The sequence below is a fragment of the Psychroflexus sp. MBR-150 genome (assembly GCF_053628795.1).
Genome location: NZ_JBRJHB010000013.1, coordinates 1 through 57,671, shown reverse-complemented (window position 1 = coordinate 57,671; position 57,671 = coordinate 1). Strand labels below are relative to the sequence as shown.

52 protein-coding genes (1 of these 52 running past the window's edge) are annotated in these 57,671 nt (G+C 33.9%); 29 read left to right on the top strand and 23 right to left on the bottom strand.

The genetic code is table 11. The features are described from left to right. Both ACSSV5_RS08585 and ACSSV5_RS08580 read left to right on the top strand, forming a co-directional pair. Window positions 1-2,200 carry the 3' end of a T9SS type A sorting domain-containing protein gene (locus ACSSV5_RS08585; protein WP_454245547.1) on the top strand. Its footprint begins 2,663 nt before the window's first position, so 2,200 of the gene's 4,863 nt are visible here — the last part of the coding sequence; its start codon lies beyond the left edge, outside the window; it ends in the stop codon at window positions 2,198-2,200. A 40-nt stretch (window positions 2,201-2,240) separates the two neighbouring features. Next, the gene (locus tag ACSSV5_RS08580) at window positions 2,241-2,447 is read left to right on the top strand and encodes a hypothetical protein (RefSeq protein WP_454245546.1); all 207 of its coding nucleotides are present in this window, start codon (window positions 2,241-2,243) and stop codon (window positions 2,445-2,447) included. 460 nt (window positions 2,448-2,907) lie between these two features. On the opposite strand, the gene ACSSV5_RS08575 is transcribed toward ACSSV5_RS08580, so the two are convergent. The 11 genes from ACSSV5_RS08575 to cyoE form a co-directional block, all read right to left on the bottom strand. Next, window positions 2,908-3,693, bottom strand: a complete 786-nt coding sequence (locus ACSSV5_RS08575; RefSeq protein ID WP_454245545.1) for an O-methyltransferase — start codon at window positions 3,691-3,693, stop codon at window positions 2,908-2,910. A gap of 73 nt (window positions 3,694-3,766) precedes the next feature. Beyond that, window positions 3,767-4,669 carry a DMT family transporter gene (locus tag ACSSV5_RS08570; protein WP_454245544.1) on the bottom strand — a complete coding sequence of 301 codons (903 nt, stop codon included), beginning with the start codon at window positions 4,667-4,669 and terminating at the stop codon, window positions 3,767-3,769. Then, the gene (locus tag ACSSV5_RS08565; protein WP_454245543.1) at window positions 4,662-5,012 is read right to left on the bottom strand and encodes an arsenate reductase family protein; all 351 of its coding nucleotides are present in this window, start codon (window positions 5,010-5,012) and stop codon (window positions 4,662-4,664) included. Before ACSSV5_RS08565 ends, ACSSV5_RS08570 begins: the two co-directional genes overlap by 8 nt. A gap of 11 nt (window positions 5,013-5,023) precedes the next feature. Beyond that, window positions 5,024-5,266 carry a hypothetical protein gene (locus tag ACSSV5_RS08560; protein WP_454245542.1) on the bottom strand — a complete coding sequence of 81 codons (243 nt, stop codon included), beginning with the start codon at window positions 5,264-5,266 and terminating at the stop codon, window positions 5,024-5,026. Window positions 5,267-5,282: 16 nt separating this feature from the next. Next, on the bottom strand, window positions 5,283-5,819 hold the full coding sequence (locus tag ACSSV5_RS08555) for a DUF420 domain-containing protein (RefSeq protein ID WP_211065339.1): 537 nt from the start codon (window positions 5,817-5,819) through the stop codon (window positions 5,283-5,285). A gap of 2 nt (window positions 5,820-5,821) precedes the next feature. Beyond that, window positions 5,822-6,502, bottom strand: a complete 681-nt coding sequence (locus tag ACSSV5_RS08550; RefSeq protein WP_454245541.1) for an SCO family protein — start codon at window positions 6,500-6,502, stop codon at window positions 5,822-5,824. 6 nt (window positions 6,503-6,508) lie between these two features. Next, complete coding sequence (locus ACSSV5_RS08545) at window positions 6,509-7,165, bottom strand: hypothetical protein (RefSeq protein ID WP_454245540.1); 657 nt, start codon at window positions 7,163-7,165, stop codon at window positions 6,509-6,511. An 82-nt stretch (window positions 7,166-7,247) separates the two neighbouring features. Then, entirely contained in the window at window positions 7,248-7,613 is a 366-nt protein-coding gene (locus ACSSV5_RS08540; protein WP_211065342.1) for a cytochrome C oxidase subunit IV family protein, read from the bottom strand. 21 nt (window positions 7,614-7,634) lie between these two features. After that, window positions 7,635-8,624 carry a cytochrome c oxidase subunit 3 gene (locus ACSSV5_RS08535; protein ID WP_454245539.1) on the bottom strand — a complete coding sequence of 330 codons (990 nt, stop codon included), beginning with the start codon at window positions 8,622-8,624 and terminating at the stop codon, window positions 7,635-7,637. Window positions 8,625-8,668: 44 nt separating this feature from the next. Beyond that, entirely contained in the window at window positions 8,669-9,250 is a 582-nt protein-coding gene (locus tag ACSSV5_RS08530; RefSeq protein WP_211065344.1) for a cytochrome c oxidase subunit 3, read from the bottom strand. Beyond that, complete coding sequence (cyoE, locus tag ACSSV5_RS08525; RefSeq protein WP_211065345.1) at window positions 9,241-10,143, bottom strand: heme o synthase; 903 nt, start codon at window positions 10,141-10,143, stop codon at window positions 9,241-9,243. Before cyoE ends, ACSSV5_RS08530 begins: the two co-directional genes overlap by 10 nt. Window positions 10,144-10,481: 338 nt before the next feature. Between cyoE and ACSSV5_RS08520 the strand changes: the two genes are divergently transcribed. Next, window positions 10,482-11,174: a zinc metallopeptidase gene (locus tag ACSSV5_RS08520; RefSeq protein WP_454245538.1), complete on the top strand. Its 693-nt coding sequence runs from the start codon at window positions 10,482-10,484 to the stop codon at window positions 11,172-11,174. A gap of 3 nt (window positions 11,175-11,177) precedes the next feature. Next, window positions 11,178-12,200 (top strand): uroporphyrinogen decarboxylase, encoded by a 1,023-nt coding sequence (gene hemE, locus ACSSV5_RS08515; protein WP_454245537.1) that lies wholly within the window; start codon window positions 11,178-11,180, stop codon window positions 12,198-12,200. Window positions 12,201-12,221: 21 nt separating this feature from the next. On the opposite strand, the gene ACSSV5_RS08510 is transcribed toward hemE, so the two are convergent. After that, on the bottom strand, window positions 12,222-12,959 hold the full coding sequence (locus ACSSV5_RS08510; RefSeq protein ID WP_211065348.1) for a TerB family tellurite resistance protein: 738 nt from the start codon (window positions 12,957-12,959) through the stop codon (window positions 12,222-12,224). 198 nt (window positions 12,960-13,157) lie between these two features. Here ACSSV5_RS08510 and ACSSV5_RS08505 point away from each other — a divergent pair, with 198 nt between their 5' ends. The 5 genes from ACSSV5_RS08505 to ACSSV5_RS08485 all read left to right on the top strand — a co-directional run bounded on the left by ACSSV5_RS08505 (window position 13,158) and on the right by ACSSV5_RS08485 (window position 17,272). Further along, entirely contained in the window at window positions 13,158-14,297 is a 1,140-nt protein-coding gene (locus tag ACSSV5_RS08505; RefSeq protein WP_454245536.1) for an Mrp/NBP35 family ATP-binding protein, read from the top strand. Window positions 14,298-14,299: 2 nt separating this feature from the next. Then, window positions 14,300-14,545 (top strand): NifU family protein, encoded by a 246-nt coding sequence (locus ACSSV5_RS08500; RefSeq protein WP_454245535.1) that lies wholly within the window; start codon window positions 14,300-14,302, stop codon window positions 14,543-14,545. Between the two features lie 67 nt (window positions 14,546-14,612). Continuing rightward, window positions 14,613-15,674: an NAD(P)/FAD-dependent oxidoreductase gene (locus ACSSV5_RS08495; RefSeq protein WP_454245534.1), complete on the top strand. Its 1,062-nt coding sequence runs from the start codon at window positions 14,613-14,615 to the stop codon at window positions 15,672-15,674. A 7-nt stretch (window positions 15,675-15,681) separates the two neighbouring features. Further along, on the top strand, window positions 15,682-16,017 hold the full coding sequence (locus tag ACSSV5_RS08490) for a ferredoxin (RefSeq protein WP_454245533.1): 336 nt from the start codon (window positions 15,682-15,684) through the stop codon (window positions 16,015-16,017). Between the two features lie 76 nt (window positions 16,018-16,093). After that, a complete protein-coding gene (locus ACSSV5_RS08485; RefSeq protein WP_454245532.1) occupies window positions 16,094-17,272 on the top strand; it encodes an acyl-CoA dehydrogenase family protein in 1,179 nt (392 codons plus the stop codon). Window positions 17,273-17,281: 9 nt separating this feature from the next. Here the strand turns inward: ACSSV5_RS08485 and ACSSV5_RS08480 are convergent, their stop codons facing one another. Continuing rightward, complete coding sequence (locus ACSSV5_RS08480) at window positions 17,282-19,084, bottom strand: DUF4153 domain-containing protein (RefSeq protein ID WP_454245531.1); 1,803 nt, start codon at window positions 19,082-19,084, stop codon at window positions 17,282-17,284. An 85-nt stretch (window positions 19,085-19,169) separates the two neighbouring features. Between ACSSV5_RS08480 and ACSSV5_RS08475 the strand changes: the two genes are divergently transcribed. The 7 genes from ACSSV5_RS08475 (at window position 19,170) to ACSSV5_RS08445 (ending at window position 25,744) form a co-directional block, all read left to right on the top strand. Beyond that, entirely contained in the window at window positions 19,170-19,922 is a 753-nt protein-coding gene (locus tag ACSSV5_RS08475; RefSeq protein ID WP_211065355.1) for a YebC/PmpR family DNA-binding transcriptional regulator, read from the top strand. A gap of 114 nt (window positions 19,923-20,036) precedes the next feature. After that, window positions 20,037-21,326 carry a nucleotide sugar dehydrogenase gene (locus ACSSV5_RS08470; protein ID WP_454245530.1) on the top strand — a complete coding sequence of 430 codons (1,290 nt, stop codon included), beginning with the start codon at window positions 20,037-20,039 and terminating at the stop codon, window positions 21,324-21,326. A gap of 10 nt (window positions 21,327-21,336) precedes the next feature. Beyond that, window positions 21,337-22,335: an SDR family oxidoreductase gene (locus ACSSV5_RS08465; RefSeq protein ID WP_454245529.1), complete on the top strand. Its 999-nt coding sequence runs from the start codon at window positions 21,337-21,339 to the stop codon at window positions 22,333-22,335. Then, complete coding sequence (rfbB, locus tag ACSSV5_RS08460) at window positions 22,336-23,391, top strand: dTDP-glucose 4,6-dehydratase (protein WP_454245528.1); 1,056 nt, start codon at window positions 22,336-22,338, stop codon at window positions 23,389-23,391. A 22-nt stretch (window positions 23,392-23,413) separates the two neighbouring features. Beyond that, window positions 23,414-24,283 (top strand): glucose-1-phosphate thymidylyltransferase RfbA, encoded by an 870-nt coding sequence (gene rfbA / locus ACSSV5_RS08455; protein WP_211065358.1) that lies wholly within the window; start codon window positions 23,414-23,416, stop codon window positions 24,281-24,283. Between the two features lie 5 nt (window positions 24,284-24,288). Next, window positions 24,289-24,714 carry an adenylyltransferase/cytidyltransferase family protein gene (locus ACSSV5_RS08450; protein ID WP_211065359.1) on the top strand — a complete coding sequence of 142 codons (426 nt, stop codon included), beginning with the start codon at window positions 24,289-24,291 and terminating at the stop codon, window positions 24,712-24,714. 94 nt (window positions 24,715-24,808) lie between these two features. Beyond that, window positions 24,809-25,744 (top strand): WYL domain-containing protein, encoded by a 936-nt coding sequence (locus ACSSV5_RS08445; RefSeq protein ID WP_454245527.1) that lies wholly within the window; start codon window positions 24,809-24,811, stop codon window positions 25,742-25,744. Between the two features lie 577 nt (window positions 25,745-26,321). On the opposite strand, the gene ACSSV5_RS08440 is transcribed toward ACSSV5_RS08445, so the two are convergent. Both ACSSV5_RS08440 and ACSSV5_RS08435 read right to left on the bottom strand, forming a co-directional pair. Next, complete coding sequence (locus tag ACSSV5_RS08440; RefSeq protein WP_211065363.1) at window positions 26,322-28,820, bottom strand: DUF5686 and carboxypeptidase-like regulatory domain-containing protein; 2,499 nt, start codon at window positions 28,818-28,820, stop codon at window positions 26,322-26,324. 60 nt (window positions 28,821-28,880) lie between these two features. Further along, window positions 28,881-29,858: a pyruvate dehydrogenase complex E1 component subunit beta gene (locus ACSSV5_RS08435; protein ID WP_454245526.1), complete on the bottom strand. Its 978-nt coding sequence runs from the start codon at window positions 29,856-29,858 to the stop codon at window positions 28,881-28,883. Window positions 29,859-30,010: 152 nt separating this feature from the next. Here ACSSV5_RS08435 and ACSSV5_RS08430 point away from each other — a divergent pair, with 152 nt between their 5' ends. From ACSSV5_RS08430 to ACSSV5_RS08415, 4 genes are all read left to right on the top strand, one after another. Next, complete coding sequence (locus ACSSV5_RS08430; protein WP_211065365.1) at window positions 30,011-30,757, top strand: electron transfer flavoprotein subunit beta/FixA family protein; 747 nt, start codon at window positions 30,011-30,013, stop codon at window positions 30,755-30,757. A 20-nt stretch (window positions 30,758-30,777) separates the two neighbouring features. After that, window positions 30,778-31,740, top strand: a complete 963-nt coding sequence (locus ACSSV5_RS08425) for an electron transfer flavoprotein subunit alpha/FixB family protein (RefSeq protein WP_454245525.1) — start codon at window positions 30,778-30,780, stop codon at window positions 31,738-31,740. A gap of 83 nt (window positions 31,741-31,823) precedes the next feature. Next, on the top strand, window positions 31,824-32,417 hold the full coding sequence (locus ACSSV5_RS08420; RefSeq protein WP_454245524.1) for a bifunctional nuclease domain-containing protein: 594 nt from the start codon (window positions 31,824-31,826) through the stop codon (window positions 32,415-32,417). A 9-nt stretch (window positions 32,418-32,426) separates the two neighbouring features. Beyond that, a complete protein-coding gene (locus tag ACSSV5_RS08415) occupies window positions 32,427-33,914 on the top strand; it encodes a NupC/NupG family nucleoside CNT transporter (protein ID WP_454245523.1) in 1,488 nt (495 codons plus the stop codon). A 2-nt stretch (window positions 33,915-33,916) separates the two neighbouring features. On the opposite strand, the gene rodA is transcribed toward ACSSV5_RS08415, so the two are convergent. Genes rodA through purH form a run of 6 tightly spaced genes read right to left on the bottom strand, consistent with a single transcriptional unit; the run spans window position 33,917 to window position 40,963 of the window. Beyond that, on the bottom strand, window positions 33,917-35,173 hold the full coding sequence (gene rodA, locus ACSSV5_RS08410) for a rod shape-determining protein RodA (protein ID WP_454245522.1): 1,257 nt from the start codon (window positions 35,171-35,173) through the stop codon (window positions 33,917-33,919). Further along, the gene (mrdA, locus tag ACSSV5_RS08405) at window positions 35,166-37,055 is read right to left on the bottom strand and encodes a penicillin-binding protein 2 (protein WP_454245521.1); all 1,890 of its coding nucleotides are present in this window, start codon (window positions 37,053-37,055) and stop codon (window positions 35,166-35,168) included. Before mrdA ends, rodA begins: the two co-directional genes overlap by 8 nt. Continuing rightward, window positions 37,055-37,552 carry a rod shape-determining protein MreD gene (locus ACSSV5_RS08400; protein WP_211065371.1) on the bottom strand — a complete coding sequence of 166 codons (498 nt, stop codon included), beginning with the start codon at window positions 37,550-37,552 and terminating at the stop codon, window positions 37,055-37,057. The genes mrdA and ACSSV5_RS08400 overlap by 1 nt, the downstream gene beginning before the upstream one ends. Next, a complete protein-coding gene (gene mreC, locus ACSSV5_RS08395; RefSeq protein WP_454245520.1) occupies window positions 37,545-38,354 on the bottom strand; it encodes a rod shape-determining protein MreC in 810 nt (269 codons plus the stop codon). The genes ACSSV5_RS08400 and mreC overlap by 8 nt, the downstream gene beginning before the upstream one ends. Window positions 38,355-38,364: 10 nt before the next feature. Beyond that, on the bottom strand, window positions 38,365-39,393 hold the full coding sequence (locus tag ACSSV5_RS08390) for a rod shape-determining protein (protein ID WP_454245519.1): 1,029 nt from the start codon (window positions 39,391-39,393) through the stop codon (window positions 38,365-38,367). 37 nt (window positions 39,394-39,430) lie between these two features. After that, the gene (gene purH, locus ACSSV5_RS08385; protein WP_454245518.1) at window positions 39,431-40,963 is read right to left on the bottom strand and encodes a bifunctional phosphoribosylaminoimidazolecarboxamide formyltransferase/IMP cyclohydrolase; all 1,533 of its coding nucleotides are present in this window, start codon (window positions 40,961-40,963) and stop codon (window positions 39,431-39,433) included. Between the two features lie 266 nt (window positions 40,964-41,229). Between purH and ACSSV5_RS08380 the strand changes: the two genes are divergently transcribed. From ACSSV5_RS08380 to ACSSV5_RS08350, 7 genes are all read left to right on the top strand, one after another. Then, complete coding sequence (locus ACSSV5_RS08380; RefSeq protein WP_073193496.1) at window positions 41,230-41,451, top strand: DUF2795 domain-containing protein; 222 nt, start codon at window positions 41,230-41,232, stop codon at window positions 41,449-41,451. Window positions 41,452-41,864: 413 nt separating this feature from the next. After that, the gene (gene secA / locus ACSSV5_RS08375; protein ID WP_454245517.1) at window positions 41,865-45,230 is read left to right on the top strand and encodes a preprotein translocase subunit SecA; all 3,366 of its coding nucleotides are present in this window, start codon (window positions 41,865-41,867) and stop codon (window positions 45,228-45,230) included. 13 nt (window positions 45,231-45,243) lie between these two features. Further along, window positions 45,244-45,732: a DUF4199 domain-containing protein gene (locus tag ACSSV5_RS08370; protein ID WP_211065374.1), complete on the top strand. Its 489-nt coding sequence runs from the start codon at window positions 45,244-45,246 to the stop codon at window positions 45,730-45,732. Between the two features lie 47 nt (window positions 45,733-45,779). After that, window positions 45,780-46,079 (top strand): thioredoxin, encoded by a 300-nt coding sequence (trxA, locus tag ACSSV5_RS08365; protein ID WP_454245516.1) that lies wholly within the window; start codon window positions 45,780-45,782, stop codon window positions 46,077-46,079. Beyond that, window positions 46,076-46,759, top strand: coding sequence for a head GIN domain-containing protein (locus ACSSV5_RS08360; RefSeq protein ID WP_454245515.1), 684 nt, complete (start codon window positions 46,076-46,078; stop codon window positions 46,757-46,759). Before trxA ends, ACSSV5_RS08360 begins: the two co-directional genes overlap by 4 nt. A 626-nt stretch (window positions 46,760-47,385) precedes the next feature. Next, on the top strand, window positions 47,386-48,261 hold the full coding sequence (locus ACSSV5_RS08355; RefSeq protein WP_454245514.1) for a flavin reductase family protein: 876 nt from the start codon (window positions 47,386-47,388) through the stop codon (window positions 48,259-48,261). A gap of 4 nt (window positions 48,262-48,265) precedes the next feature. After that, window positions 48,266-48,640 (top strand): DUF3127 domain-containing protein, encoded by a 375-nt coding sequence (locus ACSSV5_RS08350; protein WP_211065377.1) that lies wholly within the window; start codon window positions 48,266-48,268, stop codon window positions 48,638-48,640. Between the two features lie 23 nt (window positions 48,641-48,663). On the opposite strand, the gene ACSSV5_RS08345 is transcribed toward ACSSV5_RS08350, so the two are convergent. Together ACSSV5_RS08345 and lpdA are read right to left on the bottom strand one after the other, a co-directional pair. Next, window positions 48,664-50,349, bottom strand: a complete 1,686-nt coding sequence (locus tag ACSSV5_RS08345) for an ArnT family glycosyltransferase (RefSeq protein ID WP_454245513.1) — start codon at window positions 50,347-50,349, stop codon at window positions 48,664-48,666. A gap of 144 nt (window positions 50,350-50,493) precedes the next feature. Next, entirely contained in the window at window positions 50,494-51,885 is a 1,392-nt protein-coding gene (gene lpdA, locus ACSSV5_RS08340) for a dihydrolipoyl dehydrogenase (protein ID WP_454245512.1), read from the bottom strand. Window positions 51,886-52,100: 215 nt separating this feature from the next. Between lpdA and pruA the strand changes: the two genes are divergently transcribed. Both pruA and ACSSV5_RS08330 read left to right on the top strand, forming a co-directional pair. Continuing rightward, entirely contained in the window at window positions 52,101-53,726 is a 1,626-nt protein-coding gene (gene pruA, locus ACSSV5_RS08335) for an L-glutamate gamma-semialdehyde dehydrogenase (protein ID WP_454245511.1), read from the top strand. A 718-nt stretch (window positions 53,727-54,444) separates the two neighbouring features. Further along, window positions 54,445-57,180, top strand: a complete 2,736-nt coding sequence (locus ACSSV5_RS08330; RefSeq protein WP_454245510.1) for a LuxR C-terminal-related transcriptional regulator — start codon at window positions 54,445-54,447, stop codon at window positions 57,178-57,180. The last annotated feature ends 491 nt before the right edge of the window (window positions 57,181-57,671 follow it).

The following is a 57,671-nucleotide window of genomic DNA, read 5'->3' as shown; positions in this document are numbered from 1 at the left end:
TCCGAAGGGATATTACATCATTTCAAATCAATCCTCAACTGAATTTAGCTCAACTTATAATGGTGCAACAACTGATATAGATGCTATTGCTTTAGGCAATGGCAATGATACTTACATTTTATCAACATCTGGTGCTAATCCTACAGAAGCCATCAACACACAATTTGATGTGTATGGCGAGATAGGCATCAATGGGTTTACAGGAACAAATTCAGGGCTTTCAGAAAATACAGACGGAACTGCTAACGACGAACCTTGGGAATACGAAGACAGCAGAGCCTACAGACTCAATCCTGATGTTAAATTTGCTAACACTATCTGGACAAGTTCAGAATGGGTGGTTGATCCTGATGGGGCAAATACTACTGATATGACACCTGGTTACGGCGATCAAGATTATGTTTATGTTGATGATACATCGGGTTGGACAAGTATTGGTTTAGGCAATCCTGAAGGAAACTCAACTGGTTCACAAAATATATTTGTGCGTTCTGGCGAAGCGACTTTTAGTTCAGATATAACAGTAGGTGATTTGGTTGTAAGATCTGGAGCCACTTTAATCTTGTCACCAAACGTTAAACTTACCGTTACAGGAGACATCGTCAACGAAGGGAAAATTATTTTTCAAAGCGATAGCAGTGGCTCTGCTGTGCTTGAACCCGTGGTGGCAAATACACGTATTGAAGGTAGTGGTTTTGAAACTCACCGCTTTATACCTAAGTCTAATCGGGCTTATAGATATTTATCACCAAGTGTTTCTACAGATACTTCTACTCAACCTACAATTAGAGACAATTGGCAAGAAGGCGTAAACAATACCTCCCAATCTGATGCTGACAATCTAAATCCAAATCCAGGTTTTGGTACACACATCACAGGTTCTACAACAGGTGCCAATGGTTTTGATGCTACATCAACAGGAAATGCATCGATGTATGAATGGAATATAAACACACAATCTTGGAATGCTATACCAAACACCGACACAAAACCATTCTTTGCAGGTGAAGCCTATGCCATAATGATTCGTGGCGACAGAGCGACCACTTTAAATTCTAATACAGCCGTTGGGGATCCAACTACTCTTAGAACAACAGGCAAAATGCACTTTGGAGATTTTGTTGTATCTAATTTAAGTTCAACTTCAGAAGACTTTAATCTAATCGGAAATCCCTATCAATCGCAAGTTGATTTAAAAGATTTGTTAGATAATCATGCATCGGGAATCAATAATAGTAGTGCTTATATTTATGATCCTACATTGGGCACAATTGGCGGTTATGCCACAATTGATTTAGAAAATTTAAGCTTTTCATCGGTTCCAGCAGGAACTTCTGCAAACCAATATCTTCAACCTAATCAAGCATTTTTTGTTAAAACCACAGCGGCTTCACCTTCCATAACATTTGAAGAATCTGTAAAGCAAAATTCTACTGCACAAGTTGGAACGTTTAGTGAGTCTCAAAGCACTTTGCCTTCACATCTCAATATCGACCTTATAAATGAAGACGACCAAGTTATTGATGGTGTCAGAATAGTCTATGACAACACTTATAGCTCAACTGTAAATCAAAAAGATGCGGTAAAAGCATGGAATTTTAATGAAAGTCTGACTATCTATTCAGAACAATATTACCTATCAATAGAAAAACGGGGTTTGCCCATTGCCTCAGATACCACTCAACTTCAAATATACAGCTATACCAAAAATGACTATAGCCTAAATTTAGATTTTCAATCAAATGGATCTCTCAATGTTGATGTGTTTTTATTAGACCAATATACACAAAGCATCACACAGGTTATGCCTGATCAAATCACGACCTATAATTTTTCTGTAGATCAAAATATACCAGAATCAATATCTGCCCAACGTTTTGAAATTATATACAGTGAAACAACTTTAGGTCTAAATAGTTTTGATACAGGGGTTTACAAAGTTTATCCTAATCCTATTACATCTAATATTTTTTCGATTTCAGCTGATAACCTAAGCCTTATTGATGAAGTCAATGGCTTGCAATTATTTTCTCTTCAGGGACAATTAATCGATGAGTTTAGCAAAAATGATTTTATCACAGGAGAAGGTCAAATCAAAATCAGATTGGACAATAAATACAGTGATGGTTTATATGTTTTTAAGGTATTTACAGAAAATGAAATTTTTACGTTAAAAGCTATAATAAGTCAACAAAATTAGAATTCAAAAAACTGAAGATCAAATATTTACTAAAAGACCTATGAAATTAAATCTTAAATATATCATTTTAATTGCTTTTGTTTTTCTGTCTATCAATGTCGTTTTAGCTCAAGGACCGCCACCGCCAGATGGTGGTGGTGGATCTGGTACTACAAATGATGTTGGTATCAACTTTTTGATTTACCCATTTTTGATTTTAGGTTCTGTTTTAGGTTATTTCTTTTTTAATAAAAGAAAAACAGACTAAAGGCTTTTTTCTTTCTGAGAGATTGTATGGCAGTAAAACTTAGAACTTACAGGGAAGAAATTGAAATCATAGAAAATGCATAAATCCATTCACCATCGAATATTTGCAAACCTTAGCTATGGAAAATGCACAATCCTAACCGTTTCAACTAATGAAATTTAGGTCACTCAGAGTGATTTTAGATAGAATATTCTTCATGCCGAATATTGTTTTTAAATGTCTCCTGTATGAATCCTTAAAAAAAAATAGCCTGCCTTTGGCATGATATCTTCATCTTTTTTTGTTTCTTTTCTTTTTGAAGTAATTTTTATTAAAGTGACGTTTATCTCGATGATATCTCAACTTTTTATTTCTATTGTTATTGATTAAAACCAAAACAAACAGTATTGCAATGGCCACAATGAGAATAATAAGTTGCGTTAATTCAGAAAGGTTTTTTAAAAACTCCATAGTTTCGGGTTTAAAACAAACAACGGATTTTAAAATCTTGTTTGCTCAATTCGGGTTTAAAAAAGACAATACCCCAAAAATACAAATCTAAACTCACTTTGACCTCTTTATCTTTGCAAATCAACTGCCAAGCCTCTTGCATTTCTTTAGACCAATAAATATCGTCTAAAATGACAATAGAATTATGATGGGTATGTTTTTTTAGTTGACTAAAATAATCAAGTGTAGCTTTTTTTTGGTGATGACCATCAAGATAAATTAAATCATAAGTTTTATATGCTGACAAATTATTTATATAAGACTGAAAATCAGTGTTGTGAGTTTTGATATTCTTCAGACCATAGGTATTGAAACAACTTTTAGCAAAAGCAAAAGTATTTGGACAAGCTTCAACGGTATCTACACAATTTTGAGGTTGGTTGACTGCCATACTCAAACTTCCTAAACCCACAGATGTTCCAAGTTCTAAGGTATTTTTAACTTCAAAATAATCTACAATTTTATTCATCAGCTGAGATTGATGAAGTCTCATGCCTGCGTTTTTGGCTATTGTTTTTACTCGGCGTTTTGATGTTTTAAAGTGCTGAGAGCCTTCGCCAAAATCAATCATTTGTATGATATCATCAGATTTTAAGATAGGTTTTCTCGCATCTTGAAGCTTGTCTAATGCCGTTTTTGATATTTTAGAATACAAACACTTGGTGATGAAATGATACACAAACGGTGAATGCACGCCGTGTTGGTTTTTTGATTTTAATAAAAAATTAAAGAAAGTTTTAATCCTGAACCAATCCATGAAACCTTATAAGATTAAAAATAAGACGTAAAGGTAAGATTTGTTGATAAATAAAATACAAACTTTCACCATATCAACTGTTCTCTCGCTTCCTTGCCCGTTTCCTACTAACCATAAAAACACCAACAAACACGAGAATTCCCGCAATCACCTTTATAAAATTGAGTTGGTCAGCTCCTGAAATAATGGCAAAGGCAATGGCGATTAAAGGTTGTAAATATACAAACACGCCAATTGTTGATGCTGAAAGTTCTTTAAGGGCATAAATATTGAGTAAATAGGTTAAAACCGTAGTTCCTAAAACCACAAATCCCATTCGCCAAATGGCTGAAAATGGCAAAGACGCCCATTCTACGTCAGTAAATTCACGAATACCAATCGGAAAATTGATGATGACGGCAATCAAAAAAAACCATTTTAATAAAGTAATACTACTGTAGCGAGCTGTTAGTGGTCGGACAACTATGAGATATAAACCGTATGATAAAGCATTGACAATTATCATGGCATTACCAAGTGGAATATTTGGAGCATCAGCGGTAGAAACTGTACTAAAAATGACCAACATCAACGCACCGACTAAACCTAAAACGGCTCCTGAGGCTTTAAGCCAAGTGATTTTTTCTCGAATTAAAACCGCTGACAATATAAACACTAATATCGGCGAAATTGTAACAATCACTGAAGAATTGATAGGTGTTGATAAACTCAAACCTTTAAAAAACAACAGCATATTGACAAACATTCCTAAAACCGTACATAAAATAATTCGCGACCAATCACGACGTTGAATAGGTTCAGATTTTACAAAAAGACTGATCAGCCAAAAAATGACTGCCGCACCCAAAACGCGAAGCATCACAAATCCAAAAGCTTCTATTTGATCTGGCATTAAACCTTTAGCAAGAGTATGGTTGACTCCGTAAATAAAACTTGCTCCTGTAGCAGCAAGAATTGCCCAAATGCGCTTATTCACCAAGATGAGCTTTTAAAGCTTCTACAACTTTTTTAGAATTGCCTATAAAAACTTGATTCCCATCAATAAAAATCGGACGTTTGATAAAAGAATAGTGTTCGAGCAACAATGCTTTATAATCTTCTTCTGATAGGTCTTGATTTTTAAGCCCACGTTTTTGCCAAAGCTGTGCCCGACGATTAATCAGAGCTTCATAACTATCGACGTGTTGTCTTAACAACTCAATATCTTCTTTAGATGCTGGTGTTTTTTTAGTGTCTTGCAACTCAAAACCTTCGGTGTTGACTTCAGATAAAATACGTTTACAGGTATTACAAGTCGAAAGGTAAAGGACTTTTTTCATTGAAATGTTTTTTATGATGATACGCTTTGTGACTTTTTCTTTTGCTTCTGATGCGTTCTATAGATATAATAGCCCAAACCACCCATGAGCAGATAAGGAAAAGCCATTAAATAGACAATGCCATTATTAATGCCTTCGGCGGCAGAATTATCGGCGTTGCTTTCTAAAACCGCTCGACACATTGAACATTGGGCAAATGTTGAATCTGCCATTAAAATCAAAACAAATACGAGAAATAGTCTAAAAACTTTCATAGGACTACAAATTTAATCAATAATATGGTTGCATAAAAACATACACCAAAACTCCTGTTATTGCAACATACATCCAAATTGGGAACGTCCATTTGGCAATTTTTTTATGTTTTTCATATTGTCCTGTTAATCCGCGATACATTGTAAACAAAACCAGTGGTATGATGATTCCTGACAATACAATATGTGTGATTAAAATAAAAAAGTATAAATATCGCATCCAACCTTCACCACCATAAGGCACAGGTTCGTGGCTGATTTTTGAAATGACATAACTCACTAAAAACACCACCGAAAGCCCAAAAGCTGAAATCATCACATTGCGGTGTAAAATTATTTTTTGATTTTTAATAAGCAGATAACCTACAAACAACAAAATGGCCGTCAAGCCATTAATAACGGCGTGAAAAAAAGGAAAAGTGCCAACATCCAAGCCGAGAATATTGGTTCTGGTATCGAGGTTCATCAATAAGATAACAATCAAAGGCACAGCTACTGATAAGGCAATTATCAAATAAACTGTAAAGCGATTAGGTGAAATTTTAGATTTCATAATTATTCTTTAAGCAATTGGTTGATATCTTCTATCAAAATATCGATTTGTTGTTTTTCGCTAAAGCGATTTTGGTCTGCATCATATTCTACTGCACCTTGATAAAATACAATAGGGTTGCCATTGGCATCGCGTCGGCTTCTCAAATAGCCTTGTTTATCAATCAACGCAAAAAATCCAGAATGCTCAAAACCACCATCAGCTCGGGATTCTTGTTTGGCATACAAATTAAAACCGTTGTTGGCCAACGACATAATTTTATTCATTTCGCCAGTCATCAAATGCCAATTAGGATGTTTCACACCTATTTTTTTAGCATATCGTTTAAGTTGTGCTACGGTATCATTGAAAGGATCAATGCTGATTGATGCGATTCCGAATTGATCTTGGCCGTAAAATTTACGTTGAATTTGCACCATATTTTTATTCATAATCGGACAAATGGTTGGGCAAGTTGAAAAGAAAAATTCAACCACATAGACTTTGTTGTTATAATCTTGGTTGGTGATGGTGTCTCCATTTTGGTCTATAAGTTTAAATTGCGGCACTTGTCGTTTTTGGCCATTAAGAGTGATATAAGCCAAGTCTTCTTGTTTAGAACGGCTTTGAGATTCTTTGAAAACCCAAATCCCAAAGATTATCACAACCACTGCAAGTCCGCTGTATTTGATATATTTTTTCATCCTACTTTACTCTTTTTCATCCTTATTGTATTTTTTTAAAGCCAGACGGTATTCTGCCAAAATCACTTTAACGTCATCATTCATTTCATCACTGAGTTCAGCGACGGAAGACATATCATAGGCGTAACGTTTAGTGCCGTCTTCATCTTCCAAACGCCCTCTGAGATTTCTATTTTTATCAATGATAAATGCCTGGTTGGTACTTTGAAATTTATCGAGCCTCAAGTCGGTTTCTAAACTTTCAAAAAGAGCTTGAGTTTGCTGTTTATCGAGCTCAACAAAAAACCACTTATCAGCATCGGAAGTATAATTTAAAGCTTCTACAAAACTCTCAACCTCAGCTTCTTGGTCAGGAGCAATCACACTGATAAATTGTAGATCTTTAAAATCTTTATAACGGTCGTAAATTTTTTCTTTAAGGTTGAAGGCAAATGCTTTTTTGGTATCGACATCAGAACCCAAAAAACTGAGAATGGTGATTTTGTCATCAAAACTAACTAGGCTGTCTTTGAATATGCTGTTATAATTATCATCGATTAAAACATTTTCACTTAGCGTGTCAAGTTTTGCAAAATGATTAACGCCACTGGCAAAAAACATATAGGCAAACAAGGGTAGTATAAATAATATACTAAGAACAATATGTTTTTTTTGAATTATCATAATTTACAAAAATAAAAAAGGCAGTCTTCAAATGGACTGCCTTATCGATGATTTAACCAATTTTTATACTATTTAATATCGTTTAAAAATCCCATGTGATATGACCATTAGTATATACATCTTCAATGTAGCCACCTTCAATTAATAATATGGCAACCAAATAAGAAATTAAGAAGACGGCAGTCCAAACTACAGCTCGTCTTAAGCCTTTGGTTTCATGCTCCATATGCATAAATGCCCAAGTAATGTAATAGGCTTTTATTATGGTTAAAATGATAAATATCCAGTTTAATATTGGTGTATTAATAAGTTTAGTTTCAACAAAAAAAGTTGGTCTTAAATAACCAAAAAAGACTTCAACAATCGTTAAAACCGAAAGGATGATAAATACCGACCAAATGCGTTTTTTTGCTGAAGATGAGTCCTGTGTTGTTGTGTCGTGAGTCATATCGAATATCGTTTAAAAAAATTATACCAAATAGAAAAATGTAAATACAAATACCCAAACCAAATCAACAAAGTGCCAATAAAGGCCTACTTTTTCAACCATTTCGTAGCTACCGCGTTTTTCATAAGTACCCAGTAATACATTAAGGAAAATTATAGTTAAGATAACCACACCAGAAAAAACATGAAAACCGTGAAAACCAGTAATGAAAAAGAAAAAATCTGCAAACAAAGGTGCACCGTATTCATTTTTGGTCAAGTTGGCACCTTCAATAATACCTATGCCTCTGTTGTTGAGATAGTCTAATGAAGTTTGTCGATCTAATATAGTTTTATGCCCATTTTCATCTAGCTTCATCGTGCGGATTTTAAGGTTTTCTTTGGCAGTAAAACCTGTTTTAATTTGCTCTAAAGTAAATTTAGGTATGGGCTTTTCATCTTTTTTATACCAAATTCCTACGGCTTCTGTATGCCGTTGTCTATGGCTTTTGTTTTCACCCATAGCCACATTTTCTAAAGCCACGCGTTTGCCGTCGGCATCAACAAATTGAAGGATTTTTCCGCTTCGTGTTTCAACGGCACCGTATTCTCCTTTGATAAATTTTGACCACTCCCAAGCTTGAGAACCTAAGAAAATTGAGCCACCAAGAATGGTTAACGCCATATAAATTATCACTTGGTTTTTCTTCATATGATGACCTGCATCAACGGCTAAAACCATCGTCACAGATGAAAATATCAAAATAAATGTCATCAAAGCCACATAAAACATCGGTGCATCTACACCATGTAAAAAAGGAAAATGGTTGAACACCTCATCAGCAATTGGCCATTCGGAAGAAAATTTGAATCTTGAAAATCCGTATGCTGCCAAAAACCCAGAAAAGGTCAATGCATCAGATAATATAAAAAACCACATCATCATTTTGCCATAACTGGCTTTTAGCGGTTGTTTTCCGCCGCCCCAAAGTTTTCCTTCAGTTCCTGTTTTTGCAACAGCAGTCGTATCCATAGTTTAGGTTTTATTTAAGAATTAGGCAAAAATAGTTAAATTTATTATTTATAGAAACTTAAAAATAAAAACAAAAATAACCACAATACATCTACAAAGTGCCAAAACGTTGTACCTATTGTAAATCCAAGCATTTTGTTAGAATTGTATCGTTTTCTAAAATGATTATAAATTAGCACTAAAAGTACAATAATGCCAGCGGATAAATGTACTAAATGTGCCATCACCAAAACATAAATGTATGATGAATTAATGGTACTGGTTTCTCCAGTAAAATAATAACCGTTTTCAATTAAGGTTTCAAAGCCTTGTAATTGTAAGCCGACAAAAGAAGCCCCTAATAAAAATGTAATAAATAAGAATAACGAAGTGAGTTTTCTGTTATTTGATTTTAAAAATTTTTTTGATAAAAAAAGCGTTAAACTGCTCAATACAATCACAACGGTGCTGACGCTAAATATTTCTGGCAACTCAAAGTCAGACACCCAGTCAGGGCGTTTACTGCTTACCACATAGGCACTGGTCAATCCCGCAAAGGTCATGACCATACTGATGATACCAAACCACAACATCATCTTTTTGGATCGATCTCTTTTTTCTTGTTCTGAACGCTCTTCTATAGCCATATTCTAAATATTTTATCTCCTACGTAAACCAATTGTATTAAAGTTATATATGTTACACTGGCTAACATTAATTGTTTAGCCGATTTAGTGTCTCTTTTTTGGTAAAGCCGAATTGCAAAAAACAGCATTATTAAGCCTAAAAGTAAAACAATTACTGCTGAAATTATGGTCAATTTTAATTCGCCAGTAACACCAAACACAGGAATGATGGAAACTGCAATCGTCCAAACACAATATAAAATAATTTGAATGGCAGTGCCTGTATCTCTTTTGCCTGTTGGCAACATAAAAAAACCACCACTTTTATAATCGTCGTACAACCACCAACCTAAAGCCCAAAAATGAGGAAATTGCCAAAAAAATTGAATCATAAACAAAGTACCAGGTTCTATCCCAAAATTGCCTGAAGTAGCTACCCAACCTAACATAAATGGAATTGCTCCTGGAAAGGCTCCAATAAAAACAGATAGTGGTGTTTTGGTTTTTAAAGGCGTGTAAATCGCCACATAAATAAAAATAGAAACACCTCCAAAAAAAGCAGTTGTCGGGTTGATGATATACAACAATGTCAAACCGATTAGAGTTAAAACCACTGCGGTAATCCACGCGATGCTAATCGGCATTCGTCCACTGGGCAAAGGTCGGTCTTTGGTTCGCTTCATCAATGCGTCTAAATCTTTTTCTATAATTTGATTAAACGCATTTGAAGCCCCAACCATAGCATAACCGCCAACAAACAACAAAGCAAAGGTCAAGGATTCAAATTGTTGAGCACCTAACACATAACCCGCCAAAGACGAAAACACAACGCTTAAAGATAAACGGTGTTTAGTGAGGGTTTTAAATTCACTCAACCATGATATTTGAGCAGTATGCGTAATGGCTTCTGACAATTGTAATTTTTTGCAAAGATAAAATTTAAAACACGGTTTTTGGCTTGTATAAATCTTAATCTTTTCTAAGTTAAATTTTTAGTACATCAATGGCAAAATTAATACATTATACCTTCATCTTTTAATTAGAGTATCCTCATTCTTCTAAAAACTTACAGGGAAGAAATTGAAATCATAGAAAATGGATAAATCCATTCACAATCGAATATTTGCAAACTTTAAATACAAGATGACATCAATCTTGTTAAGCATTAGGTAAAAATGTCAGTGTTTTATAAATTGGTAGTATTTTTGCCGTTTAAAAATTAAATTGTTTTAATTTAAACAAATAAAATATTATGATGTCCTATTATATTCTTATCGGAGCCATTATGTTGGTCAGCTGGTATGTCAGTAATAAACTGAAATCAAAATTTAAAAAATACTCTAAAATTCAATTAGAAAATGGCATGAGTGGAGCTGAAATTGCTCGTAAAATGTTAGCAGATCACCATATTACTGATGTAGAAGTTATTTCAACACAAGGCAGATTGACTGACCACTATCATCCAACTAAAAAAACAGTTAATCTTAGCGAAAGTGTTTATAACCAACGCAATGCTGCTGCAGCTGCTGTTGCCGCACACGAAGTGGGTCACGCTGTTCAACATGCCAAAGCTTACAAATGGTTAGAGATGAGAAGCCAATTGGTGCCTGTTGTAAGCGTAGCTTCTCAATTGAGTCAATGGGTGATTTTTGGCGGTATCATTTTGATGACTATGGTTTCAGTAGGTGTTGGCCAAATGGTATTATTGGCAGGAATTATCATGTTTGGTTTAGGTACACTTTTCAGCTTCATAACCTTGCCAGTAGAATACGATGCGAGCAACCGTGCTTTAGCATGGCTTAAAAGCAATGGTATCGTCAATACTGACGAATATGCTTATGCAGAAGACAGCCTTAAATGGGCTGCAAGAACTTATGTTGTGGCAGCTGTTGGTTCATTGGCAACTTTATTATATTTTATCACGATTTATTTAGGAAGAGACTAATTTATGCTTAAAAACGATTTATTTCTCAGAGCTTTAAAAGGTGAAAGCGTAGAACGTCCACCTGTGTGGATGATGCGTCAAGCTGGTAGATACTTGCCAGATTTTATGAAACTCAAACACAAATACGATTTTTTTACCCGTTGTCAAACTCCCGAATTAGCAACCGAAATTACCATCATGCCTGTTGATCAAATCGGTGTTGATGCTGCGATTTTATTTAGCGATATTTTAGTCGTTCCACAAGCGATGGACATTGAATTTGAAATGAAACCTGGCATAGGACCTTGGTTGTCAAATCCAGTTAACAGCGAAAAGCACATCAACGAAGTCAACATTCCTGATGTTCACGATCGATTAAGTTATGTATTTGAAGCCATAAAATTGACTAAAAAAACTTTAGACCATCGCGTGCCATTAATTGGTTTTGCAGGATCGCCGTGGACAATTTTTTGCTATTGTGTGCAAGGTCAAGGTTCTAAAAATTTTGATAAAGCCAAAGCATTTTGTTTTTCACGACCAGATTTGGCTCATGATTTATTGCAAAAAATCACAGACACTACTATTGCGTATCTCAAGGCTAAAGTTGAAGCTGGAGTAGATGCTGTTCAAATTTTTGATTCTTGGGGTGGCATGTTATCACCTAATGACTATCAAGAGTTTTCGTGGCGATATATCCAACAAATTATCGATGCTTTGAAAAATGATGCTCCAGTTATTGCTTTCGGAAAAGGCTGTTGGTTTGCCCTTGAGCAGATGTCAACGTCTGGAGCGTCAGCCATAGGTGTAGATTGGACGTGTTCGCCTAAAACAGCACGAAAGTTGACAAACAATCAAATCACATTACAAGGAAATCTTGATCCATCGCGACTTTTATCTCCTCCAAAAATCATCAGAAAAATGGTGCATGAGATGATTGATGAATTTGGAAAAGATAAATATATTGCCAATCTCGGTCATGGTATTCTACCCAACATACCTGTTGATCACGCTCAAGCTTTTGTTGATGCTGTAAAGTCTTATGAATGATTTTATTATTTTAATCAATTTTTAAAACCCGCGTTCTTTCTGCAATTGCTCGTAAGCTTCTTGCACTTTATTAAATTTTTCTTTTGCCCCTTTTTGATAGGCTTCATCCATGTTTTGTAGTTTATCTGGATGATATTTTTTCACCATTTTTCGGTAAGCTTTTTTAATTTCGGCATCACTTGCTTCTTCGTCAATTTCAAGAATTTTATAGGCTTCATCAGCAGATTTGACAAACATAGCCTTTATGCTTTCAAAATCTCTGTAACTGATCTGAAAATGACGTGAGATTTCATGTATTTTGTTGATTTCTTTCTCACTAATATGACCATCAGCTTGACCGATATTAAATAAAAAATGAATGATTTGAAGCCTGACTTCATATCTTACTCTAGGTCTTAAAAACTGACAAATATTACTGGCTGAAATCTGTCGTTTTTTGATAACCTCATTAAAAGTTTTAAAAGTTGCATTGGCTCTTTCCTTACCGTAAGCTTGCACAAAATACCCGCGAACATAATCCAATTCCTTTTGGCTTACACTGCCATCGGCTTTAATCACTAAACTTGCTAATGACAATAAATTTAATTCAAAATCGCCAGGAGAAACACTTTGCCTGCTTTGAAAAACATCACCAAAAGACTGTTGACTTCTTTTAGGCATAAACACTAAGTCTAACATGCTTCCTATTAAATAGCCAGCTAAAGCACCGACAAAACCACGAAAAAAAAAGCCAATAATAGCACCAACCCACTTTAACATAACAAAACAATATGATTGCAAATATAAAGGCAATATTACATTATGCTAAGGTTTTTATTGAGAATTAAACTTATATCATTTAAGCTCAATTCATAGAATGTTAGTGTATCATTAAAATTTAAGACTTTAAAATTCATTTCTTTAGATAAGCCTTATATTTGCATTTTAATCTAATCTAAATAATAAAAACACAATTCTGTGCAATTAAAAAAAGAAGATATATACAAAGCTTTAGAAACCATCAGCGTAGCTGGTGAAGGTCAAAATATGGTTGAAAGCGGTGCTGTTCAAAACATCATCACTTTTGCAGATGAAGTCATTGTGGACTTAAAATTATCAACACCAGCTCTACATATTAAAAAACGTGCAGAAGTTGATGTCATGAAAGCCATTCATGAGCACGTTTACGAAAAAGCAAAAGTAAAAGTCAACGTCAAAGTAGATGCACCTAAAGAGAAAAAAGTTAACGAAATAAAAGGAAAACCCATACCTGGTATTCAAAACATTATTGCTATCGCCAGCGGAAAAGGTGGTGTAGGAAAATCTACTATTACAGCAAATTTGGCCGTCAGCTTGTCAAAAATGGGGTTTAGAGTTGGTTTGCTTGACGCAGATATTTATGGACCATCCATCCCAACTATGTTTGATGTTGAAAACGAAAAGCCACTTTCAGTAAAAGTTAATGGCAAATCTAAAATGAAGCCAATTGAGAGTTATGGGGTTAAAATACTCTCTATAGGATTTTTTACTAAACCCAATCAAGCTGTCATATGGCGAGGACCGATGGCTGGTAAAGCTTTAAACCAAATGATTTTTGACGCCAACTGGGGCAAATTAGATTTTTTATTGGTGGATTTACCTCCTGGAACAGGCGATATCCATTTGTCTATCATGCAATCTATGCCTATTACAGGTGCAGTTATTGTAAGCACGCCTCAAAATGTAGCTCTTGCTGATGCCAGAAAAGGTGTTGCAATGTTTCAACAAAAAAGTATTAACGTGCCAGTTTTAGGAATAGTTGAGAATATGGCTTATTTCACACCTGAAGAATTGCCCGACAACAAATATTATATTTTTGGTGAAGCAGGGGCAAAGCGTTTGTCTGATGACATAAACGTTCCATTTTTAGGCGAAATTCCTTTAGTACAAAGCATTAGAGAATCTGGTGATGTAGGAAGACCTGCAGCCCTTCAAGAAGCAACACCAATTGTTGATGCCTTTGATGAATTAACCAAAAACGTAGTTCAAGAAGTGGTTGATAGAAACGAAAATTTACCACCAACAGATGCGATTAAAATTACAACAATGGCGGGCTGTAGTGCCGTTAAAAACAAATGATTATGACAGGACAAGAATTAAAACATAATGTAGAAAATGCACTTGAAGAAATCAGACCTTTTTTGCAAAATGATGGTGGAGACATTGCCTTACTTGACATTGAAAACGATGACACAGTAAAAGTTCAACTCTTAGGCACTTGTGTTGGTTGTAGTGTCAATCAAATGACACTTAAATCTGGTGTTGAAATGACCATCAAAAAACACGCTCCACAAATCAGGTCTGTGATCAATGTAGAAACTGAGTGATTTATGACTGAAGTCAGTTTAAAGTAGTTGATAATTTAAAACATTTGTATTTCTAAATTTTAAATTTATGATTGAGACAGATATACTAATAATAGGTGCAGGGCCAACTGGGTTGTTTACAGTATTTGAAGCAGGTTTGCTAAAACTCAAGTGTCACTTAATAGATGCCTTACCTCAACCAGGTGGTCAGTTGAATGAATTGTATCCCAAAAAACCTATTTACGATATCCCAGCATTTCCTGAAATTCTCGCAGGCGATTTGGTAAACAATCTTATGGAGCAAATAAAACCCTTTGAACCTGGCTTTACTCTTGGAGAAAGAGCTGAAGATATAGAAAAATTAGATGATGGCAGTTTTATCGTTACCACAGATCAAGGCACAAAACATCATGCCAAGATTGTTGCTATTGCTGGAGGTTTAGGAAGTTTTGAGCCACGAAAACCACCTATCCCAAAACTTTCAGATTATGAAAACAAAGGGGTTTCATATATGATTAAAAACCCTGAAGTTTATCAAGATAAAGACGTAGTCATAGCAGGTGGTGGTGATTCAGCCTTAGACTGGAGTATATTTCTATCTGATGTTGCTTCAAATGTAACTTTAATTCATCGAAGAAACGAATTTAGAGGAGCTTTAGAATCCGTAGATCGTGTAAAAGAATTGAAAGATATGGGCAAAATAAAACTCATCACCCCAGCAGAAGTCATTGATGTTAATGGTAACGGACATTTAGAGAATGTAATAGTTAGAAAAAACAATGATCCCGATGAAAATTTTGAACTGAAAACCGATTATTTTATTCCGCTTTTTGGACTTTCGCCAAAATTAGGACCTATTGCTAATTGGGGATTAGAAATAGAAAAAAACGCCATAAAAGTGAACAATAGTTTAGATTATCAAACCAATATTCCAGGGATTTATGCCATAGGCGATGTCAATATTTATCCTGGTAAACTCAAGCTTATTTTATGTGGTTTTCACGAAGCTACACTCATGTGCCAAAGTGCTTATCAACGTATAAATCCTGATAAAAAATATGTTATGAAATATACCACAGTTGGTGGTGTTACAGGCTTTGACGGTAGCAGAAAACAAGCACCTAAATCCGTTGTTAGAAGCATAGATTAGTATGTCAATGAGCAAAGATATCAATATCACAATAACCGATAGAGAAGGAAAAACACATAAAATATTAGCACCAACCGATATGGGAATGAATCTGATGGAAGTGATTCGTTCGTATGAACTTGCACCAGAAGGCACTATCGGAATTTGTGGCGGTATGGCCATGTGTGCGTCATGCCAATGCTATATCAAATCTGATACTGAACTTCCTGAAATGGAAATGGACGAAGAAGCTATGCTGGCAGAAGCATTTTTTGTCAAAGACAATAGCCGATTGGGCTGTCAAATCGCAATTACTCCAGATTTAGATGGTCTTGAAATTGAACTCGCCCCAGAAGAACCTTAGATTTTTATAAATTATAAGACTTGATTGACCACTCATATTAAGGACTTTGCTTAAATTTGTTGTAAAATTTATCAAAATGTCAAAAGACCAATTTGAATCACCAGATTATTACAACATAGACGATTTACTCACCGAAGAGCATAAACTTATTAGACAAGCTACACGAGATTGGGTCAAACGCGATGTAAGTCCGATTATTGAAGAAGCTGCTCAAAACGCCAAATTTCCAAAATCCATCATCAAAGGTTTATCAGAAATTGGGGCTTTTGGACCTTATATTCCTGAAAAATATGGCGGAGCTGGTCTTGATCAAATTTCTTATGGTTTAATTATGCAAGAAATTGAACGTGGCGATAGTGGTGTTCGTTCTACTGCTTCAGTCCAATCATCTTTGGTTATGTTTCCCATTTGGGCTTATGGCACTGAAGAACAAAAGCAGAAGTTTTTACCAAAATTAGCTTCAGGAGAAATGATGGGTGCTTTTGGTCTCACAGAACCCGATCACGGCTCAAACCCTAGTGGAATGGTAACTAATTTTAAAGATAAAGGTGATCATTATTTACTCAATGGAGCTAAAATGTGGATTTCTAATGCACCGTTTGCTGATGTTGCTGTAGTTTGGGCCAAAAATGAAGAAGGACGAATTCATGGCTTACTTGTTGAACGTGGAATGGAAGGCTTTTCTACACCAGAAACTCACAACAAATGGTCATTAAGAGCTTCAGCAACAGGTGAGTTAATTTTTAACGATGTCAAAATACCAAAAGATAATATTCTCCCTGGCAAAAGCGGACTTGGTGCACCTTTATCTTGTTTAGATTCTGCACGATATGGCATTGCATGGGGAGCGATTGGTGCAGCCATGGATTGTTATGATACGGCTTTGAGATATGCTAAAGAACGAACACAGTTTGATAAGCCCATTGCAGGTTTTCAACTTCAGCAAAAAAAATTAGCTGAAATGATAACTGAAATCACCAAAGCTCAACTTCTCGCATTGCGTCTGGGTCAACTAAAAAACGAAGGCAAAGCAAGTTCAGCTCAAATCTCTATGGCCAAACGCAACAACGTAGAAATGGCCATTGATATAGCACGAGAAGCTAGACAAGTGCTTGGAGGAATGGGAATTACAGGCGAATACAGCATTATGCGCCATATGATGAACCTAGAAAGTGTGATAACTTACGAAGGTACACATGATATTCATTTATTGATCACAGGCTTTGACATTACAGGAATTTCTGCTTTTAAATAAACTTGGATTTTATAATTCTAATTGCTTATAAGTTCTATAAAACAACTTGACATGAGCGTTTAAAATTTTAATTTGATTATCAGTATAATTGCACTGCAATCGGTCAAAAATAATCATAAAATTTCCTTTGTTATTTTTAAATCTAAATGTAAACTCATCTTGTTGTGCATCGCCTAAGTCATCATATTTATCTGTGATGTTTTTTAGATACATACTCATGTCGGTTTCAAATAACACTTCATCATAATACCTTAAACTAATAATGTTTTTATCATCATAATACATGACTAAGGCTTTATCTTTCTCTCGATAGTTTTGCAAATTTAATTCAGTATAGTTTGTATAATCTGAGATGTTTTCAGCGTAATTTGGTTTAAAGGAATTTAAATGATAGCTGTTTTGAGGATTTGATTTGTGCTTTTTAGCTATGGCATCTTTAAGCGTTTGAGTTTTATCATCAGAGGCTAATATTTTAATGTTTAATTTATCAACTATTTTTCGAGGTAAATTATAAGATAGCGTATCAGAAAATAAACTATCTGGGTTAAAACCAAAATAAGCTTTTGTTTTTTCCATAGCATTACGCTCATTTATATACCAAATAATACTTTTAAATCGATCATATTCTTTATTGGTAAAGCTTCTTTCAGTTTTTTTGTCAACACTTTCCATAAGCTCAGCAAGCTCTTTGACTTGAGCATTAATTGAAATTTTGAAAGCTGATAATGGGCCAAATGTGCAAAGCAATATCAAAACGAACATCGATTTTGCATACAAACTCAATGCTTTTTTATGCGACACTAACATATAAATTAGCATCCCACAAATCCAAAACGCCAAAACCAAACCCAAATAGCGTAATTCAGTAAAATTATAATCTGCTATACGCCTATAAAGTGCAACAAACAAAAGCGGTAAAAGCGGTAGAATAGCATAAAAATAATAAGGGTAAAACTTTTGTATGAGTTTAGAAACATGTGTTTTTCTAAAAGGTTCAATACTGATGTGTATAACAAAAGCAAGTAAACTTAAACCCGATATCAAATAAGTTACAAAACCTTCGGGCAACTCCCATTCAATCAAAATTTTTAATGCATATACATACACGATAAGTAAATATAAAAGGCTTAACGGAATCAAAATATATAGCACTAATACTTCTCCAGCTTTAGGTAGTTCGAGTTGACCTCCTAATTTATCCAACCTTGGAAAGTCGCTTAAATACACAAAAGTATTGACTACACCTAAGCAAAAAATGAAAGTTTGAAAATAAATATTATCATTGAAATTAATTTTGAATAAAATTTCGAGCGTAGAAATAGCAATGGCTAAGCCAACATACAAAATCACAGTATAGATACCACTCCTGACCAATGCAATAATGATAGATCTGAGATAATCCCAAAATTTATATTTGTTCCAAGATTTGATAAAAGGAGCAAAAACAACAAAAACATGACCAGCAAGCATAAGCAAAGCCCATTGACCATAGGCTAACGAAGCATTAGGCAAATTCTCGCTAAGTCCGTAGATGTAATATAAAATCAAACCCGTTAAAACACAAAGTTTTAATACAAACCGATAGAGTATAGAATGGCTTAAAGCCTCAGAAACAAACTGAACAGCAATAAACCATGACACTCCTAAAATCAGGATTAATTGGATACCAGTATTTTTAGTCACTGTATCTAAATCATTCTGATTATAAATCATCATCAAATAAATACTGCCTAAAACTGACCAAGTTAAGGTTGCTGGAAATCGTTTAAATGCTAAAAAAGCTTTGTGAGATATATCCTTAAAAAAATTCATAATGGCTTATTTTGTTTATAACCTTAAAATATTTTATATTTTCGTTTTTAATTGAAGCTACTAACATAACACTATTTTTTATACTATGGCTGGACACAGTAAATGGGCAAACATCAAACACAGAAAAGGTGCCCAAGACAAAAAACGAGCAAAGCAATTTACCAGAGCTATAAAAGAAATTACAGTTGCTGTAAAAGAAGGTGGAAGCCCTGATCCTGAAACCAATCCTACACTGCGGAATGCTATTGCAAATGCAAAAGGTATCAACATGCCTAAAGACACCATTCAAAGAGCCATCAAAAAAGCAAGTGGAACAGATGCAGACCATTATGAAATGGTTACTTTTGAAGGTTATGGCCCTCATGGTATTGCTATTTTTGTGGAATGCACTACAGACAACACCAATAGAACGGTGGCTAATATACGCTCTATTTTTACCAAAGCTGGAGGCAGCCTAGGCAAAAACGGTTCGATAGAATTTTTGTTTGACCGTAAAGGCGTGTTTTTAATTGACAAAAGCTCCTTAGAAATAAACAAGGAAGAACTCGAGTTAGAACTCATAGAAGCTGGAGCTACAAATATAGAAGACGATGATGATGCACTAGTAGTTTACTCCGATTTTAATGATTTTGGAAAAATGAATGAAGCTCTAGAAAAACTCAATATAGAACCAAAAAACGCCGAACTTCAACGTATTCCAATTAACACCATCAAACTAAATATCGATCAAGCTAAAAGCATAATGAGTTTAATCGACAAATTTGAAGATGACGATGATGTTCAGAATGTTTATCACAATTTAGAAATTACTGATGAGTTAATAGATGAATTAGAATAAATTAAAAATTCAACAACACTCAAATTAATAAAAAGTTAAGCGAGGTATAGATTTGTAAAAATGTGATAAGCAATAAATAAAAAGTATTACTTTTGAAAAAACTAATTTTATCTTATGAAAAACAATAAAATAGCTGTCATAGGTCTTGGCTATGTTGGCTTACCTCTTGCTAGACTTTTTGCAACAAAATACAACGTGTTAGGATTTGATATCAATCAAACCAGAGTTGACAACCTTAATTCAGGTCATGATGATACACTTGAAGTTGACGATGACATTCTACAACGTGTATTGATCAAAGAAAACAAATTAGACAAAACAGAACACGGTTTGTTTTGTACCACCCAACTATCACACATAGAGTCTTGTAATATTTTCATCATAACTGTGCCAACACCTGTTGATAAAAATAACAGACCAATTTTAACCCCATTGATTAAAGCATCTGAAAGCGTAGCTCAAGTTCTTAAAAAAGATGATATAGTTATATACGAAAGCACTGTTTATCCAGGAGCCACCGAAGAAGAATGTGTTCCTGTTTTGGAAAACAACTCAGGATTAAAGTTTAATAAAGACTTTTATGTAGGCTATTCACCAGAACGAATCAATCCTGGAGATAAAACACATACGGTAGAAAAAATCCTTAAAGTAACCTCTGGCTCAACACCTGAAATCGGCAAAAAAATAGATAACCTATATGCTGAAGTTATAACAGCTGGTACACACCTTGCCCCTTCCATAAAAGTAGCAGAAGCTGCTAAAGTGATAGAAAACTCACAACGAGATATCAATATTGCATTTGTTAACGAACTAGCAAAAATCTTCAACTTGATGAAAATAGACACCAATGCCGTCTTAGAAGCTGCTGGAACCAAATGGAATTTTTTACCTTTTAAACCAGGCTTAGTCGGTGGTCACTGCATTGGTGTTGATCCTTATTATTTGGCTCAAAAAGCACAAGAAATTGGTTATCATCCTGAAATTATTTTAGCAGGAAGACGACTTAATGACTCAATGGGAGAATATGTATCAAGCCAAGTCGTTAAATTGATGTTGAAACACGATTTAAAAGTCAAAAATGCAAAAATTCTTGTTTTAGGAATAACCTTTAAAGAAAACTGTCCAGATGTCCGTAACACCAAAGTTGTGGATGTGGTCAAGCAACTCAGCGAATACGAAACAAATGTAACAATCTACGATCCTTGGGCACATCCTGAAGAAGTGCAACACGAATACCATTTAGACTCATGCAAGGAATTACCAAATCAACAATACGACGCTATTGTGCTTTGTGTTGCTCATGATAAATTTCAAAATATTGATTTTGATAAACTCAAAAAACCCAATGCCGTTGTTTATGATGTCAAAGGTGTTTTAGGTGAAAAGAGTGATGCAAAACTTTAATTTTTAATATATGAATATTGAGTCATTAAAAAATAAAAAAATATTAGTTACTGGTGCAGCTGGTTTTATAGGTTCAAATCTTTGTGAGTTTTTGTTAAAAAATGATATACAAGTCAGAGGCTTAGATAATTTTGCAACAGGTCACCATCAAAATATCAAAGAAATTTTAGACCAAAAGAAATTTGAATTTATAGAAGGTGATATTCGTGATTTTGAAACTTGTAAATCTGCTTGTCAAGACATTGATTTTGTTCTACATCAAGCTGCTTTAGGTTCTGTGCCACGCTCTATTGAAAACCCAATTCTAACAAACAAAGCCAATATCGATGGGTTTTTAAATATGCTTGTAGCTTCAAAAGATAACGGGGTTAAACGTTTTGTATATGCTGCTAGTTCTTCCACTTATGGCGATTCTAAATCTTTACCAAAAATTGAAGACAACATTGGTAAACCTTTATCGCCATACGCCATCACTAAATATGTCAATGAATTATATGCAGAAAACTTTAAATTGATATATGATTTAGATACAATTGGTTTGCGTTATTTTAATGTTTTTGGCAGAAAACAAGATCCCAACGGTGCATATGCTGCCGTAATTCCAAAATTTGTCATTCAACTCATGAAGCACAGAAGTCCAACAATAAACGGTGACGGCACTTTTTCTCGTGATTTTACTTATATAGAAAATGTCATTCAGATGAACATTTTGGCTTTAACAACAACCAACAAAAAAGCACTTAATGAAGTTTACAATACAGCCGTAGGAGATCGCACAACAATCAAACAAATGTCAAACTTGTTAAAAAAATTCTTATCAAAATACGATTCTAAAATTGCTGATATACCTATAAATCATGGTCCAAACCGCCAAGGCGATGTGCCACACTCATTGGCTTCAATCGATAAAGCCACAAATCTTTTAGGGTATAAACCTTCCCATAAATTTGAAGAGGGTTTACAACAAGCTGTAAAATGGTATTGGAAAAACTATTCTAAACATACTTAAATGTCATATCAAAAAAAAATACTGATTACTGGTGGAGCAGGTTTTATAGGAAGTCATGTGGTTCGTAGATTTATAAAAAAATATCCAAACTTTCAAATTTTCAACCTTGACAAATTGACTTATGCAGGCAATCTTGAAAATTTAAAAGACATAGAAAAAGCTGAAAACTACACATTTTTAAAAGTAGATATTTGCGATAGAAAAACTATAGAACAACTCTTTAAAAAGCATAGATTTGACACCGTAATTCACTTAGCTGCCGAATCTCATGTAGATCGCTCAATTACTAATCCATTTGCATTTGTAGAAACCAATATTATGGGGACTTTAAATTTACTTCATGCAGCACAAAATGTGTGGAAAGATAGCAACAGCGAAAAATTATTTTATCATATCAGCACAGATGAAGTTTATGGTACTTTAGAAAAAACAGGACTTTTTACAGAAGAAACACCCTACGATCCCAATTCACCATATTCCGCATCTAAAGCCAGTTCTGACCACTTTGTAAGAGCATTTGGAGAAACTTATGGTTTACCTTATATTATCAGCAATTGTTCTAATAATTATGGTCCAAATCAATTTCCTGAAAAACTCATTCCTTTGTTTATAAACAATATCATCAATCATAAACCTTTACCTGTTTATGGAGATGGCAATTACACAAGAGACTGGCTTTATGTTATCGATCATGCCATTGCAATTGATGTGATTTTTCAAAAAGGAAAACTTGGAGAAACCTATAATATTGGTGGTTTTAATGAGTGGAAAAATATCGATCTCGTAAAAATCCTTTGCCAACAAATGGATGATAAACTCAACAGAACAGCAGGCGAAAGTGAAAAACTTATCACTTTTGTAAAAGATAGACCAGGACATGATTTGCGCTATGCTATTGATGCCTCAAAAATCTATAAAGAATTAGGTTGGAAGCCTTCAGTTACCTTTGAAGAAGGCCTAAGCAAAACCATAGATTGGTACCTCCAAAACCATGCTTGGTTAAAAAATGTTACCAGTGGCGACTATCAAAAATATTATGAAAAGCAATATTTATAACTAATCTCAAAAATAACTCAAAATGAAAGGCATAGTACTAGCAGGTGGATCAGGAACCAGATTGCATCCACTGACTTTAGCAACGTCTAAACAGCTATTACCCATTTATGATAAACCGATGATATATTACCCTTTATCGGTGTTAATGCTCGCAGGTATAAAGGATATTCTAATCATTTCAACACCAGAAGATTTGCCAAATTTTAAGAGATTGTTGGGCGACGGTTCAAAATTTGGCATCGCATTGAGTTACAAAGAGCAACCTTCGCCAGATGGTTTAGCTCAAGCTTTTATTATTGGTGAAGATTTTATCGGTCATGACAACGTTTGTTTAGTTTTGGGCGATAATATTTTTCACGGTGCAGGATTACAAAATTTGCTCAATAATGCTGTAAAAAATGTTGAAAATGAGCAAAAAGCGGTTATTTTTGGCAATTATGTTAATGATCCTGAACGCTATGGCGTAGCAGAATTTGACCAAAACAAAAATGTAATCAGTATAGAAGAAAAACCTAAAATTCCAAAGTCTAATTATGCTGTAGTTGGGCTCTACTTTTATCCTAATTCGGTGGTTAGAATAGCCAAAGATGTTAAACCATCAAACCGAGGTGAACTTGAAATCACATCAGTAAACCAACAATATTTAAGTGAAGACAAGCTTAAAATGCAAATTCTTAGTCGTGGTTTTGCATGGCTAGATACAGGAACCCACGAAGCCCTTACCGAAGCTACCGAATTTGTAAAAGCTGTAGAAAAACGAACTGGTCTCAAAATTGCTTGCTTAGAAGAAATCGGTTTAAACAAAAATTGGATTGATAAACAGCATATCGCCAAACAAATAGAAAACACTAAGGGCAATTACTATGAATATCTTAAATCTATTCTAAAATAATAGTCATGAAAAAAACAGCCATCATTGTTTCGGGATATTTTAATCCGATTCACAAAGGGCATTTAGAATATTTTTTAAATGCTAAAGATCATGCTGATAAGCTTTTTGTCATCGTTAATAACGATTTGCAAAGAAAACTAAAAGGCAGTAAACCCTTTCAAGATGAAGATGAACGTTTGTTTATTGTCAGTAACATTAAACCTGTTGATAAAGCATTTCTGTCTATAGATAAAGACCGAACAGTAAAAGCATCTATCAAAAAAATATTTGATGAGTATAAAGATAATTACGAATTTATTTTTGCTAATGGTGGAGATCAAGACAATCAAAGTATTCCCGAAGCAGAAATTTGTAACAAATTAGGGATTAAGCTTTTAGATGGTTTGGGTGATAAAATTCAGTCCAGCAGTTGGTTGTTGGAAGACAATTGATAAACTAAAAATTTGATTAAAATAATTTACCATCAAAACTAATAACAACATCAAATTATTTAATTTGTCACAATAAGACAATAAACGTCCTATCGTGAGTAGATATTTAGAAAGATTACAGGATATTAAAGCTTGGCTTAAGGCTGAGTCTATTGGCATTGGTGATATTCTGAAACGCTTAGAAGCTCAGGATATGAAGGTTTCTCGACGTCAAATCAATCGAGATTTTAGTGCTATTCAGTCTATGTTGGAGGATAGTGAAATGCTTAAGTATTTTTATAAAGATGGTCAAAAATATTTTTATATCCATACAGCAACTCCCTTTAAATCTGAAAGGGTTGCGATAGAAACCACCGAGATTTATCACACCAATTTCTACAATCAAATCCTTACTGATGAAATTCAGTTTAATTTAGAGTTGATACAAACCGCTATCAAGGAGCAAAAAAGGCTAAAAATAAAATTGATAAAAGACGATGAAACCAGTGATAATTTAGATGTTGATACTGAAAATGTAGTGGTTTGCCCTGTTAAGATGGTCTATCACAGAAATAGTTACTATTTGGCTTGTTTTAATGCTGAATTAAAAGAAGTCGAAGTTTTTGGTTTAAGGCAACTTAAAAATATTGAGTTAGGCAAACCTTTTAATAACTTCAAATTACTAGAAAATCAGGTTAAAAAGGAACTCAAAACCCGTTTTGGCCTAACCAAAAATATCAACAATAAAGTCTATGATATTGAAATTAAATTTACTCCAGTTTTGGGTCGGTTTATCGAAAATCATCATTGGCATGAATCACAAAAATTTAAAAGTGTTAACGGCAATTATATCTTATACTTAAAATGTGGTATCAATAGAGAGTTGATGGGTTGGTTATTTCAGTGGATGTATAATGTCAAAATTGTAAAACCTTTATTGCTCAAGCAACTTTACAAAAAAACTTTAAAAGAATCTGAATTAATTATAAAAGATCAAAATCCTTTTGTGTATAGAAATATCTTTACAGACAAAGTTGATAGTAGATTGTGAGATATTGTGAATTTTTACTTCTTTAGTCGTCAACTCGAAAACTTTAATTTTAAAGCCACGAATGCACTTTACATTGCCACGAATGCACTAATGGTTTCTCGTTTTATAATTCTTTTTTTATATTGCCACGAATGCACTAATGGTTTCTCGTTTTATAATTCTTTTTTTACATTGCCACGAATGCACTAATGGTTTCTCGTTTTATAATTCTTTTTATATTGCCACGAATGCACTAATGATTTCTCGTTATAATTCTTTTTTTATATTGCCACGAATGCACTAATGGTTTCTCGTTTTATAATTCTTTTTTTATATTGCCACGAATGCACTAATGGTTTCTCGTTATAATTCTTTTTTTATATTGCCACGAATGCACTAATGATTTCTCGTTATAATTCTTTTTATATTGCCACGAATGCACTGCTTGTTTTATAACGAGCAATCATGACAGAGCTATTCCTTAATTTTGGACAGTGTTTGTTTTAAGTGATTTAAAACAAATTTCTTAAACCCAAATTATAATCCTCCATAATAGCGACGAATACACAGTTTTGTCTGGGTTTGTGGATAATTCGGGTTAAAAATAAAACCCAAAAGCACCAGTAATTCCAAAAGTTCTCGAATCTTGAATATCAAAATAGTTGCCTCTAAAGTGAAAGTCAATCCTAAAAACTCTGAAAATATTGCCTATTCCAAAACTATAAGAATAGTAAACATTTTGGTCTGGAGCCAATAAGACAGGGTTTGATGTTGAAGCGTTGAGCATTATACTTTCGTTAGACAATTTGCCATACATACTTCTGAAAGTGACGATTTCTCTTAAATCTAAATCTCTTAACAGAGGAATTCTGGCAAAAAGCCTACCGTTAAAATTATGCTCCATATGAAGGCTGACATATTCATCGGTTACAAATTCATAGTAATCCAACAAGGGAAAAGTTCCTTCTATAGAAAATAAGGTTTCATTGCCTGGGACGACATTAAGCAATCCGAGTGGTACGCCACCAAAGGTTTTTCCTGCTTCAATTGTTGAAGTAAACCGCCCAAATCCGCCCATTAAAATAGGTTGTCTGTAAAGGAGTTGTAATCGGTCGTAATCAAAATCGCTATCAATAACGCCTTTTAAACCTTTGGAATATTTGAGCATAAACTCTGGATATTTTCCAGGGTTAACCACGTATTGCTCAACTCCATAACCTGTTGCTTTTCTGTTTGGAGTATAATTTGCGGTTAAAGAAAGTTCGGTTTGAGTGATTTTTTCTTGACGTTGAGTTCTGGCTTCGTCTGTATAAAAAGCTAAGCTAAACACATTTGTATCAGCACCAACTAAGGTTCTATAGTTGCCTTCTAAACGCAAATTGAAGTTATAAAAAGGATCAAACTGAAGAGCGAGACTCGATAGATTGATATTGGTTAAGGTGTTGTTTGCCGAAAGGGTTAAAGGTGTACCAGACAACAAACTCCTTCCTAAAACATCATTTGAGCTGGTTAAGCTTCCCCCGAGTTGTTCTACATCACGACGGTTTCCTGCCGAAAGAATGAGTCTAGATTTGCGGTCTAGCATAACTTTACCAGATATGCCGTATTTGAATTTATCATCCTTGAAACCATAGGCGGTAAAACCTTGCAAACGCCAAGTATCATTTTGACTAAAATAAGTTCTTCCGCCAACTCTTAAACGCAAACCTTCAATATCATTATATCCGAATGTGGAAAATACTGGACCAAAATCCCAACCGTCAAAGCCATAATAGTTGGTTGCCAAAACGGTGGCAACATCATAAACTTGTTTAAAGGCTTTAACTGTTTTTAAGGTGTCAACTAAGGTGTATATTTCTTTTTCGTCTTTGTTGAGTGGTTCTAAACGGTTTTTTGCCCAAAAAATACTATCGCGATTAAAGACTTGTTCTTTGTATGGATCGGTTTGTCTATCGTAAAATTCTTTGTCTTTTTTTACATCAAATTTATAGTTATCATATAAGGTTGTGCGTTTACCGTAAACACCACGAGAATCTTCTTTTTTTCTAAAGGTAAAATCAGTCATAAAATAGTCACGTGTCATTAAGAAAATAGAATCGTTAAGCACGTCAAATTCTTGTTCTATATAAACATCCTTTACCCAGTTGATGTTGGCACTTTTGGTCATTGCCAAATTGATTTTTTTGATAGCCCAAGTGGTATCATTGACCCAAAAATCACCCTTAAAGGTCAATTCGTTTTTTCGTCTGGGGTAATAAACAATGTGGTAAGTCCATTTGTTGCCAATAAATGTGCTATCAGCCAAAACATAGTTGTAATTATCTATGCCAGTGGTTGATAATGGACTGACAAAACTTTTATCAAAAATCTTGATGTAATTGTCATAAACATTATATTCTGCATACAAATCTTTGATGAATGCGATAAGATTTTGGTTGTTGCTAAAACCTGAGTTTTTGTTACCCTGTAAGACTTCTTTTTCTTTATCGATGATGTTATCGCCGTAAACTTTAGAAACCGATTCATTGATAAAAATGGGCAAATAAGTTTTGCCTGTAACTTCATTGGTATCGGTTTGGGTAAAAATAAACTCCATGCCTTTAAACAGTCGGCTTTTGATTAAAGCACTATCAATGGTATTAAGGTCAAATTGAATTTTTTCATACTTGTCGTATTGGTATTGCTTAAACTTTTTGACACCGTTGTCTCTTCGGTTTTCCCAAATTTTCCTCAAAATATCAATAGCGGGATTGTTTTTCTTGGATGTTTTACCTGTATAAATCGTAACTTCAGACAGGGCTTCTGCGTCTGACTCCAATTTGATTTCGATATCATAAGTTGCACTTTTGTTTAAGGGTAAAGTGTAAGTTTTATAACCCATAAAAGACACTTCTATGGCTTCATAATCATTATCTGATTGGAGATAAAATTTTCCGTTTTCGTCAGTGATGGTGCCAACTCTTGAATCTTTAAAAATAACGTTGGCGTATGGAACTGGTTCGTCAGATTCGTCATAAACATAACCGCTGACTTTGGTTTGGGCTAATGAAAGAAACCCGCAAAATAAAACAAAATATGTAAAATAAAATTTATTCATAAAAATAAAAAAGCTTCACTTGCATTAAACAAATGAAGCTTGGGTTTAAGGTTGTTAATTTTAAATATACATTACTTTTTTCACCGCTTTAATCACATCTTCATGATTTGGCAACCATTCTTTAAGTAAAACGGGTGAATACGGTGCAGGTGTATCAGCCGTATTGAGTTTAATGATTGGTGCATCGAGATAATCAAATGCATAATGCTGAATATGATATGCAATTTCAGTAGAAACATTACCAAAAGGCCAAGCTTCTTCAAGACATACTAAACGATTGGTTTTTTTTACTGAATTTACAATCGCTTCATAATCTAAAGGTCTAACGGTTCTTATATCTACAATCTCGCAAGAGACGCCATCTTTTTCTAATTCTTCAGCGGCTTTGTAGGCTTCTTTGATAATTTTTCCGAAAGAAACAATGGTCACATCTTCACCTTCTCTTTTGATATCGGCTTTACCAATCGGAATGGTATATTCTTCTTCTGGCACTTCACCTTTGTCTCCATACATTTGCTCGCTTTCCATAAAAATGACGGGGTCATCATCTCTAATAGCTGATTTTAAAAGCCCTTTAGCGTCATAAGGATTTGAAGGCACAACGACTTTAAGACCTGGTGTATTGGCATACCAATTTTCAAAAGCTTGTGAGTGCGTTGCTCCAAGTTGACCAGCCGAAGCTGTTGGCCCTCTAAAAACAATAGGGATATTGATTTGACCACCTGACATCTGACGTATTTTTGCAGCGTTATTGATGATTTGATCAATTCCAACTAATGAAAAGTTAAAAGTCATAAATTCAATAATAGGTCGATTGCCATTCATAGCTGAACCAATACCTATACCACTAAAACCGAGTTCAGATATCGGCGTATCAATCACACGCTCTGGACCAAATTCGTCTAACATGCCTTTTGAAGCTTTGTAAGCTCCGTTATATTCCGCGACTTCTTCACCCATTAAATAAACCGATTTGTCAGCTCGCATCTCTTCACTCATGGCTTCACAAACCGCTTCTCTAAATTGTATTGTTCTCATATTTTTCAAAATTATAAAAGCACCACAAAAGTAAACAATCAAATGACTTAAAAGGTTATCAATTTAATAAAATTTTATTATGCATGCATAGTAATTTTCAACATAAAATATTATCTTCGCATACGTTATAATAATGCTAAAAATATCAAACAATGAAAATATTAGTATGTATAAGTCATGTTCCTGACACGACGTCTAAAATTAATTTTAAGGATAACGACACTGCTTTTGACACAAATGGTGTTCAATTTGTGATTGGTCCCAATGAAGAGTTTGGTTTAACCCGTGCTATGTGGTTTAAAGAAAAGCAAGGAGCATCTATAGATGTGGTTACTGTTGGCGAAAAAGATGCTGAACCAACTATGAGAAAAGCACTTGCTATTGGTGCAGACAAAGCGATACGAGTTGATGCTAAGCCCGTAGATGCGTTTCAAGTGGCTCAAGAAATTGCCGATGTAGCCAAAAATGGCGACTATGATTTGATCATTGCTGGTCGAGAATCTATTGATTACAACGGTGGCATGGTGCCTGGTATGGTGGCTAAAATGATAGGTGCTACTTTTGTCAACACCTGTGTGTCTTTAGAAGTAGAAGACCAAAAAGCTACAGCTATCAGAGAAATTGACGGTGGTAAAGAAACATTAACTTGCGATTTACCATTAGTTGTTGGAGGTCAAAAAGGTTTGGTAGAAGAAAAAGATTTGCGCATCCCAAATATGCGTGGCATCATGATGGCAAGAAAAAAACCTTTGGAAGTTAAAGACCCTGTTGCCGAAAATTCGTTAGTTGAATTTAAAAAATTCAGTAAACCTGCACCAAAAGGTGAAATCAAAATGATTGATGCTGAAAATTTAGATGAACTAATTGATTTACTTCACAACGAAGCTAAAGTGATTTAATACATTAAAAAAACAAAATTATGTCAATACTTATATACGCAGAATCAGAAAACAAAAAGCTAAAAAAAGTGGCTTATGAAGTGGCTTCTTATGCGGCTTCAATCGCTGAAAAAACACAAGACGATGTTGTAGCAGTAACCATAAATGCTGAAAACACTGACAGTTTAGGACAATATGGTGTGAACAAAGTTTTAAATGTTCAAAATGAAAGTTTAGATAAATTTAATGTAGAAAGCTATTCAGAAATTTTGACCAAAGCTGTTAGAGAAACCAATGCTGACATTGTGGTCTTAAGCCAAAGTACTAATGCCAAATATATAGCACCTTTACTTTCGGTTGTTCTAAAAGCAGGTTATGCTTCAAATGTGGTTGAACTTCCTGAAACTGAAAATGGTTTTCAAGTCAAACGAAACGTATTTACCAACAAAGCTTTTGGTATGGCTGAAATCACTACAGATAAAAAAATTATCGGACTTTCTAGCAACGCTTTTGGATTGCATGAAAAAGAAACAAACGTTGAAACAGTCGATTTTAGTCCAGAACTTTCAGACACAAAAATTGAAGTTAAATCTGTCGATAAAAACAAAGATAAAGTTAGCATAGCCGATGCAGAAATAGTAGTTTCTGGCGGGCGTGGTTTAAAAGGACCAGAAAATTGGGGTATGATTGAAGAACTAGCCGAAGTGCTTGGTGCAGCTACGGCTTGTTCAAAACCAGTGAGTGATATGGGTTGGCGTCCACATAGTGAGCACGTCGGTCAAACAGGAAAACCCGTAGCTGCAAATCTGTACATTGCCATTGGAATTTCAGGTGCCATTCAGCACTTAGCGGGAATCAACGCTTCAAAAACAAAAGTAGTCATCAACATTGATGAAGAAGCCCCATTCTTTAAGGCTGCCGATTATGGTATAGTTGGCGATGCTTTTGAAGTTGTGCCTAGATTGACTGAAAAATTAAAGGAATTTAAGGCTAATAACGCTTAATTTTATAAATTGCACCTAAAATAGCGGTCTAAGATAAACGAGCAATTATCGTTGTTTTTTAGATCGTTTTTTATTTGAGTTTTATGGATTTAGTGCAATTAGACATTAAAGGAATTTCTTATAGTCAGACTCAGACTGGTGCCTATGCTTTATTGCTTAGCGAAATTGGTGGTTCAAGGCAATTGCCTATTGTTATTGGTGCTTTTGAAGCCCAATCTATTGCCATTGCTTTAGAAAAAGACATCAAGCCACCAAGACCATTGACCCATGATTTGTTCAAAACCTTTTCAGATAGCTTTGATATCACAATTCAAAAAGTCATTATTCATAAGCTTGTTGATGGTATTTTTTACGCCAGTTTAATATGTAAAAAGGGTAAAAATGAAAAAACTATCGATGCCAGGACAAGTGATGCTATTGCTTTGGCATTACGTTTTAAAGCACCTATTTTTACTTATAAAAACATATTGGATAAAGCAGGTATTCAATTGAAAACCTCAACATCTTCAAGCCAAACTCAATCCCCAAAATCAAAAGTTGAAACCGAAATTAAATCCAGTTTTGATTTAAAAAGTTTAAGTTTGAAAGATTTAAATAAATTACTTGAAGATGCCGTTCAAAATGAAGAATACGAAAAGGCAGCTCAAATTAGAGATGAAATATCCAAAAGAAGTTAAGTTATACATATGAAAATATACGCCTTTCTCCTTTTATGTTTTGTTTTGGTTATAACCACTTCAAAATTAAAAGCCCAAAACAACCAACTTGATTCTTTACAAACACAAAATGACAGCATCCAATCATTTACCTCAACAGAAAAAACACTAAAGATAGGTGATATTGAAAAAGCACCACAAAAAATTATTCCTATAGAAGGCTTTAGCTTTAAAAGTTTGTGGCGTGGTCTTTTAGGAATGTTTGTTTTGTTGGCTATTGCATTTGCTTTTAGTGCCAATCGAAAAGTCATCAGTTGGCGTACGGTTATTATTGGGTTAATTTTACAGTTGATATTGGCTTTTGGTATTTTAGAAATAGAATGGGTAAAAGCTATTTTTGATTTTGTCGGCAATATTTTTGTTCAAATCTTAAACTTTACAGCAGCTGGCAGCGAATTTTTGTTGGGTGATTTGATGGATCAAGACACTTATGGTTATATCTTTTTGTTTCAAGTTTTACCAACCATCATTTTTTTCTCGGCTTTAACTTCAATTTTATTTTATCTCGGCATCATACAAGTTGTTGTTCGTGGTTTAGCCTGGCTTCTTTCTAAAGCTTTAGGCGTTTCAGGTGCTGAAGCTTTAAGCGTTGCTGGTAATATTTTTCTCGGGCAAACCGAATCACCTTTAATGATAAAAGCTTATCTAGAACGCATGACACGTTCAGAAATTTTATTAGTAATGATTGGTGGTATGGCTACAGTAGCAGGTGGTGTTTTAGCTGCTTATATCGGTTTTTTAGGTGGTAATAATCCAGCTATGAGATTAGAGTTTGCAAGGCATTTATTAGCCGCTTCGGTAATGGCTGCACCTGGTGCTATTGTCATTTCAAAAATTCTTTATCCGCAACAAGCTAAAGTTGACAATTCAGCAGAAGTATCTATGGATAAAATTGGCTCTAATATCTTAGATGCCATTGCCAATGGCACAACCGAAGGCTTGCGATTGGCCGCTAATGTTGGTGCAATGCTATTGGTATTTGTGGCTTTAATTGCTATGATCAATTACGGGTTAGACGCTTTTGGCGGTCTTGTAGGTTTAAACGATTTTGTAGCTCAAAACACACCATATGAAAAATTTTCTCTCGAAGCTATATTAGGCACTATTTTTTATCCTGTAATGTGGTTAATAGGTGTTGCAAAAGAAGATTCAATGTTGATGGGACAACTTTTAGGTATAAAACTGGTTGCCAGTGAATTTGTTGGCTATATTCAATTGGCTGAGCTAAAGGATTTGGGTAGTGCTATTCATTTTAAATATGAAAAGTCTATCATTATGGCGACTTATATGCTTTGTGGTTTTGCCAACTTTGCTTCTATTGGTATTCAGATTGGTGGTATTGGGTCTTTAGCACCAGGGCAACGCAAAACTTTATCACAGTTTGGTATGCGTGCTTTGCTTGGTGGCACATTAGCATCACTGATGTCTGCAACAATAGCTGGAATGATTTTAGGCTGAGATTAGCTCCCCAATTTTTGTCTATCGGCATCAAGTTTTAAAAAGATAAAAATCAAAATTGTAAATCCCCATAAGCCTGAACCACCATAACTAAAAAAAGGCAACGGAATTCCAATGGTGGGAATCAATCCTGTAACCATCCCGATGTTTAGAAAAAAATGAATAAATATTATACCGAACACGCCATAGCCGTAAACCCGACTAAAAGTTCTTTTTTGACGTTCAGCAAGATATAGTATTCGACTTAAAAAAGCTACAAAAAGCAGAACAACAATTGCACTTCCAACAAACCCAAATTCTTCACCGACGGTTGTAAAAATATAATCAGTATGTTGTTCAGGTACAAATTTGCCCTGTTTTTGAGTGCCGTTTAAAAAACCTTTGCCTGTCAATCCACCACTTCCGATAGCCACTTCGCTTTGATATAAATTATAACCGCTACTTTTTGTGTCTGCATTAGGGTTTATTAGCACTTCAAAGCGTTCTTTTTGGTGGGGTTTCAATACTGAATTATAAATAAAATTCACACTAAAAATAAAGCCGAAACATAAAATACCTATTAAAACGGGTTTTAAAATACTGTTTTTCCTTTTTTTTCTAAAATAAATAATGCTTATAAAGATAAGGCCAAATACAATAGATGTAAGGGTTGAACCTAATACTAATACGCCTACAAAAATAGTTATAGCAAGTATAACACCCCAAATGTAAAACCCTGGCAAACCTTCTCTATATAAAGCTATAAGCAAAGAAAAATAAACCAAAGCACTACCTGTATCGGGTTGCAAAAGTATAAGTAAAACGGGAATAGCTATGATTAAAAAAACATTGACTTGATGTCTGAATTTGTTGATATTTACATTAAGACCACTTAAATATTTAGCCACGGCGAGAACAACTGTTGCTTTTGCAAATTCGGCAGGTTGCAAACTAAAACTTCCAAAAGAATACCACGCCGTTTGACCATTTATGGTTTTTCCAAAAAACAATAAACCCAGCAAAAGTACGAGAGAAAAAACATAAATGATAGAGCTGAAACGTTCATAAAATTTGCTTTCAATGGTTAAAACAAAAAGAATGATGACAAAACTTAAGATAATCCAAAGTAATTGTTTTCCATAAAAAGTAGATAAATCGAAGTAGTTCTTAGCTTCGGCGTCGGTCAAAGTTGTAGAATAAATACTCAACCACCCAAGTCCAACTAACAATGTAAAAAGCAAAATGCTTAACCAATCTATCTTAAAAAAAGTATTATTCATTGAGATTAAGATTCTCTAAAATGCTATCATTTTTGACCATAAAATCTATTTTTTCATAATCTTCTTTAGGGCTATTTTCTAAAAGCCAAGTTTCCATATCAGTTCTTGTAATTTTACCTTTTATGTATTTTTCAATCATCAAACTGGCTATTCTACCAGCATAACGCGAACCCCAATAGCCGTGTTCAATAAATACAGCAATAGCTATCTTTGGATTATCTACTGGAGCAAAAGCCACAAAAATAGAATGGTCTTTAAGTTGAACAACTTTACCATCTATTACTTTTTTGTTTTCTGCCGTTCCTGTTTTTCCTCCTATTTCTATGCCAGGGATTTGTAAATATTTTGCAGTTCCATATTTATAAACTTGATGCATCCCTTCTACAATAGGCTCAAAATGTTTTTTGTCAATTGTGGTGTAATGTTTTTTGGTATAAGTTGTATCTTTTATAGCATTGCCTTCAATAGATTTTAAAATATGCGGTTTGATATACCAACCTCGATTAGCAATAGCTGCTGTCATGTTTGCTAATTGAATAGGTGTAGCTAAAACTTCGCCTTGACCGATGGCATTTGAAATAGTGGCTGTTGCATACCATTTATAAGTCGGGTAATTATACATTCGGTTGTAATAGGATGAATCGGGAATAAACCCCTTACGACCAATGGGTAAGTCATAACCTAAATATTGACCTAAACCAAAACTTTTCAGATGATTGTGCCAAACTTCTATACCTTGTTGTGGAGTTTCAAAATTGTTGATAGTATTGAGATAAATTCGCGAAAAATAAGAATTACAAGAATGTGCAATTCCCGTTATCATATTGATAGGATTGGGATGATGATGACACCCTAATACTTTTCCTCTTGCGTATTGAAACCCACCGTAGCAAGTGTAGCTGTCCTTAATATCTACAGCACCTTCTTGTAAAGCTATAAGACCCGTCAAGACTTTAAAAGGCGAGCCTGGAGCGTATTGTGCTTGCAAAGCTCTGTTGTATAGGGGTTTGGTAATGGTGTCGTAATATAATTTCGTATAATTTCTCGATCGTTTTCTGCCAATAAGAAAACTTGGTTCATAAGTTGGTTCAGTGATTAAAGTCAATATTTCTCCTGACTGAGGCTCGATAGCAACAATTCCACCTCGTTTATTTTTCATCAATTTTTTGCCATAAGCCTGAAGTTTGGCATCAATAGCTATCGTTAAGTCTTTTCCTTTTTGAGGTAAGGTATCATATTGACCGTTTTTAAAAGAGCCTAAATCATTATTAAATCGGTCTTTTTGTATGTATTTTACACCTCTTACACCTCTTAATTTTTTTTCGTAATACTGTTCTACACCTTGTCGCCCAATTAAATCTCCAGAGTGATAGTAAGGTTTTTCTCTAATATCTTTATTGGAGACTTCTTGGATATATCCCAAAAAGTTTGCTCCTAAATCTAATTGATAATCTCTTAAAGAACGTTTTTGAATGTAAAAACCCTCAAATTTATACATGTTTTCTTGTAGATAAGCATATTCAGATTTTGTGAGTTGTGCGGTTATCAGCGAAGGTGCGTAATAAGAATATCGTTTGGCTTTTTCTATTCTTTTGATTAGCGTTTTTTTATCTAAACTTAAAAGCTTTGCTAATTCTACTGTGTCAAAAGCATCAAGGTCTCTGGGGACAAGCATGACGTCGTAGGCTGGTTGATTGCCAGCAAGCAAAACCCCATTTCTATCATAAATATAGCCACGTTGTGGATAATCGTATTCCACTTTAATAGCTAAGTTTTCTGATATATCTGTATAAGAATCACTAAAAACCTGAAGGTACAACAGTCTTATAAGGAATATTAGAGCTGAAAAAAAAATCAATATATATGGAAAAAATCTTCTCATTAGGGTTTAAATAATCTCAGAATTATTATAATTAAAATTGAACTAAATATACTTGAATATATAGTATTTTTTAAAATATCCAAGGCATAGTTTATGCTAAAATATTCCAAAGAAAACATTAAAAAATGATGTATTAACACCATCAACACCACGTAAATGATTTGTTTACTAAAATCTGCTTTTTTTAAATTTACACTATTGTAATCGTAGCTCAAACCAAATGACAATCTTAAAATAACTGGTCTAAGATAAGCTATTATCAAAGTGGAGCCAGCATGAACGCCACCAGTATCATTAAACAAATCTATCGTAATTCCTAAAACAAATGCTATGAGTAAAAGGTATAATCTGTTGATATCAAAGGGCAACATCAATATAAACATCATATAAATATAAGGATTAATATAACCTGACAAAAGCACATAGTCTAAAACAAGCACCTGAACGAGTACTAAAAGTATGAATTGTATGATATATTTTATATTAAAACTATTCATCATTCGTGTCTAATAAACGTTTGGCTTCTTTTATTTTTTTAGGAATTATAACATAGGCATGATTGATATTGGTCATGTCCTCAAATAGGTTGACTTCTATTTTGTAGTAGCCAATATTTTCATTTAGCTCATAATCTTTAATTAACCCAATTGGAATATTTTCGGGAAATATTAATGAGTTGCTACCCGTTACAATTGTATCGCCGACATTAAAACTTGCAGAGCGCGGCAGATCTTGAAGGTAAATAGTATTAGGGTTTGATCCATCCCACTGAAGTGAACCAAAATGGTTGCTGCCTTTTAATTTTGCATTGATTGATAAATTTGTATTAAGTATTGAAATAACTCTTGAATAGTTTTTAGTGCTTTTTTCAACAATACCAAGAATTCCGTTTGGTAAACTTATAGCATAATTTACATCAACGCCATCGCTTAAACCTTTATTGATGAGGACATAATTATCTACTTTAGAATATGAATTGGAAATGACCTGACAAGGTTTAAAAATATAAAGTGAATCTAAAAAAACAGTATCGTTTTCAGCAAGTTTGATATTATACAAACGTTGTTTCAAATAAATGTTTTCGAGCTGGAGTTTTTCATTTTCTATATCGAGCTCAAAATATTTAGTAAAATTATATCTCACATCTAATAAAAAAGCAGAAAATATATTAGTTGAAGATATCCATTTTGACTTGTGATAAGTGTGAGATTGAATAGTAAGCTGAATAGATATGACAAACAGCACAACAAATAAAATTCCTACTTTGTTTCGGATAAAGAACTTTATAATCTGCTGCATGCATATTCATTTATTTGATTAACACAGGCTTAAAGCGTTCAAGATCTTTTAGAGTAATGCCAGTACCTCTTACAATAGCTCTTAAAGGGTCTTCGGCAATAAAAACAGGAAGATCGGTTTTTTGAGAGAGTCTTTTATCTAAGCCTCTTAGCATAGAACCGCCACCTGCCAAGTAAATACCAGTATTGTAGATATCAGCTGCCAACTCAGGTGGTGTTTGAGACAAGGTTTCCATTACGGCATCTTCCACTCGTAGAATAGATTTGTCTAAAGCTTTAGCGATTTCACGGCTAGATATTTCTACTTGTTTTGGTTTTCCTGTCAACAAGTCTCGTCCTTGCACACTCATATCTTCAGGAGGAGTTTCCAAATCTTCTGTCGCCGCCCCAATTTGTATTTTTATCTTTTCTGCGGTTCGTTCACCTACAAAAAGATTGTGCTGCGTGCGCATATAATAGATAATATCATTGGTAAAAACATCGCCAGCAATTTTAACAGATTTGTCACAAACAATTCCGCCGAGTGCAATCACAGCAATTTCTGTGGTTCCACCGCCAATGTCCACAATCATATTGCCTTTGGGTTGCATGATATCAACACCAATACCAATAGCGGCAGCCATAGGTTCGTGAATTAAATAGACTTCTTTGCCATTAACACGTTCTGCACTATCTTTTACCGCTCGCATTTCCACTTCTGTAATACCACTCGGGATACATATTACCATGCGTAATGATGGTGAAAACAAGCGTTTTTTTAAGGCTGGTATTTCTTTGATAAACATGCTTATCATTTGCTCACTGGCATCAAAATCTGCAATCACACCATCTTTAAGTGGTCTAATGGTTTTTATATTCTCATGGGTTTTGCCTTGCATCATTGAAGCTTCTTTGCCAGCTGCAATAATTTTTCCAGACACACGATCTCTGGCAACTATAGACGGTGCGTCTATAACGACTTTATCGTTGTGAATAATCAGTGTATTGGCTGTTCCTAAATCAATCGCTATATCTTCGGTTAAAAAATCAAAAAAACCCATGCTTGTTGTTTAATAATCAATTGGCAAAAGTAATCAATTAATGTTTAAAATGTCGTATTCCTGTCATCACCATGCTCATATTATTTTCATTACAATAATTGATGCTCAATTCATCTTTGATAGAGCCACCTGGTTGTATCACGGCAGATATTCCTGCTTTATCAGCAATCTCTACACAATCTGGGAATGGAAAAAACGCATCACTGGCCATGACTGCTCCTTTTAAGTCAAATTTGAAATGCTTTGATTTTTCAATACTTTGCTTGAGTGCATCTACACGTGAAGTTTGTCCAGTTCCACTTGCAATCAGTTGTTTGTTTTTAGCTAAAACAATGGTATTAGATTTGGTATGCTTACAAATTTTTGAAGCAAAAACTAAATCATCTATTTCAGTATCAGACGGCGATTTTTGAGTTACTGTTTTAAAATGTTCTTTTTGGTCGGTTTTTAAGTCTCTGTCTTGAACCAAAACACCATTAAGACAAGTTCTGATCATTTTGTTTTTAAAAGCACTTTGTTTTAAAATAAGAATTCTTCTGTTTTTCTTTCCTTTTAAAATTTCAAGGGCTTCGTCTTCAAATTTTGGTGCAATGACGACTTCACAAAACAGCTGATGAATTTCTTCAGCTGTTGCTTTGTCTATTTTAGTGTTTGCAACTAAAATGCCACCAAAAGCCGAAACAGGATCGCCAGCCAGAGCATCTTTATAAGCTTCTAAAATTGTATCGCGTTGTGCCAAACCGCAAGCATTGTTATGTTTTAAAACGGCAAATGTTGGTGCTTCTCCTTGAAATTCGTTAATCAAATTTACCGCAGCATCTATGTCTAACAAATTGTTATAAGACAAAGCTTTGCCGTGCAATTGCTCAAAAACCTCATCAGAATTACCATAGAAATTTGCATTTTGATGTGGGTTTTCGCCATAACGTAAAGGTATAACCTCTTTTTTAGACAATCTCAACTCTGCATTGGTTTGGGGTTGATTGAGATATCCAAATATTTTAGTATCATAATGAGATGAAACAGCAAAGGCATTAACGGCAAAAGCTTTTCGCTCTTCAAAACTACTTTCAGCCACAGGCTTATTCAAAATATCTAAAACAGCTTGATAATCTGACTGAGAAGCCACACACAACACATCTTTATAGTTTTTGGCTGCTGCACGAATCAGTGAAATACCACCGATGTCTATTTTTTCAATAATATCTTCATGATTTGATCCCGAAGCTACCGTTTCTTCAAAAGGATAAAGGTCAACAATGACCAAGTCTATTTCGGGGATGTCAAATTTGGTTAAAGTTTTTTTGTCACTTTCATTATCTCTTCTGCTTAAAATGCCACCAAAGACTTTTGGGTGAAGCGTTTTAACACGACCTCCGAGAATGGAAGGATAATTGGTAAGACTCTCTACAGCAGTTACCTTAGCACCACAAGATTCTATAAATTTTTGAGTGCCACCTGTAGAATATATTTGAATATTGTGTTTTTTTAAAGCTTCGATAATCGGCTCTAATCCATCTTTGTGAAATACAGAAATCAGAGCAGATTTTATAGGTTTTTGAGGATTCATAAGACTGTAAAATAGGTTTTTGCAAAGCTAAGTTTTTATAACTAAAAATGGCGTTATTTTAAACTTCAAATTGAACGTTTTCAAACAAAAATTAAAATTAATCATTCATATGCTTTGGATATTTTAACTTAAACCTTTTTATATACTGATATTCAGTTATTTACAGCACCATTTGAATAATTTAGAAATCTTTTAAAATAATCATCAAAAAACTTGCATTTTACGTCAAAAAATCTATTTTTGCAGAAATATTAAAATTTAAAGAAATGTACTGGACTTTAGAGTTAGCGTCATATTTGAGTGATGCTCCTTGGCCGGCAACCAAAGACGAATTGATAGACTATGCCATACGAACTGGTGCACCTCTTGAAGTAGTAGAAAATTTACAGTCTATTGAAGATGAGGGTGATACTTACGATTCTATTGAAGAAATTTGGCCAGATTATCCTACTGATGAAGATTATCTCTGGAACGAAGATGAATATTAAATGATTTTCAAATAATTTAGTTATCCAAAGTCTCTTCAAAGAGACTTTTTTTATAAAATTTTTACATTTAATAAGATAATTTTGATGTCACAGCTTTTGGCAAAACCAAATGTTTCATCATCGAACCTCTCGACAAGATTGAGCAAATTTAGTCGAGATGTAACTTGCTCTCCACTCCTATAGAACTTAAACAAAATGATTTCAATATCAATATGTTAACTAAAAATTAATTCACATAGGGTAGGTAAAATCTTTTGAACACGCATGAGTTCTCTTTCAAACAAATTTCTGGTTTTAACACAACCTTGACAATTTGGCACAAAAAAAGATTAATCAACTAAATTTTAACGCAACTGACAATCTTAGCATACTTTTTGTTTTAACTTTGAAACTGCAAAAATTTATAATCCATTATGGGCATTTTAGATACCGTACTTAAAACTTTTGTTGGTGATAAAACCAAGAAAGACCTTAAACAAATATATCCAATTGTTGATCAAATCAAATCTTATGAGTCTGAACTCGAGAAACTTGATTTAGAACAGCTTAGGCAAAAAACACTTGATTTTAAAGCTAAAATTAAAGCGGCTAACGCAGAAGAGTTAGACAAGATTGAAGCACTAAAAAAAGAGGCCGATACTTGTGAAGATATCGATGAAAAAGAAAATATTTATACCCAAATAGATGACTTAGAAGACGTGGTCTATAAAAATTCTGAAAAAGTTTTGGATGACATTATGCCTGAAGCTTTTGCCGTTGTTAAAGAAACCGCCAAACGCTTTTTTCACAACACTGAACTTCGTGTAAAAGCTACAGAATTTGATCGTGAGCTTTCTGCTGAAAAAGACTACATCAATCTTGATGGTGATTACGCTATCTGGTCTAACTCTTGGGATGCCGCTGGAAAACCAATCACTTGGGATATGATACATTACGATGTGCAACTTATCGGCGGTATCGTTATGCATCAAGGCAAAATAGCCGAAATGCAAACAGGTGAAGGAAAAACCTTAGTAGCGACTTTACCGATGTATCTCAACGCATTGACGGGCAACGGTGTTCATCTCGTCACAGTCAACGACTATTTGGCTAAACGTGATAGTGCTTGGATGGCTCCAATTTTTCAATTTCACGGCTTGAGTGTTGATTGTATAGACTACTACAAACCCAACTCTGCTGAACGTCGCCGAGCTTATAAATGCGATATCATTTACGGAACAAACAACGAGTTTGGCTTTGATTATCTCCGTGATAACATGAGCCATTCAACTGATGATTTGGTGCAACGCAAACACAATTATGCCATTGTTGATGAGGTCGATTCGGTTTTAATTGACGAAGCTCGAACACCCTTAATCATTTCTGGTCCAGTTCCTAAAGGAGATGTGCATGAATATGACCAACTGAAACCTAAAATCAATCAGCTTGTTGAGATTCAAAGAAAATTCTTAGTCAAAGAACTTGCCGAAGCTAAAAAACTCATTGCTAATGGCGATACTAAAGAAGGTGGTCTGAAACTTTACCGAGTCTTTAGAGGTTTGCCTAAAAACAAAGCTCTCATCAAATATTTGAGTGAAGAAGGCATCAAACAACTCTTGCAAAAAACTGAAAACCACTACATGCAAGACAACAATCGCGAAATGCCAACCGTTGACAAAGACTTGTATTTTGTGATTGAAGAAAAAAACAACCAAATTGACTTAACCGACAAAGGTGTCGATTTTCTATCAGGAGAAGATGACCCTGACTTTTTTGTGATGCCCGAAATAGGAACAGAAATCGCTAAAATAGAAAATGAAGGGCTTTCTAAAGAAGAAGAAATTCAAAAGAAAGAAGAACTTTATAGAGATTTTGGCGTAAAAAGTGAACGTATTCACACTATGCGTCAATTGCTAAAGGCTTACACGTTATTCGAAAAAGACACCGAATATGTAGTCATGGACAACAAAGTGAAAATTGTTGATGAGCAAACTGGTCGTATCATGGACGGACGCCGATATTCTGATGGTTTACATCAAGCTATTGAAGCTAAGGAAAATGTAAAAATTGAAGATGCCACCCAAACTTTTGCAACTATTACTTTGCAAAATTATTTCCGAATGTATAGTAAACTGTCAGGGATGACAGGAACAGCGGTAACCGAAGCTGGCGAGTTTTGGGAAATTTACAAACTGGATGTGATTGAAATTCCGACCAACAAACCCATAGCACGAGACGACAAGGAAGATATGGTTTACAAAACCAAACGCGAAAAATATAACGCCATTATAGACGATGTTGTCAAATTATCAAAAGCAGGAAGACCAGTATTGATAGGAACAACTTCTGTTGAAATTTCTGAATTGCTTAGCAAAATGCTCAACATCAGAAAAATTAAACACAACGTTCTTAACGCCAAATTACACAAACGCGAAGCCGAGGTCGTTGCCGAAGCTGGAAAAAGCAGTGTGGTAACCATAGCGACCAATATGGCTGGACGTGGTACAGATATAAAACTTACCGATGAAGTTAAAAAAGCTGGTGGTTTAGCCATCGTCGGAACAGAACGCCACGATTCTAGACGTGTGGACAGACAGTTACGCGGGCGTGCAGGTCGTCAAGGAGACCCAGGAAGCTCACAGTTTTATGTCTCTCTTGAAGACAACCTTATGCGTTTATTTGGTAGTGAACGTATTGCCAAACTCATGGATCGTATGGGGCTCAAAGAAGGCGAAGTGATTCAGCATAAAATGATTTCAAACTCTATTGAACGTGCCCAGAAAAAAGTAGAAGAAAATAATTTTGGTATTCGTAAACGTCTTTTAGAATACGATGATGTTATGAACGCTCAACGTGAGGTGGTTTACAAACGTCGTTTTCACGCATTATTTGGCGAACGCTTGCGTATAGATATTGCCAATATGATTTACGATACAGCAGAAAGCATTGTCAACATCAACAAACAAGCAGAAGATTATGCCAATTTTGATTTTGAACTCATCCGCTTTTTCTCTATGGAATCACCTGTTGATGAAACGGAATTCAAAAAAACATCTATAGACAAGCTTATTGATAAAGTTTACGAAACAGCTTATAAACAGTATGAAGAAAAAATGGTTAAAAGTGCTGAGCAAGCTTTTCCAGTCATCAAACAAGTTTATGAAACTCAAGGCGATAAATTTGAACGTATTGCTGTGCCTTTTACCGACGGACAAAAAACACTTCAAGTTGCTACTAACTTGAAAAAAGCTTACGAAAGCAACGGTAAGCAATTGATAACTGATTTTGAAAAAAACATCACTCTCGCTATTATTGACGAAGCTTGGAAAAACCATTTACGCAAAATGGACGAACTCAAACAAAGCGTTCAATTAGCCGTACACGAGCAAAAAGATCCTTTGCTGATTTATAAGTTTGAAGCCTTTGAGCTCTTCAAAGTTATGCTTGATGAGGTCAATAAAGACGTGGTATCATTCTTGTTTAAAGGAGAATTACCTGAAAGAGACAACACCCATATTCAAGAAGTTAGACAAACCCGCCGACCTGAAAAAGTTCAAACCCGAAAAGACGAAATTCAAAATCTAGATGAACGTGCAGCCGCTTCAAGACAGGCTGGTCAAAATGCTAGCAACCAAGGCAATCAAGTTGTAGAAACTATAGTTAGAGACAAACCTAAAATAGGAAGAAACGATATTGTGACCATTAAAAATATTGAAACTGGGGAAAACAAAAGCTTAAAATATAAAAAAGCTCTTCCTATGCTCAATCAAGGCCAATGGGTTTTGGTTGAACAAAATTAAGCCTAATAAAGTCATGGAAAAATTTAAAATTGAATTCAAATGGGCATCGATTTTTACTGGCATTAATTTGATTTGGATTTATATTGAAAAATATTTAGGGCTACATGACAAATATATCGATTACCAGTCTATTGTAAGTCTCGTTATGCTACTTCCTTTAAGTTTGTGTATTTATATGAGTTTAAAACAAAAACGCGAAGACTACTATAAGGGCGAAATGACTTGGCAAAAAGCTTTTATTTCTGGTTCATTATTGAGTCTGCTCGTGGCAGGTTTATCGCCAGGACCCGTTTATGTGATGTCTCAATATGTCTCTCCAGACTTTTTTGAAGTGGCAAGAACGACCAATGTAGCAAGAGGAATGAGTGAAAAATTTGCTGAGCAACTTTTTAATCTAAACACTTATATCAGTCAAGCCATAATGTTTTACTTAGCCTTTGGCGTTATGATTTCAGCTGTGATTGGATTAGTTGTAAAACGTCAATCAACTCAAAAGTCTTAAAAGCTAAAGTTCAACTTAATTTTTATATTTAACATTAAAAAAAGAAAATGAATTCAAATTTTAACAGCATTATTAAAAGTAAAACACCTGTTTTAATTGACTTTTATGCCGATTGGTGTGGACCATGTAAAATGTTAGCACCCATTTTAAAAGAGGTGAAATCTGAATTAAAAGACAACATCAAAATCATTAAAATTGATGTTGGCAAAAATCAAAATTTAGCAGCACAATATCAAGTTCGCGGTGTTCCTACAATGATTTTGTTTAAAGACGAAAAACCCGTTTGGCAACAAAGTGGCGTTTTACAAAAGCAAGATATTATTAATATAATTAATCAACACTCATGAAAAATTTAGTTATAATTTTAATAGGTTTTTTACCTGTTTTAGGATTTACACAAACCGAAGAAGTTGTTATCAATAAAAACATTCAGGCTCTTAGAATTTCAGCAGGCATACAAGTTGAATTAACGACCAACGCTAAAGTCAACAAAATTGAAGCTGACAAACGTGTTTTGGAAGCCATAAATTATAAAGTTAGCGACTATGAACTCAAAATAGGTTTATCATTAGAAACTATTTTTGACGGTGATTTTCCTTTAAAACTTAAAGTTTACACTAAAAATATTGATCGACTTAATGCCGTTCAAGGTTCTACAGTAGAAATTCAAAACCTGATTAAAACAGACCGATTTTTTGTTCGTGCTACCGAAGGCTCAATTGTATCTGGCGAGTTTAAAACGCAATCTCTTGAGCTCAAAGCACTTTCAGGCGGAATCATTGACATTAGCGGAAAAAGTAAAGATCAAGATGTATTAGTCAATACTGGCGGTGAATACAAAGGGAAAAAATTAAAAACCGAAAACACAACTGTTAAAGTTACTTACGGAGGCAATGCGGTTGTTTTTGTTACAGAAAACTGCGAAGCCAAAATTGTTGTTGGTGGCAATATTGATGTTTATGGCAATCCAAAGTATGTGAATGAAAAAACCACTTTTGGTGGTGAAGTTAATATTTTTAAAGACTAATAAAAACTGATGCCTTAACTCAGTTTTTTAACATAACTAAAACATTAGTTAAAATAACTTGAGTTCGATTTATAGAAATCTATAAATCAGAGGATTACATTTTTTTGTTAGCAAATTTTGACATTTCGAGCTTTTGGAAATTTTGAATTTCATTTAATGAAAAGCGACATTTTATGAGTTAGAATCGAAAAAATCGGTCTACAAAAACTTATCGTAAAATTTGAAGTGAGTCTCGCACGTGCGGGATAGGCATTGAACGATAAATTTAGATAAATATTTGTAAGCCTAGACTTTTTTGTTGAAGCCTGTCCTGAGCACAGTTGAAGGGTTTTGGGCGATGCAAAAAAGAAAAGAATAAACGTTGTAATTATCTAAATATGTGTATATTATAAAAAAAAACGTCATTGGTACGAAGAATGAGGATAAATCTCATCCTACTGAGATGTCTCGTCGCTTATGCTTCGCTCTGCTGATATGACAAATGATTAAATATCTGTATTTTATATGAATATATTTTATTGGAATTTATATCGAACTCACGTTAAAATAAATCAAAACAGAAATATCTTAGCACAGAGCTATATCTTAAAGTGAATGTTTTAACTTTGTAAGACAAATTTTAAAAAATGATAAGTTTTAATTCATCCGATTTAGAAACACCAGAAATTTATGCATACTTAGTTGCTGCCGTTGGTCCAAGACCTATTGCTTTTGCAAGCACTTTGAGCAAAGATGGTACTCCAAATTTATCACCGTTTAGTTTTTTTAATATGTTTAGTTCCAATCCACCAGTATTGATTTTTTCACCATTAAGGCGGATGAGAAACAACACAACAAAACACACGCTTGTCAATTGTAAAGAAATCAAAGAAGTTGTTATCAATATTGTTAATTATGATATTGTTCAGCAAATGTCTTTGTCAAGCACAGAATATAACGAAGGTGTTAACGAATTTGTAAAAAGCGGTTTAACGATGCTTAAATCTGATATTGTTAAGCCTTTTCGGGTTGAAGAATCTCCTGTTCAATTTGAATGTAAAGTAAAAGATATTATTGAGTTAGGTCAAGAAGGAGGAGCTGGAAATTTGATTGTTTCAGAAGTCGTAAAATTGCATATATCAGAATCTGTATTAGACGAAAACGGAAAAATAGATCAGTACAAGTTAGATCAAGTGGCTAGAATGGGAGGGAATTGGTACACAAGAGCCAACAGAGGTATGTTTGAAGTGCCAAAGCCTTTGTCGCAATTGGGTATAGGCGTAGATCAAATCCCTCAAAACATCAAAAACAGTAAAATTTTAACTGGAAATGATCTCGGTAAGCTTGGTAATGTTGAGACTTTACCAGAAAAACATCAAATAGATGAATTTTTGAAAGAAGAACATCTGCTTGAATTTGTTAAACATTCTGATGATACAGGATTACACCAAAAAGCTCATGAATATTTAAAAGGAGATGATACCTTTGCAGCTTGGTGTATTTTATTATCAAAAAAATCATAATATTATGGAAGTAGAAGGCAAAATAAAAGTAATTGGCGAAACTAAAGAATACGGAAGCAACGGTTTTCGCAAACGCGAAGTCGTCATCACAACAGAAGAGCAATATCCACAGTTTTTGAACATTGAATTTATTCAAGACAAAACCCAATTAGTTGATAAATTTTCTGTAGGTGAAAACGTGAAAATCGGAATTAATCTTAAAGGTCGAGAATGGGTGAGTCCACAAGGCGAGACCAAATACTTTAACTCTATTCAAGGTTGGCGAATAGAGCGTTTAGACCAAAGCCAAAATCAAGATGCTTCAATTCCGCCAACAGATCAATTTGAACCTGTAGATGATCTTAACGAAGAAGATCCTGAAGATGACTTACCGTTTTGATTTGTATAAAATTCTTTTGAAGTCTAATCAACAACTTTAATCAAAGTATCTTTTGAATTTGTAGTAAAGCCAAGCTTAGAATTTATACTTATTGTAAAAGTATAAATGCTGGTGTTTAATGTTTCAGGTACTTTAAAAGTTGTTTTTAAAGTTTTGATTTCATTTGCCTTTAATGTCTTAAGCTCTGGCAAGACTAAACGCACAGATTCAAATTTTGTTGGGTCGTCTTTTAAAAAAGCAATGTAAAAACTAAGAGGCATTTGTTTATCATCAAAGCGATAGTCAATATTGGTTGTGTTTGAAATTTCTAAAATGATATCATAAGTTTTCCCCTTTTTCAAAGTCTTATCCTTTATATCATATTTAATTTTGATATATCTTGAATCTTGATAGTAATCAACAAACCAACCTTTAAAAAGATTATCATTAAATTGATATTCAGAGGCGTAATGTGAATTCATATCATATATAAAAACTTTTTGTCCAAAATATTTTTTCTCCCAAGCCCACAATTCAAATTGGGTATGTCGTTTTCTATAAAAAGGTTTATTAGCCACTTTGGCTTCTGAGTTTGCAAAATAATAGGTCGCAGGTTTTTGAAAAGAACCTTTAAATATGACGGGTTTATCTTCTACAAATTCTTTCATTGTCTGGTAGTAAGATGTTTTATTGTCATCAAAACTCTGAGCTGGTAGTTTGTCTAACGAAATTAAAACTCTAGCTACTAAAACTAAACCAACCAAACTGACTACAACATATTTTATGGTATTATAAGATTGCGACAACTGGAGTAAATAGGGATAAACAATATAAATTATAGGAATACTTACAATAGTTGTCCAATGAGCCTCAACTCGACCTTTCAAAGTCATCAAGGTGAAAAATAATAGAATGCCAGCACCGACGAATCGCATAGTTTTTTTAAAATTATCATTTTCCTTTTTATTGAAAATTAAAATCAAAAACAAACTCAAGAAAAAAGGATTAAAAACAGCAAACTGTCCTGGTATAAATTCTAAAATGTATTTTATTTTAAAACCTTGAGAGCGATCAACTAAGTGGTATTTGAATGAAATAAAATCGTTTTGAAATAGCCAAATAAAATGTGGCAAAACAAGTATCAAAACCATTACAAAGAGAAACCAAAATCGCTTTTGCTTGATAAGTCGCCAATGCAAAACCAAAACTAAAAATATAATCAAAAAGGCGTGGTATTTGCTATAAATCATACCAGCAACAGTAATGGCTAACAAAAAGATGTCTGATGCTTTTCTTCGGGTTAAAAAATGCTTAAAAGCCCAAGTAAAGCCTGCAAAAAAGAAAAGTAAGGCTGTATCGGGTGCGGTCAAAAAACCATATACAGAAAACATCGGCAAACTAAAAGCCAATCCATAAAAGTACAAAACTTGTGAAGTAGTTTTTCTGTATTTATCATCTAAGGTTTGCCAAATTATCCAAACGGTTAATGTATGAACAACAACACTAAAAAAGCGTACTGCCCAAAGATCGTTAAAAAATAAGTCTCCAAGATAGGTTAACACTGCTACCATTGGCGGATGATCAAAATATCCCCAATCTAAATATTGACCCCAAACATAATAATAGGCTTCGTCGTGCTTTATACCTGTTGTTGAGATTTGAATTAAATCAATAATAAACCAAAGCCCAAGTAAAATATAAAATAGCGTTTTGCTATTTAAGGGTTTCATAAACAAATAACTGAATTAATTTTTTATTAATTAGACAAAATAAAAAGACGACTTAACAAAAAGATTTAAGCTTAAAAACCTGCAATAAGTTTTTGTAGATACAAAAAAATCCAAGGGAATTAAAATCCCTTGGAGAAGTGTTTTTTATAGGTGAATAACCTCGCCATAAGCATCAGCAACCGCTTCCATAACGGCTTCACTCATGGTTGGGTGAGGGTGAATAGCTTTTAAGACTTCATGTCCTGTAGTTTCCAATTTACGAGCTACAACAGCTTCGGCAATCATATCGGTCACACCAGCACCAAGCATATGGCAACCGAGCCATTCGCCGTATTTAGCATCAAAAATCACTTTCACAAAACCGTCTTTAGTGCCAGCTGCACTGGCTTTACCAGAAGCTGAAAATGGGAATTTGCCAACTTTAACTTCGTAACCTGCATCTTTGGCTTGCTTTTCAGTCATACCAACGCTTGCTATTTCTGGATTAGAATAGGTACATCCAGGAATATTGCCATAGTCAATCGGTTCAACTTTTTGTCCAGCAATTTTTTCAACACATAAAATGCCTTCAGCAGAGGCGACGTGAGCTAAAGCTGGACCGTGAGTAACATCGCCAATGGCGTAATAGCCTGGGACATTGGTTTGGTAATAATCATTAACTACAATTTTATCTTTATCGGTTTTGATGCCTACATCTTCTAAACCTATGTTTTCGATATTGGTTTTAATACCTACTGCAGACAAAACGATATCGGCTTCTAATGTTTCTTCGCCTTTTTTGGTTTTTACTTTAGCTTTGACTTTTTTGCCTGATGTATCTACGCTTTCTACAGAAGAATTTGTCATGATTTTAATCCCGCGTTTTTTGTAAATGCGTTCAAATTGTTTTGAAACTTCTTCATCTTCAAGAGGAACAACATTTGGTAGAAATTCCACAATGGTTACATCAGTTCCCATATCGCTGTAAAAACTAGCAAACTCAACACCAATGGCACCCGAACCAACAACTATCATAGATTTGGGTTGTTTGTCTAATGTCATGGCTTTTCGGTATTCAATCACTTTTTCGCCATCAATAGGTAAATTAGGTAATTCTCTTGCATGTGCACCAGTAGCTATAATGATATGGTCAGCTTCGTAGTCTGTGGTTTTGTCTTTGTTATCTTTTACGCTAACTTTTTTTCCTTTTTTAACTGTGCCATAGCCTTCAAGGACATCAATTTTATTTTTTTTCATTAAAAACTGAACGCCTTTACTCATCCCGTTGGCGACTTCACGGCTACGCTTGACCACAGCAGAAAAATCTTTATCGGCTTTTTCAACTTTTAAGCCGTAATCTTCAGCGTGGTTCAAATAATTAAAAACTTGAGCGCTTTTTAGTAAAGCTTTTGTTGGAATACAACCCCAATTCAAACACACACCACCGAGGCTTTCTTTTTCTACAATTGCTGTTTTTAGACCCAACTGCGAAGCTCTTATGGCTGTAACATATCCGCCAGGACCGCTTCCTACTACTATGACATCATACTTACTCATGTTAAAATATTTTCTGATTATTAGAATTTGCAATTTACTAATATTAGAGATAATGAGTGTTATTTTATATCTTTTTTAGTGGTTTACAGTGTAAATTTTAAAACGTTAAAATCTCTCTTTAACTTTTAGAAAACCTTATCAATTTAATATTCTTAGTTGTTGTAGATTTTTTATCTTTAGACACTTTCAAAATAAAATTAAAAACTTAAATAATTATGGGAAAAGGATTTTTTCAAGTGCCACCAGCGGTCAATGAACCTATTAAGTCTTACGCTCCAGGTACACCAGAGCGAGAAGAAGTATTGCAAACGTATAAAACTATGTATGAGTCTCATATAGAAGTACCTCTGTACATAGGAAGCCAACAAATTAAGTCAGGCAATACAAAACCGATCAATCCACCTCACGACCATCAGCACGAAGTTGGTGTTTATCACAATGCAGAACAAAAACACGTACAACAAGCTATTGACGAAGCATTAAATGCCAAACAAGCTTGGGCGGATTTACCTTGGGAGCAACGTGCAGCTGTATTTCTTAAAGCTGCAGATTTAATTTCAGGACCTTATCGTCAAAAACTCAACGCTGCAACTATGATTGGTCAAGGCAAAAATGTTTTTCAAGCCGAAATAGATTCTGCTTGTGAGATTTCTGATTTCTTGAGATTTAATGTAGAATATATGAGTCAGATTTTTGAAGAACAACCAGAATCTGATTCTGAAGCGTGGAATCGTGTTGAACACCGACCTCTTGAAGGTTTTGTTTATGCTATTACGCCTTTTAATTTTACGGCAATTGCTGGAAACTTGCCTACTAGTGCTGCGTTGATGGGCAATGTTACGGTTTGGAAACCTAGCGACAGTCAAATATTTTCTGCCAATGTTTTAATGGAAGTTTTTCAGCAAGCAGGTATTCCTGACGGTGTTATCAATATGATTATTGGTGATCCTGAAATGATTACAGATACCATTTTGGCTCACGAGGAATTTTCGGGTATTCACTTTACAGGAAGCACGACTGTTTTTAAAGGAATTTGGTCAAAAATTGGTCAAAATATTCACAACTATAAATACTACCCAAGAATTGTGGGTGAAACTGGAGGCAAGGATTTTATTGTTGCTCACAAATCTGCCAATCCAAAAGTGGTTTCAACAGCTTTGGCTAGAGGTGCTTTTGAATATCAAGGTCAAAAATGTAGTGCGGCTTCAAGGGCTTACATTTCCAAAAGTATTTGGCCAGAAGTAAAAAAAATGTTGATAGAAGATGTCAAATCTTTTAAAATGGGTTCACCAGATGATATGAAAAATTTTATCAACGCCGTCATTCATGAAGCTGCTTTTGATAAACTCGCAAAATACATAGATCAAGCCAAAAATAGTGATGAAGCTAAAATTATAGTTGGTGGAAGTTATGATAAATCTAAAGGCTGGTTCATAAACCCGACAGTGATTGAAACCACAAATCCGAAATATGAAACCATGGAAACCGAACTGTTTGGTCCTGTGCTAACCATTTATGTTTACGATGATGATAAATATGAAGAAACCTTAGATTTAGTCAATGATACAAGCATTTATGCGCTTACAGGTTCTATCATTTCAACTGATCGCTATGCGGTGGCTTTAGCTACCAAAAAACTTGAAAACTGTGCAGGAAATTTCTACATCAATGATAAATGTACAGGTGCTGTAGTCGGCAGACAACCTTTTGGTGGTGCAAGGTCAAGCGGAACTAATGATAAAGCAGGTTCTAAATTAAACCTACTGCGTTGGACTTCTCCACGATTGATTAAAGAAACTTTTGTGCCTGCAACAGATTATAGATATCCTTTTATGGGATAACAAGCTGAATTGACCTGATATTAAAACCCTACTGAGCTGTAAAAGTTTTGTAGGGTTTTTAAAATTTTAATAGATAAATATAATGATATTACGTGATTTGAAAACCTCTAATTCTAATGGTCTAATTTCGAGATTTAAGTCTCATAATTTTTTAGGGAAGAAAAGATATAGACCTTGGACAGTTATACAAAAAGAATTCTATCCAATCGCTTGACCTTGCATTCTGAGATGATAATCATTTAAAACCAATATAATCAAGGTGTTTTTTATGCTCTAAAGCGAGACCACATTTTTGTTGAAGACATCTTTTAGGCTTGTGCTATAGGTAAAAAATAAATATATTTACAAAACTATGGGATGTCATAAGTTCAATACTGATTTCTGTAATTTTTTAGTGGTTATTCAGGTTAACAAAAGATTCTATATACAAAAAATTGTGTAATCGTTTTTTATGCTAAGCATCTAGTTATGCTCGATACATACCTTGGTCAAAGCAATCCATTTGGACTGAAGTGCAAAGGTTATTATTTTGTGAGCCAGATACTGCTTTAAGCGTTGCATTAAAATATCTAACAAAAATTAAATTGTAACTTTGGGTAACAAAAGACCAATTTATATAAATTCATAAAAGGATGATCCATTAAACTTCTAAAGTTGAGATAGACTTTAATTCAAGCTATTAAAAGTGAAGTTTTACTTTAGCAAAATATTCAAATAAATGTTAATAATAAAAAATCTTAAGTTAGTAGTTCTGATTGTTTTATTTCCTTTTTATAGTTTTTATTCACAGGAATTGCTACCACCTATTACTAATTTTAGTCCAAATGTTTATAAAGCTGCTGCTCAAAATTGGGATATCGATATTGATGATAAAGGATTTGTTTACCTAGCAAATAATCAAGGTTTATTAAAATATAATGGATTAAGTTGGTCTATCTATGAATTGCCAAGAAACAATGTCGTTAGATCTGTGCATGCAAAAGATTCTCTCATATATACGGGTGCTTATAATGAGTTTGGTTATTGGAAAAAAAACTCTACAGGCAAACTGGTCTATAAATCCCTAAAAGATAAAGCTAAAGATTTTTCTGAAATTGATGAAATATGGCAGATTATATCAATTGGAGAACTCATTTATCTCAGATCTTTTGGAAAAATCTACGTTTATGATGGAGAAGAAATATCAATTGTTGCACAGATGAATCCAGAAGCTATGACGTCATTTCACAATCAATTGTATGTTTCAGATCGGCATAGAGGGCTTTGCGTATTAACGGATGAAGGATTTAAAGAATTGGTAGATCAAGATAGTCTTGGCGGAGAAAAAATTTTGGATTTTAGCACAATTGGGAACAAATTAATAATAGCTACAAAAAGTACAATTTATGAATATTCTGATTTAAAAATTAAACCCCTTGGAAACATTTCTCTATGGGAAAAATTAAAAAAATGGGAAATAAACAAAATAGAAGTCTTAGATTCTCAAACTATTGTGATAGGAACTGTTAAAAACGGAATAATTGCTTATAACTTAAATAATAATGACATTCAAGTATTAAATAGAATTAATGGATTGCAAAATAATACAGTCCTTTCTTTAGAGAGTTTTGATAAAATATTATGGATTGGTTTAGATTATGGAATAGATAAAGTTGAGTTGAGTTCACCTATTAAGCTTTTCACAGAAAGTACAGGTGAATTGGGAACCGTTTATGATGTAGATTTTGTAAAGAACAAGACCTATATTGGAAGCAATACTGGGGTTTATACTTTTAAAGACAAAAAACTAGAAATTTTGCCAGGTACCGAAGGTCATACTTGGAATCTTTATAACAATGAAGATACATTATATATCAACCACAATGCAGGGACTTTTTTTTATATAAACAACAAGCTTGAAAAGATTGAAACTAAAACAGGTAGCTTTAAGATTGAAAAATTACAAAACAAAAAAAAATCCGAATTTTTAATAGGAACTTATACAGGATTGAGACATTATAAAGACTCGATAAAAAACATCCCTAACTTAAATTTTCCTATTAAAGATTTTCAGTTATATAATAATTCAGATTTATGGTTATTAGGTCTTTATGAAGGTTTATATAAGGTTGAATTCGATTCTACTTTTAGCAAAGTTATTGTTGAAAAAGTTGAAATACCCAATGGTAAAATTGATGCAAATACAAGGATAATGAGTATCAAAAATCAGTTTACTGTTTTCAATAACGGCGAATGGTTCAAATACAATCCTTTTGAAGGTAAATTGGAAAGTTTTGAAGATTTTAATTTTTTAAAAAATAAAAAACCAATATTTAATGATGCTAAGATATTCTGGTTTTTAGATATAGAGAGTAAAACTTTTTATATGACAGATTTTGATGATTTTCATATAGACCTTAACTCAAAACAACTAAAAGACAGACTTGTCAAAAATTTCGAGAATATAATTTTTAAAAAAGATTCCATTTATTTGATAACTTTAAAAGACGGATTCTCTGAAATTGATCTCACTAAACTTGATCATCACATTCCTAATAAAGTTTATCAAAAACCTGAAGTTGTTGGAATCAGAAATGAAAAAGAAAGATTCAATTTAGACATTCAATATTTACCCTATAAAAAGTCAAGAGATATTTATATAGACATCGCTTATCCTTTTTCTATGAACATCGATTTAAAATATAAATTAAACTCTTATGAAACTTTAAAAAAAGGAACAATAAATGATGGTGTGATCAATTTTCAAAATTTAAATCACGGAGACTACGTGCTTCATTTTTATACTGAAGACACAAAACGAGGTATAGTAAACTTGAGTTCATATAAATTTACTATCTCTCCACCTTGGTATGCTTCTGTTTATATGAGGATAGTTTATGTTTTATTATGCTTATTGATAATTTATTTGATTTTTAAAATTAATAAATATAAACTAAAAAAACATAGGCAGAAATTAATTGCAGACTATGAAAGACATAAATTAGAAGAATCCAAAAGACAAGAAAAAGAAAAACTTATTGACAAGCTTAATTTTAAAAGTAAAGAATTAGCTAATACTACACTGACTTTAGCCAAGAAGAATGAAATCTTATTAGAACTTCAGAAAGAGATAAAAAATAATCAAGACGCTTTTAAAAATAAATATAAACTCAAAAATATATTGACTAAAATCAATAATGCTTTAAACAATAAAAATGAATGGGATGTTTTTGAAACTAACTTAAATGAAATTCATGACGAGTTTTTTAAAAAACTATTGAAATCATATCCAGATCTTACTAATTCAGACTTGAAACTCTGTGCTTATCTTAAAATGAATATGACCTCTAAAGAAATTGCTCCACTTTTAAGAATTTCACTAAGAGGTGTAGAAGTGCATAGATACAGGTTAAGAAAAAAACTTAACTTAAAAAGTAACCAGCATTTAAATAATTTTTTGATAAAAAATTTTTAAAATATCCGAGCAATATTTCTTTATTTTATACTGAATTTCAGTAAAATAAGTCAAAATAATAGATGGATAAAATTAGCCTATCATTTTCCTTGGGATGAATGTGTTAAAATTTATTCCAATTACTTATGGGAAAAAATTGAAATCATAGAAAATGGATAAATCCATTCACAATCAAATATTTGCAAACCATAACCAACGGTTTAAATCGTTGGCTATGGGAAATGCACAATCCTAAGCGTTTCAACGGTTTTAAATAGAATTATTCGTTCAAATTGGTATAAATTGACGTGAGTTCGATTTGTTGCAAACTGTAACTCAGATGATTGCATTTTTTTGTAAGCAAATTTTGTCATTTCGAACGAAGAATGAGGAGAAATCTCATCCAACTGAGATGTATCGTCGCTCATGCTTCGCTCTATCGACATGACAAATGATTAAATATCTGTATTTTATATGAATATATTTTATTGGAATTTATATCGAACTCACGT

What these genes read in the sequence shown, in the direction of transcription:
- ACSSV5_RS08580 (WP_454245546.1), top strand. Translation starts at nt 2,241, where the DNA reads ATGAAATTAAATCTTAAATATATCATTTTAATTGCTTTTGTTTTTCTG.
- ACSSV5_RS08575 (WP_454245545.1), bottom strand. Translation starts at nt 3,693, where the DNA reads ATGGATTGGTTCAGGATTAAAACTTTCTTTAATTTTTTATTAAAATCA.
- ACSSV5_RS08565 (WP_454245543.1), bottom strand. Translation starts at nt 5,012, where the DNA reads ATGAAAAAAGTCCTTTACCTTTCGACTTGTAATACCTGTAAACGTATT.
- ACSSV5_RS08560 (WP_454245542.1), bottom strand. Translation starts at nt 5,266, where the DNA reads ATGAAAGTTTTTAGACTATTTCTCGTATTTGTTTTGATTTTAATGGCA.
- ACSSV5_RS08555 (WP_211065339.1), bottom strand. Translation starts at nt 5,819, where the DNA reads ATGAAATCTAAAATTTCACCTAATCGCTTTACAGTTTATTTGATAATT.
- ACSSV5_RS08550 (WP_454245541.1), bottom strand. Translation starts at nt 6,502, where the DNA reads ATGAAAAAATATATCAAATACAGCGGACTTGCAGTGGTTGTGATAATC.
- ACSSV5_RS08545 (WP_454245540.1), bottom strand. Translation starts at nt 7,165, where the DNA reads ATGATAATTCAAAAAAAACATATTGTTCTTAGTATATTATTTATACTA.
- ACSSV5_RS08540 (WP_211065342.1), bottom strand. Translation starts at nt 7,613, where the DNA reads ATGACTCACGACACAACAACACAGGACTCATCTTCAGCAAAAAAACGC.
- ACSSV5_RS08535 (WP_454245539.1), bottom strand. Translation starts at nt 8,624, where the DNA reads ATGGATACGACTGCTGTTGCAAAAACAGGAACTGAAGGAAAACTTTGG.
- ACSSV5_RS08530 (WP_211065344.1), bottom strand. Translation starts at nt 9,250, where the DNA reads ATGGCTATAGAAGAGCGTTCAGAACAAGAAAAAAGAGATCGATCCAAA.
- ACSSV5_RS08520 (WP_454245538.1), top strand. Translation starts at nt 10,482, where the DNA reads ATGATGTCCTATTATATTCTTATCGGAGCCATTATGTTGGTCAGCTGG.
- hemE (WP_454245537.1), top strand. Translation starts at nt 11,178, where the DNA reads ATGCTTAAAAACGATTTATTTCTCAGAGCTTTAAAAGGTGAAAGCGTA.
- ACSSV5_RS08510 (WP_211065348.1), bottom strand. Translation starts at nt 12,959, where the DNA reads ATGTTAAAGTGGGTTGGTGCTATTATTGGCTTTTTTTTTCGTGGTTTT.
- ACSSV5_RS08500 (WP_454245535.1), top strand. Translation starts at nt 14,300, where the DNA reads ATGACAGGACAAGAATTAAAACATAATGTAGAAAATGCACTTGAAGAA.
- ACSSV5_RS08495 (WP_454245534.1), top strand. Translation starts at nt 14,613, where the DNA reads ATGATTGAGACAGATATACTAATAATAGGTGCAGGGCCAACTGGGTTG.
- ACSSV5_RS08490 (WP_454245533.1), top strand. Translation starts at nt 15,682, where the DNA reads ATGAGCAAAGATATCAATATCACAATAACCGATAGAGAAGGAAAAACA.
- ACSSV5_RS08485 (WP_454245532.1), top strand. Translation starts at nt 16,094, where the DNA reads ATGTCAAAAGACCAATTTGAATCACCAGATTATTACAACATAGACGAT.
- ACSSV5_RS08480 (WP_454245531.1), bottom strand. Translation starts at nt 19,084, where the DNA reads ATGAATTTTTTTAAGGATATATCTCACAAAGCTTTTTTAGCATTTAAA.
- ACSSV5_RS08475 (WP_211065355.1), top strand. Translation starts at nt 19,170, where the DNA reads ATGGCTGGACACAGTAAATGGGCAAACATCAAACACAGAAAAGGTGCC.
- ACSSV5_RS08470 (WP_454245530.1), top strand. Translation starts at nt 20,037, where the DNA reads ATGAAAAACAATAAAATAGCTGTCATAGGTCTTGGCTATGTTGGCTTA.
- ACSSV5_RS08465 (WP_454245529.1), top strand. Translation starts at nt 21,337, where the DNA reads ATGAATATTGAGTCATTAAAAAATAAAAAAATATTAGTTACTGGTGCA.
- rfbB (WP_454245528.1), top strand. Translation starts at nt 22,336, where the DNA reads ATGTCATATCAAAAAAAAATACTGATTACTGGTGGAGCAGGTTTTATA.
- rfbA (WP_211065358.1), top strand. Translation starts at nt 23,414, where the DNA reads ATGAAAGGCATAGTACTAGCAGGTGGATCAGGAACCAGATTGCATCCA.
- ACSSV5_RS08450 (WP_211065359.1), top strand. Translation starts at nt 24,289, where the DNA reads ATGAAAAAAACAGCCATCATTGTTTCGGGATATTTTAATCCGATTCAC.
- ACSSV5_RS08440 (WP_211065363.1), bottom strand. Translation starts at nt 28,820, where the DNA reads ATGAATAAATTTTATTTTACATATTTTGTTTTATTTTGCGGGTTTCTT.
- ACSSV5_RS08435 (WP_454245526.1), bottom strand. Translation starts at nt 29,858, where the DNA reads ATGAGAACAATACAATTTAGAGAAGCGGTTTGTGAAGCCATGAGTGAA.
- ACSSV5_RS08430 (WP_211065365.1), top strand. Translation starts at nt 30,011, where the DNA reads ATGAAAATATTAGTATGTATAAGTCATGTTCCTGACACGACGTCTAAA.
- ACSSV5_RS08425 (WP_454245525.1), top strand. Translation starts at nt 30,778, where the DNA reads ATGTCAATACTTATATACGCAGAATCAGAAAACAAAAAGCTAAAAAAA.
- ACSSV5_RS08420 (WP_454245524.1), top strand. Translation starts at nt 31,824, where the DNA reads ATGGATTTAGTGCAATTAGACATTAAAGGAATTTCTTATAGTCAGACT.
- ACSSV5_RS08415 (WP_454245523.1), top strand. Translation starts at nt 32,427, where the DNA reads ATGAAAATATACGCCTTTCTCCTTTTATGTTTTGTTTTGGTTATAACC.
- rodA (WP_454245522.1), bottom strand. Translation starts at nt 35,173, where the DNA reads ATGAATAATACTTTTTTTAAGATAGATTGGTTAAGCATTTTGCTTTTT.
- mrdA (WP_454245521.1), bottom strand. Translation starts at nt 37,055, where the DNA reads ATGAGAAGATTTTTTCCATATATATTGATTTTTTTTTCAGCTCTAATA.
- ACSSV5_RS08400 (WP_211065371.1), bottom strand. Translation starts at nt 37,552, where the DNA reads ATGAATAGTTTTAATATAAAATATATCATACAATTCATACTTTTAGTA.
- mreC (WP_454245520.1), bottom strand. Translation starts at nt 38,354, where the DNA reads ATGCAGCAGATTATAAAGTTCTTTATCCGAAACAAAGTAGGAATTTTA.
- ACSSV5_RS08390 (WP_454245519.1), bottom strand. Translation starts at nt 39,393, where the DNA reads ATGGGTTTTTTTGATTTTTTAACCGAAGATATAGCGATTGATTTAGGA.
- purH (WP_454245518.1), bottom strand. Translation starts at nt 40,963, where the DNA reads ATGAATCCTCAAAAACCTATAAAATCTGCTCTGATTTCTGTATTTCAC.
- ACSSV5_RS08380 (WP_073193496.1), top strand. Translation starts at nt 41,230, where the DNA reads ATGTACTGGACTTTAGAGTTAGCGTCATATTTGAGTGATGCTCCTTGG.
- secA (WP_454245517.1), top strand. Translation starts at nt 41,865, where the DNA reads ATGGGCATTTTAGATACCGTACTTAAAACTTTTGTTGGTGATAAAACC.
- ACSSV5_RS08370 (WP_211065374.1), top strand. Translation starts at nt 45,244, where the DNA reads ATGGAAAAATTTAAAATTGAATTCAAATGGGCATCGATTTTTACTGGC.
- trxA (WP_454245516.1), top strand. Translation starts at nt 45,780, where the DNA reads ATGAATTCAAATTTTAACAGCATTATTAAAAGTAAAACACCTGTTTTA.
- ACSSV5_RS08360 (WP_454245515.1), top strand. Translation starts at nt 46,076, where the DNA reads ATGAAAAATTTAGTTATAATTTTAATAGGTTTTTTACCTGTTTTAGGA.
- ACSSV5_RS08355 (WP_454245514.1), top strand. Translation starts at nt 47,386, where the DNA reads ATGATAAGTTTTAATTCATCCGATTTAGAAACACCAGAAATTTATGCA.
- ACSSV5_RS08350 (WP_211065377.1), top strand. Translation starts at nt 48,266, where the DNA reads ATGGAAGTAGAAGGCAAAATAAAAGTAATTGGCGAAACTAAAGAATAC.
- ACSSV5_RS08345 (WP_454245513.1), bottom strand. Translation starts at nt 50,349, where the DNA reads ATGAAACCCTTAAATAGCAAAACGCTATTTTATATTTTACTTGGGCTT.
- lpdA (WP_454245512.1), bottom strand. Translation starts at nt 51,885, where the DNA reads ATGAGTAAGTATGATGTCATAGTAGTAGGAAGCGGTCCTGGCGGATAT.
- pruA (WP_454245511.1), top strand. Translation starts at nt 52,101, where the DNA reads ATGGGAAAAGGATTTTTTCAAGTGCCACCAGCGGTCAATGAACCTATT.
- ACSSV5_RS08330 (WP_454245510.1), top strand. Translation starts at nt 54,445, where the DNA reads ATGTTAATAATAAAAAATCTTAAGTTAGTAGTTCTGATTGTTTTATTT.